Raw genomic sequence first — 57,671 nt, forward strand, 5'->3', positions numbered from 1 at the left:
CATGGAAAATGTACGATGACTTTATAACTTACTGGCTGTTCGTCATGGGGGGAATTACTCGCAAACAGCAACATGGTTTTACAATGGGAGCCTTGCTGACGCGCTTTGAGCGCTGCAATACCAACATGCTTACTTAACGCTTGTAATAATGACTCATAATCGGTGATGCGCTCGCCCACACTGCGGGTGGAGAAAATTTGCTTTTTATCAGCCCTCGCCTCATCCCATTGCTTACACACTTGGCCGTTAAGCTCGCGCACCGTACGCTCTATTTCAATACTAAACTGCTTTCTCGCAAGGCTGGGCGGCATAGAGGCGAGATCAAATGCGCTGCGAATATTGATTAACGCAAGCTTGTTACTCATCTTCCTGCCAATTCCCCATACTTCTGCAACCGCCAACTGTTTTAAAATGTCGGTACGTTGCTGCATAGTCTCGATAACGCACACACCTTGGTATCCCTGGATTTTTTTAGCGGCGTGATTGGCAATTTTAGCCAAGGTCAAGGTTTCGGCTATGCCAACACAAACAGGTAGGCGCGCTTCTTTCCAAACCGCGCGGCGGATTAACTGACCTTGGGTATGCAGGCATTTGATCGCGGGATAACAATGCTTAAAAGACAGAAAGCTTTCATCAATCGAATACACATGCTGCTCTGGGGCAAAACGGCCTATTATTGCCATCATCTTTGCCGATAAATCGGCATACAATTCATAATTAGATGAGCAAACGATGACATTGCGCTGGGCGCATAAGGCTTTAACTTGAAAATAAGGTAAAAACTTTTGAATGCCAGCCTCTTTTGCATGTCGATTAGCGGCCACAATACAGCCATCATTATTGCTGAGCACAATCATCGGCCTACCACGCCAATCAGGACGAAACACCTGTTCAGCACTGCAATAAAAAGCATTGGCATCGACTAAGGCAAACATTTTACCTACTCTTATTTGCTTACAAGCAGTGGGCTTTGACGATGACAACGAATTGAGCGGGTCACCACGCCTTCAATACTAAAATCATCATAGTCGCAGATGGTCACTGGTAAATATTGCTCATTCGATGACACTAGCATTCGCCGTGGCATGTCGAGAATTTTACACACAAATTCACCATTAAAATTAGCCACAATCACATCGCCGCTTTTCGCGGTTTCATGGCGATCGACAATCAATAAATCGCCATCGAAGATCCCCACCCCTTGCATCGACTCGCCCTGGGCTAAGCCAAGAAAAGTCGAACTGGGATGCTGGATTAATATCTCATCAAGACTTAAGCCTAATTGAAGGTATTCGGCTGCAGGGCTTTCAAAGCCAGTAATACCGGCACTCGCTGCAATAGGAATAATGCGCATATGACAACCTCGCACACTTATAACGTGTACTGTATAAAAACACAGTACATCTTACCGCTAAATTTAGTTGGTGCAAGTTTATTTATTTTTTCTTGCGCCATGCGCTGTGCTCTTCAAGCATTGGAGTGGTTTTTATTGAACTTTAGACGCCGCTACACGGCAACCTTATCTGTTGTTTATGAAAGAATATGTTCAAGGTCAAAATATAATCAGAGTGATTGGTCTACACTGATCATCAGTACAAGAATTAACCTAGTTCGTGTATAGCGTAACCAATAGCATTATTTTTCCCTTTGCTCGGGGTCTAGTATGACACTCGCTACATTCCATATTGATATGCAAGATGATAACTGTTCACTGCATCTTACGGGTGATTGGCAATTGGGCCAAGCGCCACTGGGCGCGGATATTTGCGCTACGCTACCCTCTGCTTGTCATTCCGTCACATTAATCACCACAGAGTTGTCGCACTGGGACTCAAGTCTCGCCATTGCCTTATTACAATTGTCACGTTGGTGTGAACAACAACAAATCGCCTTAAATGTAAAAGACACCCCACAAGGATTACAGCAATTATTACAACTTGCTACCGACGTTCCTGTTTATCAAGCAACCAATGATAGTGCCATTGGCGGATTATTAGCAGCCTTACGTAGCTGGCTTATTGTGCAAGGTTTACAAGTACACGACGGATTAGTGTTTGTTGGTGAGAGTTCACTGGCATTGGGTCGTTGGTTCAGAGGCAAAGCCAGTACTCGTCGCAGTGATATCGTGTTTTTTATAGAACAAGCGGGACCTAAAGGATTGGCTATTGTCACCTTAATTAGCCTGCTTGTGGGAATGATATTGGCCTATTTAGGCTCGGTACAGCTGCGGCAATTAGGGGCTCAGGTGTATGTTGCAAATTTAGTGGCTATCGGGATGGTGCGTGAAATGGGCGCGCTCATGACAGGCGTTATCATGGCTGGCAGAACAGGGGCTGCTTATGCAGCGCAATTAGGCACAATGCAGGTCAATGAAGAAATTGATGCTCTGCGCGTAATGGGCATTTCGACCATGGAATTCCTGGTTTTACCTCGATTATTGGCATTGATTTTTATTATGCCACTGATGTGTATTTATTCAGATGTGATCGGCATGATCGGCGGTGCGATTGTTGCCAATGGCATGGGCGTAAGTTACACCCAATATATTTTGCAAACCCAGATTGCGATCGATTGGGTAGACATTTCCACCGGTTTGATAAAAAGCCTCATTTTTGGCTTTCTGATTGCTATAGCGGGTTGTCAGGCAGGCCTTCTTTGCGGTCGAGATTCTAATGCCGTTGGTTTAGCCACCACCAACGCTGTGGTTAAGGCGATTGTCTTTCTTGTGGTCTCTGACGCCGCGCTTAATATTTTGTTCGATAAATTAGGGATCTAATGATGGTTGATGATGCCTTTATCAGTGTTCGCAATCTTTGTGTCGGTTATGGCACTACCGAAGTGCAACGACAGTTAACCTTCGACATTCACAAGAATGATATCTTTTTTGTCATTGGCGGAAGTGGTTGCGGCAAAACGACCTTGCTTAAATCAATGGTAGGACTGTTAACTCCGCTCAAGGGTGAAGTACGCTATCAAGGTAAAAACTTTTATGACGCAGATGAACCGGCGCAAGTGGCTATGCTTAAAGACTGGGGCATTACCTTTCAAACTGGGGCGTTGTTTTCCAGTATGTCACTTGCTGATAATGTCGCTTTACCGCTGCAACTGTATACCGACCTTTCGGAGCGGCAAATCGCTGAAGCCGTGGCCTATAAACTTGCATTAGTTGGCTTAGCCGGGTTCGAGAAATTTTATCCTGCCGAGTTAAGTGGCGGCATGCACAAACGCGCAGGGTTGGCGCGCGCGATTGCACTGGATCCACAATTGTTGTTTTTTGATGAACCCTCTGCAGGATTAGACCCCATTAGTTGCATGCGCTTAGATCATTTAATAGTGCAAATCTGCCAAGCACTCGATTCGACCGTAATTATCGTGTCGCACGAGCTGCCCAGTATATTGTCAATCGGCACCCGCTGTGTGTATCTGGATAATCAAACCAATACCATGCTCGACTGTGGCGATCCGAGAGAATTAAAACTTAACAGCAGCCAACCTCGGGTGCGACAATTTCTCAATCGTGCTGACAAAGTGGAGGCATCATGAGTAAAAGCCAGCGACTTCCTCTTGCGATTGGTGCCTTTATTCTGGGCGCTATTATCTTAGTGTTTATTGCACTGTTATTCTTTTCTGGAGGACGGATATTTGCCGAAAAAGCCCCCGTAGTGATGTTTTTCAACAACTCAATCCAAGGGCTTCAGGTGGGCGCCCCGGTGAAGTTAAAAGGGGTAGTGATCGGTGAAATAAGCGATATCAGTATCGATTTCCCCAATAACAATAGCCAAGGTATTACCGCCGCTGTTCATGCTAATTTGTTGTTGAAACGCATCAATCTAAAGGGTATTCAAGTGGGCGAAGAGTTTTTCTTCCACGCCATCGATAACGGTTTACGTGCCCAGTTGAATTATCAGAGTTTATTAACTGGACTCCTCTATGTTGAGTTAGATTTTTATCCCAGTACTTTGCCTCAGTTTCATGGTGGAAACAACGCCATATTAGAGCTGCCAACCATAGAAACTGATTTCGAATCCTTGTCAAAAGATTTGCAATCTTTGAACCTTAAAAGCTTAGTCAATAATGTTGATAATTTGGCCCAACAACTCAGCGACATAGCTGCCAGCGGACAAATACAACAGGCACTGGAAAGCTTTGACAGTGCGGCTAACGCAGTCAAAAACACCGCTGTTCACATCGATACGACTCAGGCTACGTTAGGACAACATAGTGCTGAAGTTCTGGTCAAACTGGATAATCTACTTGTCCAATTGAACCAAGATGAACCTAAGATTATTCAATCACTTGACCACAGTTTGACGGCATTACGCGAGACATTATTAAGCATTAATCAGCTCACATCCCAAGCGGGTAATTCACTTGCTCAAGATTCGCCGCTATTAATCAAGTTAGATAACACACTAGAAGAAATTCACCGCGCCGCGCGATCACTACGCAGTTTGAGCGAAACCTTAGATGAACAGCCTGAGGCCATCATCCGCGGCAAAAAAACCATACCTTTAGGAGAATAACGTCATGAAATTTGGGTCGTGGTCAATTCATTGGGGAGCCTGCCTACTTGCGCTTAGTCTGCTTTTTGGCTGCCAAAGCTCACCCACGAAACAGTATTTTGTGCTCACGGCTATCCCCAGCCAAATTGAAGCGGGCAGTACACGCTTAGATCGTGATATTGGTATTGGGCCAGTCGAGATTGCTGAGTATCTTAACTTTACTCAGGTGGTGTACCAGCGGGAAGATGGCAGTTTGCAAAGATTCACCAATAGCTATTGGGCTGAACCACTAGACCAAGGCATTAGTCGGGTCATTCGTCTTAACCTTAGCCAAGGCGATCGCAGTCGTAACTTGATATTGTTTCCTTGGCGAGCAGATAACCGTCCTCAATACAGCATAAAAATTAAAATCATCAGCCTCAACCGTGATGGCATAAACGCCAGCATAAAGACTAATTGGGAACTAATAGATATCCGATCAAACCGTCATATAGAACGACAACATTTTGCGGCGACGACTGAGGCAGGCTCAACAGCCGCTGAATTGGTTAACGCGTACAGCTATTTATTAGCTCAATTGGCTCAGGAAATGGATAAATCGCTGCAACGACTGCCTAATTAAGCGACCGCATGACGATCTGGTTAACTAAGTTCTGATTAAAAAGTAATAGGCTGTGACAACGTCACTCATTGCATGGTATGTAGCCGCTGGATCACCTATGCAACGAAACAAAAGATAACCTGAGGTTAGTTAGCGTTAGCGAGGCACCGATAATATTGTCAGCGCTTATATCTTATCCATCAGCGTCATCATGCTGGCTATTGAAGCGTGAAAACCATGTTCATATTGCAGTCACTAAAATTTGCTAACAATTCAAATATTGACATTTTTTGTCAATCTTTCAAGATAACCTGGCAAATAATTCTGTCAACACATTGGCTAAGGAAAACGATAACAATGAATAGATCCTTAATTGCGATTGGATTAACAACGGCACTATTAACGGGTTGTGGCGTATCTGATACAAATAACACTAAACTTGCAACCGTGACCTCACCTGCACCAGCTCAAGCAGAGTTAGGTACTTTTGGGGTAGACTTAGCCGCGCGTAATGAAGCGGTTAAACCTGGCGATGACTTTTTTATGTATTCAAGTGGCACTTGGTACGACAACTTTGTCATGCCAGCCGACAAAACCCGTTATGGCGCCTTTAATGCGTTGGCTGAGCGCAGTGAACATCAAGTCAAAGCGATTGTTGATGATATTGCCAGTCGCAGTGACTTAACTGCAGAAGAGCAATTAATTGCTGATTTTTATCATGCCTATATGGATACCGAGACCATCAATAAGTTAGGTATCACGCCCATTAAAGGCACCTTAGATCAAATTGCCGCGATAAACTCAACTCAAGACTTAACTAAAGTCTTCGGCGAGGCTTGGCTTACCGGTGCATCATCACCGATTGACGGAGGCATGTGGTTTAACCGTTTAGATCCTAATCAATATGAAATGACTCTCGGTGCCGGAGGTTTAGGTTTACCTGATCGTTCATACTACTTAGAAGAGAGTGAGCGCTTTGTGAATATCCGCAAAGCTTATGTGGATCATATCGCTAAAATGCTGGCTTTTGCTGGCATAAATGACGGCGAAAAACGTGCCCAGGCCATTCTTGTGCTCGAAACTAAAATAGCACAAGCCCAATGGCCTAGAGAAAAACGCCGTGATCGCGACTTAACCTTAAACCAAGTTAAACGCGAAGATCTTGCTCAGCAATACCCAGGATTTGACTGGGATTTATACTTTGCGCAAACGGGTTACCAAGTACCACAACTCAATATCTCTGAGCCTGAGCCAGTTAAGGCTATGATTGGCTTGATAAACCAACAGCCATTAAGCGTATGGCAAGACTATCTGACCTTCCACACCGTCACTAATAACGCAGGGTTACTGTCAGAAGACATTTTCAATACTAACTTTGCTTTTTATGGCAAAGAATTAACTGGCCAAGAGCAACCTCGTCCTCGCTGGAAACGCGCGGTAGAAGAAATGTCAGGCACCCAATCATTAGGCTTTGCGATTGGTAAAGTGTTTGTATCGCGTTATTTCCCTGAGTCGTCTAAAAAGCAAATGGCCGAATTAGTCGAAAACTTACGCACTGCATTGGGTCAGCGTATTGATGGTTTAGAGTGGATGGGCGATGATACGAAAGTTAATGCTCATGCTAAGCTAGCAGCATTTAACCCTAAAATTGGTTATCCAGATGTATGGCAACAATTTGATGGCTTAACCCTAACTAAAAATGATTTAGTGGGTGACATTAAAAATTTACGCCAATACTTCCAAGCCGACAGCGTAGCGAAAGAACTGCAAAAAACCGACCGTAATCGTTGGGGTATGACCCCGCAAACGGTGAATGCATATTACAACAGCTCATTTAATGAGATTGTGTTTCCTGCGGCTATTTTACAACCACCCTTTTTTGATCCCAACGCAGATGCCGCGGTTAACTATGGCAGTATTGGTGCAGTAATTGGTCACGAAATGGGTCATGGTTTTGATGATCAAGGCTCTAAGTCAGATGCGAATGGCATTCAACGTAACTGGTGGACCGATGAAGACCGTGCCGCCTTTGATGCCAAAGCCGATAAGCTTGCTGAGCAATACAGCAAATATGAGCCCATTCCAGAAAACTTTGTCAACGGACGTAACAGCCTAGGTGAAAACATCGGCGACGTGGGAGGCATCGCAATGGCTTACCATGCTTACAAGTTAAGCTTAAACGGTAAAGAAGCCCCAGTCATTGATGGCGTTACAGGCGATCAACGCTTCTTTTTAGCCTGGGCTCAAGTGTGGAAAGAAAAACGCACCGAGCAAAGCATGTTAACTCAGTTACGTGCAGGCACTCATGCACCCGGTCGTTACCGCGCCCTCGCCCCACGTAACCACGATGCGTGGTACAAAGCTTTTGATGTTAAACCAGATGACAAGTTGTACTTGCCTGAAGATCAACGGGTACGTATTTGGTAGTTTGAGTACGTAAATAACTGCAATAACGTGCCTCGGTTGCAACAAGCATCCGTCACAATACAAAAAGGCCAGTCAGTTACTGACTGGCCTTTTATTATCACACTCTGCGCTAATACTTAAACAAATATCAGGAACCTTGTGACTCATGACAGAGGCCAATAAAGGCCTGGATAAACAGTCAGCTTGATTAATCAGTTGCTGGTAATATCGTTTGCACACTTTACAAGTCGGTGAATAATTTTCTCTTGATAAGCTTTAACCGTAGAGAAGCTTTGTATTTTCATAAATAAGTCCGAGGCAGTTTCCTTGGATACACCCGTTAAATTAACCCCCTTATACAGTGCTGGTACCGTGTTTTGTTTCATGGCATTATCTGCAAATATTAAATTTAATTTGACTACACGGGCCAACTCTTCTTGATAGAGAAAAAATTGCCTTAAATGTGTATTCTCTATTTTGGCAGTTTTCGATCTGTCTATTGTTAAAATCTCGTCAATGAGTCGGTTTAATCTACTACGAAATTTAATCGCTTCATCCATAACCTCAAGCCATTTTATTTCAGTACTTGATAACAAAGCCAAGAAATACAATGTGCGTGCTTTGTTATAATTAATGAACCCTGGCCACATAACATCTTCACTAGAAATATGAAGTGCTCTATCAAACTGGTCACATGCAGATTTTAAATACATGGTCACATCTTCTATAATTGATGGAGATATAGAGCCAATACCTTTCTGTACCAAACTAAGACCGTTAAGTGAGAGAATATCTATATCCCCCATATTTAGGGACTCTCTAAGCAAGTGCATGCCCTTTTTGTTGTAATACAAACCAAGGTAATTGTGATATATCGTTTTTGTGACAGGATTTCGAAGTATAGGTCCACGAACATGGAGAAGATCTGCATGGATATTAAAATTACCATCAGCAACAAAATTCTGATATGAAACGACAGCTTTAAATAACTTTATTGTTTCAGTTATTTGAATTGAATTTCCTTTGCTTACCGAATGTAGTATGTCACGTTGCCTATCTACCTCTATTAATATCTTGTCCATACGTTTTTTATAGAGCTTTTTATCCGTATCAGAAGCATTAAAAACAGCCGGAAATAAAACTATAAGATCAATCATATACTGCAACGTATCCGCAAAAAGCACGGCAGTACCTGACTCTTTTTTTAACTTATATTCAACTGAATCAAAGAGTTCTTTGTCGAGTGTTTTTTCGTCTTTAGACTTGAATTGATTGATTAACTCAGGAAGTGAAGTTACATAGTTCTCATTATCAAGAATATTACCTTCCATTTTACTTATATTGTTCACACTGTCGATTGATGTATATGTCCTGACAGCGATAAACAGAGCTAATAGTGCAATGCAGAACCCAACGGTCGATATTGTAAAACTAAGTAAATCTTTGCCTTCTTTTAGATAATATACCCAAACTGCAATACAAGCAGAAAACATTACTAGTATAAAAATGGTGAAATATATTATTTTTGATGTGCGCATTTATCTTCCTAATATTGTTAAATTTGTACGTCTACATTGAACTAATGCCCAACACAGCAGAACGCGATAGCGCGTAAATCCACGAAGCCTTTGCATATAAAATGTCGTTCATCACACACTCTCATTGAGAGTAGGTTGTACCCATTAATAGCATTCTGACTTTTCATTGAACCATGATCAGGTACCATCTTGTAGTCGCTAAATCATTTTAATAATCTCAACGTCGTTAACGTCTTGTATCCAAAGTCAACGAAAACAGTCCTCAAAATAAGAGTTGAACTTATCCATTTTCAAGCAAGGCATGTAACGCATTTATGGACAGAAGTGCGTTTGAGGTATTGATTAACTCAGCTTACTTGGTATTGGTTTAGCTTGATTTATAACGTAGCTTCATTTGAACTTATTGCCTGCAGCATGTGAGCTACAGGACGTAGTAAATGTCGCGATCACAGGGATGTGAAAGAGTGATCTTAGTGCAGATGATTAAGCGAGACGCCAGCTCTTGATTTTAAAATCAGCATCCCTGTGGGCTTTAACCAAAACATCCCTATTTTAGATTCTCGCTGACTCATCTACACCTGTAATTTAACTCTCTTCGATTTAGCTGCATAGTTGTCTATAGATGAAAGCTAAATAGGAAAAGTATGTCAACAAGATATGCGATAACGCCCTATTAGCTAGACATTTAACCCATCTTAAAATCTAATCGAACCGTCATATTTTGTTGAACTACTGCCTTTCCATTTTCTACCTTGGGTGCATACTTCCAATTTGAAAGCGCGCTAATTGCAGCTTTATCAAAAGTTTGTTCTGGAACAGATTTTAAAACTTTTATATTTATTGGATCACCCTTTTCACTAATATCGAAGCTCATTTGAACATAACCTTCTATTTTATTTCGAGCGGCATGAATTGGGTAAGTTGGATTTGCAGTTTCTTGCAGCGCCGCATTAGATCTATCGGGCAAAGGTGTTGAAGAGCACGCGGTAATAAAAACTAATGATATAAGCGCTAAACTAGAATATTTCATTAAAATCCTTTTTGTGTCGTTAACGCCGCATTAAGCGGACTAAACTTGTTGGTTGTAATGCGTAGCGAAGCAGAACCTAACCAACTGTTTTAGTTCCGTTTAAACTTTTTGTGTACGCCCAGCATGGGCATGGACTAATGAGGTGATAGTCCTCTGTAGGAAGGTCACCGTTCAATAACATGCTGTTATTAAACGTTAACTACTAGCGAATGGCAAGGGCTTATCATTGATGATTGGTCTGAAGGAAGCCGCTAGCCATATATTGTAAAGAGGACGAGATGATGAACAAGAATATCATATGAGGCGTAGGCTAGAGGTGAGTTGGCAGGGTCTGCCCCGCGAAGTAAGGGATATCATCAAACAGAAATGCAAATTTGCCGTCGATGTTGATGTTGATCTGTCTAAGTTCTTTGACCGAGTTAATCATGATCACTTGATGACTCAACTTAGGATCAAGGTGCAGGATAAGCGTCTTGCCGATGTCATTCGATCATTATTGATCGGTGCAGCGGCCCAATTTACTGACACCAGTCATCCACAAGGTTGCGCATTAATTAATAGTACTTTGACATGCAATGAAGCGAGCGAATCAATAAAAATCGCTATCAATAATCGGAAAGAAAAAATCAAACCACGATAATTAATAGATTTGAATTGGCTAAAAACAGCGGTGAACTCAATGACAGTTGCCAACCTGAAGCGTTGACACGACTAATTATGACGTTATTTAAAGGGATGTCGTTACAGGCTGCAGAGGGAGCAACTAAAGATGAGTTACACCAAATTACTGAAATGGTCGTTGACGGGGTCCTCAGTCAGCATGTGAATGAGGTTTAGTCGGATTTGCTCGGCTGCGCCTCATATCTATGCCAAATATGTTGGTTATCCTTAGGACGTCAGTAATAGCGCCTATGAATCTCGCAATTCTCGACGTAAGATCTTGCCAACATTTGATTTTGGCAATTCATCTCTAAATTCAATTATCCTTGGGTTTTTATAACCGGTAAGATATTTTCTACAATGTTTTTTTATTTCATCAACGGTCACATTACCTTTGCGTACAATAAATAATTTAACTATTTCTCCTGTGGCGTCATCAGGAATGCCAATGGCCGCAGCTTCGATGATGTGAGGGTGAAGTGTTGCAACTTCTTCAATTTCAGTTGGAAAAACATTAAATCCCGACACTAGAATCATATCTTTTTTACGGTCTTCAATATAAAAAACCCCATCGTCATCCATTCTTCCTATATCGCCAGAGCTTAACCAACCTCCTGCATGCATTACAGTATTGGTTTCGGCTTCTTGTTGCCAATAGCCTTTCATCACTTGGGGCCCTCTAATTTGAATTTCACCAATTTGGTTGGGACCTAAAGGTTCATTTTTATCATTAACGATACGGAGTTCAGTGCTGGGTAAAGGGACACCAATTGAAGAAATAAATGATTGTTGTTGATGAGTACCTGCAGCGACCACTGGGGAACATTCAGTTAAGCCATAACCTTCTATGACAGGCATTCCAGTGAGCTCTTGCCAACGATCAGCAATATGTTTCTGCGTCGGCATTCCACCTGCAATAGTAAAACGAGCGTGACTAAAATCTAATTCTTGAAAACCAGCATGATTGTTTAGACCATTAAAAAGTGTATTTAAACCAAAAACCATTGTGAATGGATATTTACTTAAATCTGCTACGAAACCATCTATATCTCTTGGGTTGGTAATGAGTAAATTCGTTGCACCGAGAAAGAGCATAAACATCATACTCACTGAGTTGGCAAAAATATGATAAAGCGGAAGTGGGGTTACTGCATATTCCTTATCATATAAGGTTCTTGGGCTAAAATGAGCATGAACCTGTAGAACGTTAGAAATAATATTACTATGAGTCAGCATTGCCCCTTTCGCAGGACCCGTCGTTCCACCTGTATATTGGAGGTATGCTAAATCATCTACTGTTATTTGGGGATCAATAAAGGGAAGTTTCTTGCCTTCGGTTAACGCTCTACGCAGTGAAATAGCGTCAGGAATATGATATTTAGGTACTATTTTTTTGACATGTTTGATAAGAAAATTAACCAGTGTACGCTTATGTATAGCTAACTCATCGCCGATTTTGGTTAAAATAACATGCTTAATGTTAGTCTCATGCAGTATTTGCTGAAGATTATTACCAAAATTTGTGACGGCAACAATAGCACTGGACCCTGAGTCTCGTAATTGATATTTTAACTCTCGAGGGGTATAAAGTGGATTAACATTTACAATAATGAGTCCTGCTTTTAATGCACCTAAAATAGTGATGGGATATTGCAATAAATTAGGCATCATCAAGGCGATTCGTTCGCCTTTTTTCATTTTTAGTTCAGATTGTAGATAAGCAGCAAAAGCGTTACTTTTACTTTCGAGATCTTGGTAGGATAAGCTATGTCCCATATTAATATATGCTGCTTTTTTAGCATGCGCACTAAAAGACTCTTTAAACAAATCATTGATATTGTTATACATACTTGAATCTATTGTTGCGGGCACATCCTCAGGATATTGTTTTAACCACGGTTTATCATTTGTCATTATAGCCATCATTAATGTTGTTGTTTAAACATCACTATTGTAAATTAATTTACCTAATTAGTATAAAAATAATAGGCTGAATTCAATGAATTAACTACTGTTCTAGGGGGTTAGCAGTAGCTAATTTCTCGGAGTGTGACTCGTCCCTGCTTTTATCGCTTTTCCGCTTCACTCTATCTTTCTTCAACAATGAAAAAAGCATTCAGCTACTGCATTATCATGGCAGTTTCTACTGTGGCACATGCTTGCTTCAGGGTTTGTTGCTAAAGAAAACTTCGTCAGTCAGAAAAAGATAATGGGGTCAGAGCGAATAAGGTAAATCCCTCCTAACTTTCTATCATTTTGGGTCTAAAACGAGTGACAAAAGGCAAGTAATAAAGCTCAAGTCGAACAATGATTATTCTTGTAAATTAGCGAGTCTAGATGTGGCTGCGAGCTTCCAAAAAGAAACTTTTGGCAAAGCCTACAGGGATTATACTTACGGCATTTCGCATAAATTCAGCTATGGTAACCCCTAATTACTACTGCACCGATAAATGAAACCGCTATATCGTAAAGGGGCATTAATCAGTTACCTGCCTAGCTGAGAAAGGTCAGATTTAACGATGAAATGAGTAAAGCCACTTGTTCGGCTTGGTACAGATAAAAGTAACAATGTTAACCTGGATGAATCAGAGTGATAAAACGGATAATGTCTGCCGGCGACTAAAACCGGATAAAGTACGGTATCGCCACCAAGATAACCCCCATTATCAGTAAGCTGGTGACACTGGCAACAAAATACGGAAACACACATAACGCCATTCCAATACACAAGGGAACAATCGCTCTTTGACGTTTTCCATAGACAAAATACCCCATGCCAATGGCGCCAAATAGCACACTCCACATGATCATTGCTGCACTGCCCATCTGTTTGCCTCTTATCTATTGCCTACCTATTGCCTACCTATAATGAATAGATTGGCTAATTTGTTAGATTATTTTGAGCTTTGGATTTGATCCAGTCAATCAGCTAGTCAGATCTTAATGTTAATAGGCTTCCAACTAATGCAACTAATGCACTAAGGCCCATCCGCCTTTTACTATAAGACTCCAGCGTCTAAGAACCCTAATGCCATCACAAACAAGCTTGGTAAACTGACCACGAGTCAAATCAACATCAAGCACTGATTGCCAATAATGCCAGCCAACAGTACAAAAAAGCACACCTCAGCGTAACCGCTTTGGGTTAATTGTCGCCTATTAACGATGACAGTAACGAGACTAACAGACATGTACAGATCAATCGCCAGAAGCTTAATCATCAGTTTTACATGACAGATAAAACAGTTTTAAGATGACATTTTATCGCTAATCATCTCAAAAATAGCTGCAACTGTAATGATTACATGTAAAACCTTTTATTTTAACAACAAAATATCAACTTCATATTATCAACTATTAACCATTAAAACGTAGACTTAAACTTTAAATGCTGATTTAAATCTTGTTTAGCAACATCTGCTTTATGATCTAGATCAAATAAACGCTTGATACTTAGAGCTCTAATCATTAGTATACTTATTAATTGAGCGTTCAATTAACAATTGTTAATACGGATAACGGACCCATTTTATGTCAAGACCTATAATGAAAAACGTCAGACAACAACAGCTGATAGATGCCACGTTAATGTCTGTCGAACAACATGGGTTACAGAACACGACGATTAATACTATTAGTGGATTAGCCGGAATGTCATCTGGGATCATCAGCCACTATTTTGGTGGAAAACAAGGGTTAATAGAAGCCACGCTAAAATTTCTGTTAGATGAATTGAAGCAAGCATTACTGGCCAGAACATCAGGCAAAACGTTAACCCCGATAGATCGGCTTTCAATGATTGTGGAAGCTAACTTTACTGAATTACAACGTTCAGGCGGCGCGACAAAAACATGGTTAAGCTTCTGGTCCCAAGCGATGCACGATCCTGGACTCGCAAGGTTACAAAACATTAATAGTCAGCGGTTATACAGCAATCTGCTTTTTTCGTATAAACAACTGTTACCTAACATTGAAGCGGTCAATGCCGCTAAGCAAACTGCGGCAGTGATTGATGGTTTTTGGTTACGCAGTGCGCTGAGTGCCACCCCAATTGAAGATTTTAAACAAGCCCAAATTTTATCTAAAGCCTTTATAAAGGCTCTGATCGTGCACAACGGAGTAAATTGATGTCATCTAGAGTTATTTATCAAAATTATATTCATGGAAAATACCAGTCAAATGGCACTGGTGAAACATTTGAAGTAACAAATCCTGCTACAGGGGAAGTCAGCTATTTAGTTGAGGTGGCAACTAAATCTGTGCAACAAGCCGCCATAGACAGCGCTAAAGTCGGTTTTGCGATTTGGTCGGCAATGGCCCCAATTGAACGTAGCCGCATTTTACTAAAAGCCGTTGCCCTACTTCGTGAACAAAATGATGAACTTGCCGCAGGTGAAGTACTCGATACTGGTAAACCATGGCAAGAAGCCTCAGTAGTCGATGTCGTTACTGGTGCCGACTCTATCGAGTTTTTTGCAGGTCTCGCCCCCAGTATTGAAGGTAATCAGCAACCTGTCGGCGCAGATTTTTATTACACTCGCCGTGAGCCATTAGGCATTTGTGCCGGTATCGGCGCATGGAACTACCCACTACAGATAGCTTGTTGGAAAGCCGCCCCTGCACTTGCTTGCGGTAATGTGATGATTTTTAAGCCTTCAGAAGAAACCCCTCGCGGCGCAATGCGTTTAGCTGAAATCTTCACTCAAGCTGGCGTGCCGGATGGCGTATTTAACGTTGTTCAAGGTGACGGTAGCGTCGGTGAATGGCTAACCACGAGTAAAGATATCGCTAAAGTATCTTTTACTGGTGAAGTGGGAACCGGTAAAAAGGTCATGGCAGCCGCCGCTGGCTCACTAAAATACGTGACCATGGAGCTGGGCGGTAAGTCGCCATTGATTATCTTTAACGATGCCGACGTTGAAAATGCCGTATCAGCTGCGATGTTAGCTAACTTTTATACTCAAGGCGAAGTCTGTACTAATGGTACTCGAGTCTTTGTGCAGCAAGATATTTATCCGCAATTTATTCAACGCTTAAAAGAACGTACTGAGCAGAACATTATTTGCGGCGATCCAATGGACCCTAACACTAATTTCGGGGCATTGATCTCACGCGACCATCAACAAAAAGTACTTGACTACATTGATATCGGTAAAAAAGAAGGTGCTACATTATTAACCGGTGGAACAGTATTACAGCCTGACAATGCCCCTAATGGTTTCTTTGTTGCCCCGACTATCTTTACTGATTGTACCGATGACATGACCTTGTCTAAAGAAGAAGTGTTTGGGCCGGTAATGTCGGTATTAACCTTTACTGATGAAGACGAAGTGATCCGTCGAGCTAATAGCACTCATTTAGGTTTAGCGGCTGGCGTGTTTACTCAAGACATAACCCGTGCTCACAGAGTGATCCACCAAATCCAAGCAGGCATTTGTTGGATTAATGCCTATGGCGCCTCCCCTGCAGAAATGCCTGTTGGTGGTTATAAAATGTCGGGGGTTGGCCGTGAAAATGGCGCTGAAACATTAAAGGCATACACGCAAATCAAAGCTGTTTACGTGGGTATGCAGTCACTTGAAAGCCCATTTTAAGGAGTGACTAAACTAATGACTCATCAATATGATTATATTATTGTCGGCGCCGGTAGCGCAGGTTGTGTATTGGCTAACCGCTTAACTGAGAACCCAGACAATAAAGTATTAATTCTTGAAACCGGTGGTAGTGACAAGAGCATTTTTATTCAAATGCCAACGGCGCTATCTATCCCAATGAATACTAAAAAGTATGCCTGGCAGTTTGAAACCGAAGCCGAACCGTATTTAGATAATCGTCGCATGCATTGCCCCCGCGGCAAAGTATTAGGCGGTTCATCATCGATTAATGGCATGGTTTACGTGCGTGGTCATGCTCGCGATTTTGACGAGTGGCAACAAAAAGGTGCAAAAGACTGGGATTATGCTCATTGCCTACCTTACTTTAAAAAAGCCGAAACATGGTCTTTTGGTGGTAATGAATATCGTGGTGATAAAGGCCCATTAGCGGTTAATAACGGCAATGAAATGAAAAACCCTTTATATCAAGCTTTTGTTGATGCAGGTGTCGATGCCGGCTATTTAGCAACCGATGATTACAATGCCAGTCAGCAAGAAGGTTTTGGCCCAATGCACATGACGGTTAAAAACGGCGTGCGTTGGTCTACGGCAAATGCCTACCTTCGCCCTGCAATGAAACGCCCTAATTTAACCGTGGTAACTCATGCTTTAGTGCACAAGGTTATCATGCAAGGTAAAACAGCTATCGGCGTTCGTTACGAGTGTAAAGGTCAGTTGATTGATATTAACTGCAATAAAGAAGTGGTGTTATCGGCCGGTTCAATTGGGTCGCCACATATTTTGCAGTTATCGGGTATTGGCGACGCCAGCACATTAGCTTGCGCAGGCATTGAGCAAGTACATCAATTACCCGGTGTTGGCCAGAATCTGCAGGATCACTTAGAGTTTTACTTCCAATTTAAGTGCTTAAAACCCATTTCGCTTAATGGCAAAATTGATCCATTAAACAAACTGTTTATTGGTGCTCGTTGGATTTTAGATAAGTCAGGTTTAGGCGCAACTAACCATTTTGAATCTTGTGGCTTTATCCGTTCAAAAGCTGGCTTAGAGTGGCCAGATTTACAGTATCACTTCTTACCTGCTGCAATGCGCTATGACGGTAAAGAAGCTTTTGCGGGCCATGGTTTCCAAGTTCATATTGGTCACAATAAACCCAAAAGCCGTGGGACTGTCACTGTGGCATCAAATGATCCCAAGGTTGCTCCACAAATTCAGTTCAATTATTTATCACACCAAGATGATATTGAAGCTTTTAGAGCTTGTGTTCGCTTAACCCGTGAAATCATCAATCAACCAGGTTTAGATGAGTATCGTGGTGAAGAAATCCAACCAAGCTTAGCGGTGCAAACCGATGAAGAAATTGATCGTTTTGTTAGAAGCTCAGTAGAAAGCGCATATCACCCTTCTTGCACATGCAAAATGGGCGAAGATGATATGGCTGTTGTCGATTCAGAAACTAAAGTTCACGGTATTAATGGTTTACGAGTGGTTGACTCGTCTATTTTCCCGACCATTCCGAATGGTAATTTGAACTCACCGACCATCATGGTCGCCGAGCGCGCTGCCGATATTATTTTAGGTAACGAGCCGCTCGCGCCAAGTTTGTCAAACGTGACCATTGCCAAACAGTGGCAAACATCACAACGATTACAAGCCCCCAAACGTCAAGTTGATTAACACTAATTAGTCGATGTGTATTCATTAATACACATCGACAACGGGTTGATGGCCAACCTACATTTTTGTAAATGGCCTATTTAGCTAAGTTCAATCTATCAGGGTTTAACTATCGTCAACACGATACTTAAGGCTTGAGGGTTTTTGCCTTTAAAAATTGTTCTATGGCATAAGAAAACATACAACAAGGAGCCAACATTATGTTCGCACACACCCTTTATTCAGGAGTCAAATAATGACTACCTGGTTATCAATAGGTATTTTATTTACGTTTATCGCTATCGCATTTGTGATTTATCGTTGGGGTAACATGCAGTGCGTTGGCGTCACACCAGTGCGTAAGTTTACTTTTATTGCCATTTTGTTCACATCTGGACTTGATGTGGGTTTAATCATGTTTCCGTTAACTGAATTTGCCGGATATGCAGATTTAGCCGCCAGTCCTGAATATGGATTTAGTAATCCGTTAGCGATTGAGTTTGGTTTTTGGGCCTGCTTAATTTGGGCATTTTATTTTCTAACGTGCTTCTACTTCTGTGTTATTGAACCAAGAGTAAAGTATTTTGAAATTCCATTAATTAAATTTATTAATAACATTGTCATTATTGGCACTTGTGCCTTTACCGCTTACTTATTATTAACCAACTTACCCTGGTATTTGCCGCAATTAGGGGATGGTGAAACGATTGTTGGCAGCTTCTACTTAATAGTATTGATGGTCATTGCCGCCGCAGTGTATTCAAGCACCAGTATTCGCTATGTTCGTTATCTCAGTTTAGGCAGTACATGGTTGTTCCTAGGTTTGATTGCCATTATGTGGTGTGGTGCATTTTTATCAGACGACTCAAGTGTGGGTGAGTTCTTTACCACATTTGCATTACTCGGTGACTACTTCGGTAATATCCATAACTTTGTGCTACCGATAAACGATTACCATGAATTTTACCTGTTCTGGTGGTTTGCGTGGAGCATTATGATTGGTCAATTTACCGCACGTTTTGTTGGTGGAATGAAAACTTATCAAGTGTTAATCGCTATGATGGTGTTCCCTTCAATTCCAATTGCCATTTGGTTCACGGTACTTTACTACTACAGCGCAAACGGCATTGACACGTCAGGTTTCTATAATCTTGCGATGGTGATTGTTGGCGTAACGTTTGTGATTAACTCACTCGATTCACTGGTACGTTTATACACTGACAACTTAAACCTAACGGTTGAACGTTTTGGTAAAATACCTTATATCGTCGGTAATGTTGTCGTACTGAGTGGTTTAACCTTGCTATTTAAATTGGATTTCCTACAAATTCAGTTGGTCGGCGCACTGGCTATTGGCTTGATATTAAGTTGTTTCGTATACATATTAAAATCACACTACCGTAATGTGGGAGATATTGAACGCTCTCCAAAAGAAAATAAAATCGATTTCACTAAAATCGAATTAGCAGACTAAACAAATAATAATAATCCAAGGAATAATGATGAATACGACAATAAAAAAGTTAGCTCTATTAAGCTTATTTGCTATACCAACTACTGTTATGGCTGGTGAGTTAAGTACCACGGTTAATGCAACGTCTGACTATACCTTTAATGGTGTTAGCCAAACGGATAATGACCCTGCATTACAAGCTAGCTTAGATTATGCTGCCAATGACGGTTGGTACGTTGGTGCATGGGCATCAAACGTCGACTTTGGCAGTGCTGATGACACTTGGTTAGAACTTGATTTTTATGCAGGTAATTATGTTGAGTTAACTGACCGAGTCTCTGTTGATGCAGGTATCGCATATTACACTTACCATGGTGATAATGCCTCTGATGAATATTACTACCCTGAGATATACACCAAATTTGGTTACGGCTCATCGCTTGGTCATACTGAATTGAACTTTTGGTATTCATGGGATTACTTTGGTGTTGATGCTGACCATTACATCATGATGGTCGCACATACCTTTACCATTGCAGAAGGTCATGACATTCGTGTAAGCGTTGACCGCTCTACGTCGCAAGACGAAGATAAGTGGGCATGGGATGGTGACAAGTCTTACAACCATTACCGTGCAGAATACATGACTAGCTGGGAAGGTTTTGACTTCAATGTTGCTGCTGAAGATACCAGCATGAACAATGATGTAAGCGATTCTCGTGTAGTATTATCTGTATCACGAACTTTCACGCTATAAACTGTTATAATCAATAATAGCAAAACAGAATAATGTCTTTGACATTATTCTGTTTTTTAATATTGAGCATGAGTAATAAGCAAAATTCTTCTCTCGTGCGGGGTCAATTATGAAGAGGAGAATAAGGGGATTATGGAAAAATACGAGCAGCTGTTAATTTCATTACGCCGGGTGATCAGAGCCATTGACATACACTCGCGCCAATTAAATAAACTATCCGGTCTAACTGGACCGCAATTAATGGTAATACAAAAAGTTGATCAGCTTGAGGCGCCACTGGCTAAAAAAATTGCCCAAGAGATTAATTTAAGTGCAGCCACAGTGACGACCATTATTGACCGACTCGAAAAGCGTGGATTTGTAATTAGAACGCGCAGTGAAACTGACAAGCGTAAAGTTCACTTATCATTAAGTGAAGCAGGTAAAACACTGTTAAACAGTGCACCTAAACCATTGCAAGAACATTTTATTATGCGCTATCAGAATCTTGAAGAATGGGAACAAAGCCAATTATTGTCTGCAGTCGAACGTATTGCGACAATGATGGATGCCAATGATATTGATGCGGCGCCTGTATTGTACGTCGGCCAAATTCAAGTAGAAGATCAACCTCAATAAGTTCCCCCTTTCTTATCTATAGCGCGAGAACCATCTTGCGTTATAGGTATTGCAGCTGGCTAGCGTTTAATCTTAATATTTACCCCTTCGGTTGTCATGTGTTGTCATCTTTTTGAAAGCCATACTGTTTCAACGTCTGCAGTGCAAATCATAGTAAATATCAGCCTAACACCAAATGCTCGATTAAAGCGAGATGGTCGGCACCATAGTCTAGAGAGAACTAAGAAAAGTGAATGGCTAATTTCGTGCATCGATCTATGCAGATATATCAACACTCAGCATTAGCCACATATTAGCCACAGAAAGACTCAAGCGCACAAACATTGATATTATTACTACCCAGAATATAAAAGACGTGACGACTTTAACGTTTCAATAAGCTTGCGACTAAAATTGTTACTCACTTTTTCATAAAACCGATTAGCCAAATACGCTAAATAACTTAACGTTCAAATCACCATCATCAGTATCTCATACTCGCTATTTACACTTTGGTTACAAGGCGCGTTGGGCTAGAAGTCTCATCAAAATTAACCAATATAAAATTGATGATGTAGGATCGGCTCATTTATCCTTTCTGCTTTACACGCTAATCAGTTAGAAAAATTGCACGATTAAAGCCTTTAAAGTCAAACTGGAGTCGTTTAGTATGAGATGAGTATGTATTCCTTTGTGCTTATAACAACATGGGAGTGGTAATTGAAAAAAGTCAATATTATCCATGTGTTATAGAGAAGCTAGTGAGTCAACTTTTTTTACTGGTTGTGCTTTGGGGTATATTGGTAAATTTTAAAATTACATTTTGGAGAGAATCAATGTTAACTGTTATGAGAGCCCCATCTCGATATGTTCAAGGTGCTAACGCTATTTTGGAACTGGAAAAACACGTTTCCTCGATAGGCACAAAGTTCTATGTTGTAGCCGATGAGTTTGTCATGAATATGACCAAGGAAAAAATAGAACAGGCCTTTGGTGGTGATACTTCAAAATTGGTATTTGAAGAATTTAATGGCCAAAGTTCCATGACAGAAATTCGTCGTATCGAAGAATTACTTAAGATGAGCGGTTGTGATGCCATTATTGGGATAGGTGGAGGTAGAACATTTGATACCGTTAAGGCGGTTGGTCATTTTTCTAAAGTCTCAGTAATTATTGTACCAACCATAGCAGCAACTGATGCGCCATGTACTGCATTATCTGTTATTTATAATGATGAAGGAGAATTTAGCGAATATCTTTTCTATCCTAAAAATCCTGATGTTGTTCTGGTCGATTCTACCATTATCGCAAAAGCACCCGTACGTTTTCTAGTAGCAGGAATGGGCGATGCGTTAGGAACCTATTTTGAGGCCAGAACTTGCTTAAATACAAAATCTGCCAACCTTGTTGCTGGTGCGGTATCTCAAGCCGGTTTTGCACTGTCTAAATTGTGTTATGAAATATTGCGTGATTATGGCTTAAAAGCCAAACTTGCCGTCGAAAATGACGCAGTAACACCTGCGGTTGAAAAAGTGTTGGAAGCCTGTACTTATCTCAGTGGTGTCGGCGCTGAAAACGGTGGTTTAGCTACGGCTCATTCTATCTATAATGGTTTCACTATTCTTAAGCAGTGTGAAAAGACCATGCATGGTGAAATCGTGGCATTTGGCACATTGGTTCAATTGATCCTTGAAGATCAGCCAATGGAAGAAATTGAAAATGTGATCGATTTCTGTTTAACCGTCGGTTTACCCATTACGTTAAATCAGATTGGTTTAACAGATTACACCAGTGAAGAGTTGATGCGTGTTGCCCAAGCGGCTTGTAAGGAAGGAGAAACGATCCACAACACCCAAGGCGGTGTGACCGTTACTGAAGTTTACAATGCTATTGTGACTGCCAATGCGATGGGTGAAGAGTATCTGCAATTAGCTTAATTTTATAAGGTAACTCCCCATCATTATAAACCGGCCGAGATGTTAATCTTTTAATGTTAGGTCCCAATTCCAAACATAAAAAGCCCCAACTCATGTTGAGGCTTTTTTTTACCACTTTCTATTACTAGAGATTATAATGGTACCCGAGGCCGGACTATTCTTGATAACAAAGAGTGGCACGCCTGATGCTTAACAAGAGTGAGATGGATGTTCATCTTTATTCTTTACAACTAAATTCAAGATAAAAAAGCCCCAACTAATGTTGAGGCTTTTTTACACCATACTTACGTATGTAAATGATGGTACCCGAGGCCGGACTTGAACCGGCACGCTTATTCAGCGAGGGATTTTAAATCCCTTGTGTCTACCGATTCCACCACTCGGGCAAAGTGTTGTTTTAACCGTTACTAAAAGTAACCATTAAAAATATTGTGGAGGCGCAACCCGGAGTCGAACCGAGATAGGCGGATTTGCAATCCGCAGCATAGCCATTCTGCCATCGCGCCATGCTTTAACCAATTTCATCTCTATCGGATGAGAAAGAAATTGGAGCGACATATCGGGTTCGAACCGATGACCTATACCTTGGCAAGGTATCGCTCTACCAACTGAGCTAATGTCGCATATCTAACGCTTTAACGTTTCATTAATACTGCAGAAAAGGTATCGGCTTTCAACCTGTATCAACTGAACTAATGTCACATTTGTAACTCTTTAACGCTTCATTAATATTGCAGAAGAGGTATCGCTTTTCAACCTGTATCAACTGAACTAATGTCACATTTGTAACTCTTTAACGCTTAACAGCTAGAGAACGTTTCCCCTGACTGCGGAATGGCATTCTACCGTTTTAGCCCTGATAGTCAATCAATAAAAACAGATTTATTGCCACAAAATGACCGTTTGGTGCATAAAACAGCAGTATGATTAAATATATTACAAGGCGCATAAAAAAGCATCTCCAAAGAGATGCTTTATCATTAACTTTACGGGTAAGTACTCAATAAACAGACATATTAAGTATAAAGACTTTACTGATCGTCCCCATCACCTAAGGTTGATATTTATAACGTATTAATTTTTTGGTAATGACAATGTGGTTAAACCAAGCATTTTTTGCATAACACCAACAACTTGGCAGCTATAGCCAAACTCGTTGTCATACCAAACGTATAAAATAGCGCGCTTACCTTCAGCAATCGTCGCTTGAGAGTCAACCACACCCGCATAACGTGAACCAACTAAATCGCTAGATACAATTTCAGTTGACTCAGTAAAATCAATTTGATTCTGAAGTCCAGACTGTAATGCCACATCTTTTAAGTATTCATTCAGCTCATCACGATTAGTTTCAGATTGTAGATTAACACTGATGATAGCCATAGATACGTTAGGTGTTGGTACACGGATCGCGTTACCGGTTAACTTACCTGCTAATACAGGCAATGCTTTGGCAACGGCTTTAGCTGCACCCGTTTCAGTAATAACCATATTCAATGGTGCGCTGCGACCACGACGGTCAGCACTGTGGTAGTTATCGATCAGATTTTGATCGTTAGTATAAGAATGAATGGTTTCTACGTGGCCATTCTCAATACCGTATTTATCATTGACCGCTTTTAACACTGGAGTAATGGCGTTAGTGGTACAGCTTGCCGCCGATACAATGGTGTCTTCATCGAGAATATCATTTTCATTAACACCGAATACGATATTTTTAATCGCACCTTTAGCGGGTGCCGTTAACAATACTTTGGTCGCACCAGGGCTTTTAAGGTGTAAACCTAAACCGGCTTCATCTTTCCAAATACCGGTGTTATCCACGACTAAAGCATCGTTAATGCCGTACTGAGTGTAATCAACCTGGTCTGGAGAATTAGCGTAAATGATCTGAATGTAAGTACCGTTGGCAATGAGCGCGTTGTTTTCTTCATCCACTTCAACAGACCCATTAAACGGTCCATGTACTGAATCACGACGTAATAGACTAGCACGTTTTTCTAAATCGCTCTTTTTCCCACCCCGTAAAACAATGGCACGCAGACGCAATTTATTGCTCTTACCTGTACGTTCAATTAACAACCGGGCTAATAAACGGCCGATACGACCAAAACCGTAAAGAACAACATCACGAGGAGGGGTATCATCACCATGATTAACCGCTTCTGACAATTCGTGAGCCATATAAGCTTCAATACCGCTCGCATCCTTGTTATCACGCCAATAATTAATGGCTAATTTACCGATATCCACTCTGCAATGCTTGATGGCTAATTTGCTTAGTGCTACAACAAATGGGAAACTTTCACGAAGACGTAACTTTTCACCGACATGACGACGTACTAAACGGTGTGACTTAATGATTTCGATGGTTGATGCGTTTAGTAATGGTTTACCATATACCATTACTTCAATGCCTTGGTTACGATACAATTTTCCAAGCAACGGTTGCATTGCTTCTGCCATTTCGAAACGTTCTTGCCAGCTTTGTAAATGTTTATCTGCACTCATGTAGGGATCCTTTATCTCACTTTTCTATTATTTTCAGAAAGGTTTGAGTAACAATAAGAAAAGACCAATAATTTAGTATATTGTATGGGGACTACCCCTGTTGGTCGCCGACATTGTAATAAAATATACGCTATTTCGCTAGTAACAAATTTTCGGTAAATGTGTAATTTTATTAGACAATTCAGCTCTTGGAGACGTTTTTGAACCATAATTTTGTATTAATTACATCATTTACAGTTATTGGGGCATTTTTTGGTCTTTATGGCTGTGATAATGACCGTAATAGCGACCAAATTTGTAAAAATAATCCTGAACTTTGTAGCGATTTACACAAAGATAGTTGGTGTCGCTTTGAAAAAGCCGACTTAATCCGTCATCGATACGCGTTAAAACAAAGTTCATCGCCCACTGGTAAGCAACTGTATCAACAGCTCGTCCATCTAGAAGATTATAGTAAATGCATCGAATTGGCCGCTGGAGTGCAACATAAACTTAATACCTACCGTACTCGTGATCGCGAGCAAGCATTTGCGGTAAGCACCCAAACACTCGCTGAACTGCAAGAATTTACCCGCACTAATAATAATGTGCATTTAGCTTTTTATCGTTGGATGCGTTTCAACGACCAAGCCGGATTCACCATTGTAGAAGAAACCTATAAGCAAGGTAACCTCGTCGACAATGAAATTATTACTCAACTAGCCGCCTATTATGTGCGGGTCTCCCCTCGCGACGCTAAATCACTTTATTTGCATTTGTTATCCACATCAGAGCCAGCCAATGTCGATCCTGATTGGTTTTTAGCATTAGCCTCAATTTACCGCCAACAACAGGATAGTGAAAAAGAGTATCTGTTGACCAGAGCCAATTTGTTAATGAGCGAAAACCTTGCCGATGAGGAACAAGTATTAGCCATCATTAATAGTGATCATAAGCGCGCATTAGTTTTAGACCGCCAAGCAGTTGAATTAGTATCAACGGTAATGAGCAATAAATTTGCCAATAGTCACAGTGAAACATTATTGAGATAAACGACGATTTTACTGTTTATGTCAGCTTTTGTAGCAATAATTATTTATGTAAACTTACAAAAATGTGGTTAATTTATCTTCAAAACGGGCTAAATGTAAAAATAATACGACAATTACATCCTTTATTCGGCATATTTGGGTGATTTAACTTGATTATTATAGCCAGTTTGGTAATTTTACAACTAGGCGATCCACATGCCACCAAATTATTTTAACTTGAGGGATATGAGATGACTATCCGTGTAGCAATTAACGGCTATGGCCGTATCGGTAGAAATGTTTTACGTGCACTGTACGAAAGCGACAAAGATTACCCAATCGAAATCGTAGCATTGAATGATTTAGGTGATGCGTCAATTAATGCCCACTTAACTAAGTATGATACTGTACACGGTCGTTTCAACGCTAAAGTTGATCATGACGATGAAGCTATCTACGTCAATGGCGACAAAATCTTAACTTTCCAAGAACGTGACCCATCAAAGTTACCTTGGGCTGAGTTAAAAATTGATGTTGTTTTTGAATGTACTGGTATCTTTACTTCTAAAGAATCTGTGCAACCACACCTTACTGCAGGCGCAAAGAAAGTTATTATTTCTGCTCCAGGTAAGAATGTAGATGCAACCATCGTTTATGGTGTGAATAACGACATATTAACCTCAGACATGACAGTGATTTCAGGTGCATCATGTACGACTAACTGTTTAGCGCCTATGGCTAAGCCGTTAAATGATGAAATTGGTATTGAGTCAGGTCTAATGACCACAATCCATTCATACACTAACGATCAACGTTTATCTGACGTGTACCACACAGATTTACGCCGTGCTCGCGCTGCGGCAATGTCGATGATCCCAACTAAAACCGGTGCAGCTGCTGCAGTAGGCTTAGTGGTTCCTGAGCTTCAAGGCAAATTTGACGGATTAGCGGTACGTGTACCAACGATTAATGTGTCTTTAGTTGATTTAACCTTCTTAGCGTCTCGCGACACCACTATTGAAGAAGTTAACGCCATCATCACTCGTGCTTCACTGCAGTCTCCTATGTCTGAAGTGTTAGCGATTAATGAAGAACCATTAGTGTCTATCGACTTTAACCATAATCCTTTCTCTTCTAATTTCGACGCAACACAAACACGTGTTAACGGTCGTTTAGTGAAAGTGATGTCATGGTACGACAACGAGTGGGGTTTCAGTAACCGCATGTTAGACAACGCTGTTGCACTAATGAACGCTAAGTAATCTACCTTGTAGAGTCGCTTGTTGGATTTGGTTTAGCTTAAGAGCCTCGCATTTATTGCGGGGCTTTTTGTTGGCTGTTGGGTAAGCCGTGTACCCTTTGTGCTGGTGCTGGTGCTGGTGCTGGTGCTGGTGCTGGTGCTGGCAGGATTTTAGCTTCAACGTTACTGAAGTAGGTAACAAAAATGAATGTATCCATTAATGTCTAAAATGCCATCGCGATTATGTGGTGATGAAATTATAATCGTTACAACAAATTGCCACATAATTGAATCATGGTTATTCGAAGCACAAAATCGAGTCAAAAATTTGTTAGCTCTTGGTAATTATTATTAATTTAAAAAACAATACCTCTGACTATAACCTCAGCTGAACAATATTTTAATATCAGATATTTGTTGTTACTAAGCATTGGTATTATTTTAGATAACTCGATTCTGCTAAATAAAAAGCCGACTTGATGTCGGCTTTCATTTTTCTGTTCACACTAAACATTGCGCTTAGGCGTTGCCCTTCACTTTCATATTCAATTCTTTGGCAAAATCGAGCATGCGGGTGAGTGGGATGAGTGCTTTGATGCGCAGTTCATCGCTAACAAAGATTTCATGGTCAGTTTTGTCGGTATCAACCAATGACGCTTCGATAGCGGGTAAACCGTTCATGGCCATCCACGGGCAATGAGCGCAGCTCTTGCAGGTCGCGCCGTTACCACCGGTTGGAGCCTCGAGTAAGGTTTTACCTGGCGCCGCTTGCTGCATTTTATAAAAAATACCGCGGTCTGTGGCAACAATAAAAGTGTCATTAGGCATTGTTTGCGCAGCGTTAATGAGCTGGCTGGTAGAGCCAACGGCATCGGCAAGTTCAATCACACTGGCAGGTGATTCTGGATGAACAAGAACGGCTGCTGTTGGATGTTGCTTTTTAAGCTGGCGTAAGGCTTTGGCTTGAAACTCATCATGCACAATACAATCGCCCTGCCATAACAGCATGTCAGCGCCAGTTTGCTTATTGATGTAAGCGCCTAAGTGACGGTCTGGTGCCCAGATGATTTTTTTATCTTGGCTGTCTAAGTGCTCAACAATTTCAAGTGCAATACTTGAGGTTACCACCCAATCTGCACGGGCTTTTACTGCGGCAGAGGTGTTGGCGTATACCACCACGGTATGATCAGGGTGCGCATCGCAAAACTCACTAAAGAGTTCTATCGGACAACCTAAATCTAATGAACAGGTTGCTTCTAACGTTGGCATTAAAATGGTTTTTTCTGGGCTTAAAATTTTTGCGGTTTCGCCCATAAACTTCACCCCTGCGACAATTAATGTCTTTGCTGGGTGATCACGACCAAAGCGTGCCATTTCTAGAGAATCAGATACGCAGCCGCCGGTTTCTTCTGCTAAGGCTTGAATTTCAGGGTCGGTATAGTAATGGGCCACTAACACCGCATCTTTTTCAATCAGTAACTGCTTAATGTGTGCTTTATATTGTGCTTTTTCAGCGTCAGACAACACGGCAGGTTTAGGTGGAAACGGATACTCAATAGTTTCAATTTTAGGTGCCGACAAACTCATACAGGTTCCAAACGATTGACATTGTCCGGATATTATACAAAATCGTGGTTAAAAACAAAAGGACGCGTTAGCGTCCTTTTAGATAAGGTAGTGTATTAAACACTTAACAGTATTAGCGCATGGCTAAAAGCATTTCTTGCGGTTGTTCTAGGTAGTGTTTCCATAGATTACAGAAACGGGCAATGGTGCCGCCATCAATGACGCGGTGATCGCCTGACCAACTCACTTGCATGATCTTACGTGCTTCAACTTCGCCATTGGCGTTAAAGCGCGGCAATACCTGCAATTTACCCAAAGCCACAATCGCCACTTCAGGTTTGTTGATAATGGGTGTTGCCACCGTACCACCTAGAGCACCAATGTTAGAAATCGAAATAGTGCCGTCTTTTAAATCTGCTGGTGATACTCGTCCGCTGCGCGCGGCAGTCGTTAAGCGAGTAATATCAGCGGCGATTTCTAAAATCGATTTACGTTGAACATCTTTGATATTAGGTACAAGTAAACCCACTTTAGAGTCAACGGCCATACCAATGTTATGACGTGACTTGTAGGTGAGTTCAGTGCAATCGGCATTCACTTGGCTATTTAATATCGGAAATTCCGTAATTGCTAACGACATGGCCTTCATAAAGAAGGGCATCATGGTGAGCTTCACTTCATCGGTTGAATAACGTTGCTTCATGCTTTCACGCAAAGCCACTAATTCGGTTAAATCAAACTCTTCACAGTAAGTAAAATGCGGGATAGTCGATACCGACTCTACCATCATCTTCGCCATGATAGCCTTCACGCCTTTGATGGGCTCGACTCTATCGCTTGCTCCAGCATAGCTAACAGTAGGGCTATTATTTATTTGACCAGCTTGATTTTCTAATTGACCACCGACTTGACCACTTACTTGATTAGCTGAAGATGACACTGGCGTTGTGCTTACAGCAGCTTGGGTGGAACTTGCCCCCTGCTGATGACGTTCAATGTCTTCTTTATAAACACGGCCATTTTTGCCAGTACCCACAACCATAGCAATATTAATGTCTCGCGAGCGGGCCATGCGGCGTACCGCCGGACTGGCTAACGCTTTACCTTGTGCAACAGGTTCAAGATTACCTTGTGGCGCAGCAACTTGAGCTTGTTCAGCAACCTCTACCGTCGCGGACTGAGTATGACTATCCGCTGCCACTTTAATGGCAAATAAAGGCGAGTGAACTTTAGCGAGCTGTCCTTTGCGATAATGCAGTTTGACAATTTTACCGGCTTTCATTGCAGGTATTTGCACTAAGGCTTTATCGGTCATCACATCAGCAATAGGCTGATCTTCAACAACCATATCGCCTTCTTTTACTAACCAATCAACCAATTCACATTCAACAATACCTTCGCCAATGTCTGGCAATAAGAATTCTTCAATGTTTGATTGGCTGCTTGAGGTGGCGACAACAGCATTACTGTCGTTAACGCTTGTGTCATTAATGGCGGTATCGCTCACCGCTGTGACTTCAGCAACCGGCGCGTCAGTGACACTATCGCTCTCTTCACCTTCCATTTCTACTGCGTACAATGGTTGATGCACAATGGCTATTTCACCTTTAGCGTAGTACAGCTTAGTAATTTTTCCGCCATGGGGCGCTGGAATTTGCACTAACGCTTTATCAGTCATTACATCTGCAATCGGCTGATCTTCAGTGACCATATCACCTTCACTGACTAACCAATCAACTAATTCGCATTCCACCACACCTTCGCCGATGTCGGGTAAAATAAAATCTTTAATCATATCTTACTCCTAATAGGCCACTGTGGCTTTGATGGCTTCGAATGTCTTTAACTCATCTGGCATGTATTCTTTTTCATGCACTAATGGATAAGGCGTATCTAATCCGCACACACGGCTGATGGGTGATTCAAGTGATAAGAAGCATTCTTGCTGAATAGTTGCGGCAATTTCACCGGCAAAACCTCCGGTTAATGGCGCTTCATGGTTAATCAGCAAACGACCTGTTTTGGTCACTGATTTTGCAATAGTTTCAACGTCCCATGGCGCTATGGTGCGTAAGTCGATAATTTCACATGAAATACCTTCTTTCTCGGCACGTTCGCAGGCCTTTTCAACGATGTCCATCTGTGCCCCCCAAGCCAAAACAGTAATATCACTGCCCTGTTTAACCACTTGTGCTTTACCTAACTCAATGACGTAGTCGCCAGCGGGCACTTCGCCAACAGAGGCACGATACAAACGTTTAGGTTCAAAGAAAATCACTGGGTTTGGATCGCGAATAGAGGCCAATAACAAGCCTTTAGCTTGTTCAGGATTACGTGGAATGACCACCTTTAAACCTGGCGTTTGCGTAAAATACGCTTCCGGTGATTGGGAGTGGTAATGACCACCTGCGATACCACCACCATAAGGTGTGCGGAACGTTAACCCACCTACATCGAATTGATTGCCGCTGCGGTATCTGAATTTTGCTGATTCATTAACGATTTGATCGAATGCAGGAAAAATATAATCAGCAAACTGAATTTCAGCAACTGCGGTCATACCATAAGAGGCTAAGCCATTAGCAAAACCCGCAATACCTTGTTCAGTCAACGGCGTGTTAAAACAACGGTCGCGACCAAATAGTTCTTGCAGGCCCGAAGTGGCACGAAATACCCCACCGAAGTGACCAACGTCTTCACCAAAAATCACCATGCGCTCGTCGGCAGTCATGGCTATTGATAGCGCCTCATTAATGGCGTGTAACATATTCATTTGAGCCACGGTTTAGAGTCTCCCTGCACTTTTTGGATAGGCTTTTGGATACTTATTGATATGCTCTTTCAACTCTTTCAGCTGCTTTCTCAATGCTGGAGTGGGTTTATCAAGCACGTCTTCGATGATCTCGTCTAATTTCGGAACAGGTAACTTTTCAGCCACTTTAACCGCTGCGAGGACTTCTTCCCGATAACGTTCGAACAATTTGGCTTCATCGGCTTCGGTGAGCCAATCTTTATTGATCATCCATAATTTAAAGCGTTTAACTGGATCGTGTTGTTGCCATTTGGCCTCTTCATCTTTTGAACGATAACCCGATGGATCGTCAGATGAAGAATGCGCACCCAAGCGATACGTCATCGCTTCAATTAATACTGGTGCATTGTGCTCAAGTGCATAGGCACGAGCTTGTTGAGTTGCCGCTAACACCGCAAGCATGTCATTACCGTCAACACGAATGGTGTGCATACCGTAACCGACTCCACGACTGGCAATACCATTGCCGGAGTATTGTTCTTCCGTTGGTGTTGAAATGGCATAACCATTATTGCGGCAGAAGAAAATCGTCGGCGATTTCAGCACTGCAGCCATGTTTAAACCAGCATGGAAGTCACCTTCTGACGCGGCGCCTTCACCAAAATAACAAATGGCCACGTTACGTTTACCTTGCAACTTCATACCGTAAGCCACACCTGTGGCTTGTGGGATTTGGGTTGCCAATGGTGACGAAATCGTTTGGTAATTCAGTTCACGGCTGCCGTAATGGATCGGCATTTGACGACCTTTACCTAAATCTTTTTCGTTACTGAACATTTGGTTCATAAATTGTTCAGTCGTAAAACCGCGATACCGCAATGATGCGTGTTCACGATATTGAGCCAAAATGACGTCATCTTTATCTAACGCGGCGGTACTGCCTATAATTGAGGCTTCTTCACCGGTACAGGTCATGTAAAAACTAATACGCCCTTGACGCTGTGCACCCAACATACGCTCGTCTAATACGCGTGTAAAAATACACGTATCAAAGATTTTATCAGCCAGAGCCTTGTCGATTACCGGTAAAACCGCGTTTTCATACGTGGTGCCATCGGCTTGCAAAATACGCAAAATGGGAATGTGCAATGACGCTTTGTCTAAGAAGCTGACACGGTGCACTGTTTCATTGGTCAGTGGTGCGTTGCTCATATTATGCTCTTGTTATTGTTGAACCATGTTCAATATAAACACGGCTCTATTTATACTATGCTAGTAGACATTACGTTAACGTAAACTACCTATCAATACTTACTCTAACGGTAAATGCATTTTACTCACGATTAACATGTATATATTGCTTTACGGCTATACGATTGACTCATTCGGTGCAGGCACTAAACATAACACTGTACGCTGCCCTATCGGCACATTCGCATTAGGAAACACAATCGCTTCTTGTGGGTGTTCTACTTTAATCTCTACACCACCTTCGGTCGCTAGCACTTCGCCCTCGCTAAAGGCACTGAAGTTTTCGGCATCACCGGCAAAGCTAAAGGCAAAGTCTTCAACATGCTTATTGATCGAGCGAGACACCTTATATAAGTTGACCTTGGAAGAGTCGAACTCAACAGGCGCTAACGCAGTTTCGGTGATCAGCTTTTCAAGCATAGTATGAGTTTGAGTAAAACGACTCATGTCATTTTGCCCAAATGGCATCACCTTACCTAATTCAACCGTGAAGGCATCTGCTTGAAATTGCTGTGACGAATAATAACTAAACGTCGTTGTGGGTTCATGATGAAACAACATGGTATCAACACCACATGCCGCTAAAAACATGATTTGCTCCGCGCTAAAGGCTCGCCCTGGTCGGTATGGATAAATAGCAAATTTTTCATGCTTTGATGCGCGGATGGCGGTATGTAAATCGTAATGTATGCGTTGATGTTCGCTATTGGCGTTAAAAAAGTCGGCGACATGTTGCTCTAATGCTTTGGCGCGGTGACGTTCTGGATGAGTTAAACCCTCACCTTTTGAGTGCGCGCCACTGAACAGACGGTTCATGTTTTCGTGAATAAAACGGGTTCGATTAATGATGGCCGCAGGATTACCTATTAAGAATAAACACCGCTGTTTAGCGATAATTTTCTCACTCAACAAATCATGAATAAGTTGATTACACATTTCAATTGGCGCGGTTTCATTACCGTGGATAGCACTGGATAGTACAATGTCTTTGGTCGAATTTTGGCTCGGGGTAAACACAATGACACCCGTGTCGAGTACATCAACATGAGTATGTGTCCCTAACATAAAATCAAAAAAGCCATCTATTTTGTCGGGATTGGCTAAAGTGTAAGCTAAAAAATCTTTTTCTTTCAGTAGATTAGATAACACAAACAACTCCTTGTATGCTTTATTATGCGGCATGATTAAGTTAGCCATTGTGCACCACTTAACATTAATTGCCTGTTTTTATCGGCGGATTCTAACATAGCCAAACATTATTTTATTGGTGGCATATGTTAGATTTATTTATTAATAAAAGTTTGCTTGCAAAACATCTCAATATTCAACACAATTATAGCCATCTAGACTTCTGTAAATTATTTTAAGGGTATGTCATGGCGTTAGCAACATTTGGTGCAGGTTGTTTTTGGGGTGTTGAATATTTTTTCCGTGACATTAACGGCGTCAGTAACGTAACTTGTGGCTACATGGGTGGCCAAGACAGTGCGACAACATATAAAGAAGTCAAAACCGGTTCAACCGGTCATGCTGAAGTGGTACAAGTTGAATTTGACCCGCAAGTAGTCAGTTTTGACGATTTATTGGACGTGTTTTGGCAGAACCATAATCCAACCATGTTAAATATGCAGGGCGGCGACATTGGTACCCAATATCGAAGTACTATATTTTTCCACGATAAACAGCAAAAGGCCGAAGCTGAAAGCTCTAAGCTGGCGCTAGCGCGCAGTGGTAAATGGGGACAGCGTCATATTGTGACCGAAATTGTACCAATACAAACATTTCACATTGCCGAGGAATATCATCAAAATTATTTAGAAAAAAATAATTTACCAACATGTCACTTGGTTTATTAATCCCGTTGAGCAGATATAGGGGCTGTTTATAATTTAAATTTGCCCTGCTTATAACTGAATACAGCTCCATTTATCGGTAAATATTACTTTTTACAATAAGTGATTCGCTTTAGGCTAGTTCGCTTGCCTAGAACCAGTTATTGACATAATAGATAACCCCAATCGATTTCTTACACTCAACTTCACTTTACCCGCCGTAGTAAATTCCATACAATCTCATTCATATTGCTTAGGGCATGTTATCGGAGAACAAAATCATGAGTGAAGCTCGTCACGTTAACCTACTAATTTTAGGTTCTGGCCCTGCCGGCTATACCGCTGCAGTTTATGCTGCACGTGCTAATTTAAAACCTGTGATGATCACAGGCATGCAGCAAGGTGGGCAATTAACCACGACTACTGAAGTTGAAAACTGGCCAGGCGATGCAGAAGACTTAACCGGCCCAGCATTAATGGAACGCATGCAAAAACATGCAGAAAAGTTTGATACTGAAATTATTTTTGACCACATCAACGAAGTAACCTTAACTGAGCGCCCTTTTCGTTTAAAAGGCGATAATGGCGAATTTACTTGTGATGCATTAATTATTGCTACTGGTGCTTCAGCTAAATATTTAGGGCTTCCTTCTGAAGAAACCTTTATGGGTCGCGGTGTGTCAGCGTGTGCGACTTGTGATGGCTTCTTTTACCGTAACCAAAAAGTTGCAGTGATCGGTGGTGGTAACACCGCGGTTGAAGAAGCACTTTATCTAAGCAATATTGCTTCTGAAGTTCACTTGGTTCACCGCCGTGACAGTTTCCGTTCAGAAAAAATTCTGATCAACCGTTTAATGGACAAAGTGGCTAACGGTAATATCATTTTACATCTCGACCAAACACTTGAAGAAGTCACTGGTAACGAAATGGGTGTAACGGGTCTTAAAAAGAAAAGTACTAAAGACGGTTCAGTAACTGATTTAGACGTTGCGGGTGTATTCATCGCCATCGGTCACAGCCCAAATACGGGTATTTTTGCTGACCAATTAGAAATGAGTCATGGTTACTTACAAGTAAACAGTGGCTTACAAGGTAATGCGACTCAAACTAGCATTGAAGGCGTGTATGCTTGTGGCGACGTAATGGACCAACATTATCGTCAAGCTATCACATCAGCCGGTACCGGTTGTATGGCTGCATTAGATGCAGAGCGTTTCTTAGACGCGCAAAAGTAATCTACCTCGCTAACGCTAAAAAAAGAGCAGCTTCGTTTGCTCTTTTTTATTAACTGATAAATGATTTACATCGCTTTATACCCATCAGGCCTCAAGGTGCTTTATCCGGTACCCGCTCGGATGCCAGATAAAGGTGCCACATTTGTTAATGGTCATTCCCTTGTCACTTGTTGCAACGCAGTTGGCGTTACTCTGTTAGGTTTATGCCATTAATCTAGATAAATTATAATAAATTAAATGCCTTTTTAAACTTCTTTTTGATAAAACACTGCTTCGGTATCACCTAATGGATCTCGATGAATACTTTTGTGTTGGAAGGTCATCCCGAGTTTTTTCATGATCGCGATAGACGCTAAGTTTTCTTCTATCGCCACGGCACTGACATGAGTGACCTCATCTACTGCACTCACCACGTCCATGACAGCTTGGGCCGCTTCTGTTGCGTAACCTTTGCCCCAACTTATGTGCTTAAATCGCCACCCTAATTCAAGGTTATGCGGCTGTGCTTGGGTAAAAAAATGCATTGGTCTGACTAACACCCAGCCCAAATAGGCACCGCTTAAGCCATGATTGTCGTTGTCAGCGCACGTTAATGCCTGTACCTTCCATAATCCCCAGCCTTTGGCTGGATTTAAATATTGAGCCAATCTGGGGATCATCACCGTATCAATCTGATGTTGAGTGGTTTTGTGTCCTCCATTTAAAAAATGCATCACCCGTTCGTCTTGGTCGAGTTCAAATAATAATGCGCTGTCATCAAGGGTTATTAATGATAATTGTAATCTAGAGGTATTAGCGACCAACATGTTTTTCTCCTTGGGTTGACACACAAGTTTACACAATGAAACAACAAACAATATACATATCGATTAACATATACCACTGAAAAAACTATTAGCAGTATGCACAGCAATTTGCTGCAAAAAAATTCGGATATTAAGAGGAAGGATTGTGGCGACTAAAAAACAAATCATATTACCAATCATAGTATTAGGAATTGGAATAGCCGGTTTAGTTGGCTTCTCTGCGTTAAAAAAGCCCCCAGAAGAAAAGCCCGCTGTTGATAACACTCCTTTAGTGTCGGTTGAAGCAATAGAGTATAACACGATGACCTTTTCGGTCAGTTCATATGGTGTTGTGGCCGCCAAATACGATACCGAACTCGTGTCGCAAGTAAGTGGTGAAATTATTTATTTAGCCGATGCATTCGTCAAAGGCGGCTTTGTTAAAAAAGGCGATATTCTTGCCAAAATAGACCCTAGCGATTACGAAGCAGGCTTATTAGATGCTCAGGCCAATGTTGCCGCATCGAAAGCTAATATGGTTCAAGAGCGAGCCAATGGCGAAGTTGCCTTGCGAGAATGGGCGGAAATTACCAGTAGCAAGCCAACGGCTCTCAGTTTGCGGAAACCGCAATTAGCCCAAGAGTTAGCAAAGCTAAAAAGTGCTGAAGCAGGCTTATTACGGGCGCAACGTGATTTAGAGCGTACCGTGATCCGCGCACCGTATGACGCACTCATTTCCAGTCGTGAAATCGGTTTAGGTGCATACATGACTACGGGCAGTAAAATTGGCCATGTTTACAATACAGATACAGCGGAGATCCGCTTACCACTAGCCGATAAAGATATGCAATATTTAGACAGCAAAGGCACCCATGCTGAAGTGCAATTAGTGGGCAATTTTGCCGGAAGTAAACAAGAGTGGATAGGAAAAATTGTCCGCAGTGAAGGCGTGGTAGACAGTAAAAGTCGTATGACCTATCTGGTTGCAGAAATTGACGATCCCTACGGGCTTAACACCAATAAGAATGAATTACGTTTTGGCACCTATGTCACCGCTCATATCGAAGGCAGTAATGCCGGCAATGTGACCATTATCCCCCGTCATTTGATAGTAAATGGCTTAGTTGCCGTCATGGATGCAGACAAAAAACTGCGTTATAAACCCGTCACAATTATCCGCCAAGAAGGTGCTAATGTGGTTATTTCTGAAGGGCTTGAATCAGGAGTGCAAGTGATAACATCAGCGCTTGATTACCCATTAGAAGGCATGAAACTGGCACTGCCAGAAGATAAGATTCTGCAAAAAGAGTCTGTAGAAAAAGAGCAGACAGAACTTGCGATGGAAGGTAAATAATCATCATGGCAGATACTCATAAAGGAATCATCGCCTGGTTTGCTCGCAATAGTGTGGCCGCAAACTTACTGATGATCATTATCATACTCGGTGGTCTGTTGACCGCCAATACTATTCGAAAGCAGTTCTTCCCTGCCGTTGAAATTAACTGGATTCAATTTAGCGCTGTTTACCCCGGTACTGCGCCGCAAGAAGTGGAAGAAGGCATTACCATTAAAATTGAACAAGCATTAGAAAGTGTTCAAGGTTTAAAGCGAGTCATTACCTATTCAAACCGTAATATGGCTCAGGGTTACTTTCAGGTTGAAGACTCATATGACCCATTAGTGGTACTTGATGAAGTCAAGTCCCAAATTGACTCTATCTCTACTTTCCCTGGCGGCATGGAGCCCCCAAAAGTTGAGCGAATTAAATTCAGGCAAGAGGTAATGTACTTAAGCCTATATGGTGATTTAAATCAAAAGCAGCTGAAAGACTTGGGCGAGCGGATTAATGATGAAATCATGCAGCTGCCTGGGGTTAACATTAGCGAATACTATAGCGGCTTAAGTTATGAAATTGGTATTGAAGTTAGTAAAGACCGTTTGCGGGAGTTTGGCATAACCTTTAACGATGTTGCCGATGCGGTTCGCGGCTATTCACGCAATATGTCTGCGGGGCAAATTAAAGCTGAAAATGGTTACATTAATTTACGCGTCCAGAATCAAGCCTATGTGGGCTACGAGTTTGAACAACTGCCTTTACTGACCTTAGATGATGGTACTAAGATTTTATTGGGCGATATCGCCACCGTAAATGATGGCTTTGAAGAAGGCATCCAATACTCAAAATTTAATGGTAAAAATTCAGTTAGCTTTTTCATTGGTGCCGCTAAAAACCAGAGTATTACAGATGTTGCCAAAACCATTAATATTTTTGTCGATAAACAGCAAAATATATTGCCACAAGGCGTAAAACTTGAACCTTGGGTCGACATGACTTACTACTTAGACGGTCGTTTGCAATTAATGCTCGACAGCATGAAAACGGGTTCTATATTAGTGTTTATCATGTTGGCACTATTCCTACGAGTTCGATTAGCGTTTTGGGTGATGATGGGGCTGCCAGTATGTTTCTTAGGCACCTTATTGTTTATGCCAATGGCCTTTATTGATGTCACCATTAACGTTATCAGCTTGTTTGCCTTTATCTTAGTACTGGGGATCGTGGTCGACGATGCCATTGTTATGGGAGAAAGTGCCCACAGCGAATCAGAAGAACACGGCCAAAGTATTGAAAGTGTTATTCGTGGGGTTAAAAAAGTTGCCATGCCAGCGACCTTTGGGGTGCTAACAACAATAGCGGCCTTTTTACCCATAACCCTTGATGATGGTCCGTCATCGGCATTTGGGCAAGCCATTGGTTTTATTGTTATTTTATGTTTGTTATTTTCGTTAATAGAATCAAAATTAATTTTACCCGCGCATTTAGCCCACATGAAAAAACCTACCGTGGTTAAACCCGGTTCAAAAAATCCAGTAGATTGGCTGCGTAACGGCGTCAATTTTGTTCAAGGAAAAGTTGACCGCGGTTTGAGCCGATTTATTAGTTCTATTTATCGCCCTTCCCTTGAATTAGCCGTTGAATATCGTTATGCGGTCATAATGTTGTTCATTAGCTTGATCCTGATCGGTGTTGGACTCTATATGGGTGGTGTGGTGCGTTTTATTGGTCAGCCAAAAATCCCCCACGATTTCCCAAGGGTAACGGTTGAAATGAACGTCGATGCATCAGAACAGTCGACGCTTGCGGCCGCTCTGGCGATTGAGAAAACCTTATATGATGTCGATAAAAAGATAGAGCAACAGTACGGTCAGAAAATGATTTCTGACATGCAGGTCGATCTTAAAGGGCAAACAACCGCTGAAGTGATGACAAAATTAGTCGACCCATCTGTGAGACCGATGGACACTTTCGCTTTAGCTGAATTATGGCGACAAGCCATGCCATTAATTCCAGGTGTAAAATCCTTTAACATCCGCGACAGTCTGATGGGTGGCGGTCGTGAAGACGGTGATATTAGCTTCAGGCTTGAAAGTAAAGATGAAGCCCAATTAGTTGCCGCTTCACTCGCCCTTAAAGAGAAGCTTAAATCTCTTAAAGGCGTCAGCGATGTCAATGACAGCCGTCAGTCAAGTGCAAAAGAAGTGCAGTTCCAATTAAAACCGTTAGCCAACGCATTAGGCTTAACCTTAGCCAATATTGCCTCGCAAGTGGGTAACAGTTTTTATGGCTTAGAAGCACAGCGTATTATTCGAAATGGTGAAGAGATCAAAGTGATGCTTCGCTATCCAGAAGAACAACGCAATTCAATCGCACTGGTACAAGACGTAATGATTAACACCCCACAAGGTGCAGAGTTACCCTTATCTGAAGTGGCGGAAATTAAGGTGGTTCAAGGGGTTAATAGTATTCGACGCGAAAACAGTAACCGTACGATTAACGTATGGGGCAATGTTGATGCAGAGCAAACTGAACCGTTTAAATTGGCTAAAGATATCCGTGATAACTTTATGCCAGAATTACTGACCAAGTATCCACGGGTACACAGTGAGGTTTCGGGCAGTATTCAAGAGCAATTAGACAGTGCCGACACCCAAATGCGTGACTTTATTTTATCGCTATTACTGATTTATAGCTTGTTGGCTATCCCACTGCGCTCATATATACAACCAATTATGATCATGTCTGTTATCCCTTTTGGGGTCATAGGCTCCGTCATGGGACACATCATTTTAGGCATTGATTTAAGCGTCTTATCCATTTTTGGTATTATCGCGGCGGCTGGTGTGGTGGTGAATGATTCGTTAGTGATGGTGGATTATGTTAATAATTCCCGAAAAGCGGGCGTCGCCATGAAAGAAGCTGTGCTCAATGCGGGTTGCAGACGCTTTAGGGCGATAATGTTAACTTCATTGACCACATTTATTGGTTTAGTGCCGATTATGGCCGAGACCAGTATGCAAGCTCAAATGGTGATCCCAATGGCGGTATCATTAGCCTTTGGGGTACTGTTTGCAACAGTCGTAACCTTATGCCTCATCCCTTGTCTGTACATTGCTATTGAAGACGGTAAAACAATGATCCGCAAGATCATCAATATTTACGTCCCGGTCCCTTCATCAGCAACAACAGCAACCTAGCAGTATTAGTTACTTGTAAAAAAAACCACTAGCAGCACACATAAAAAGGGCCTTAACAGGCCCTTTTTTATTACCGCTTTCTATGGCCGTTCTCTATTATTCTTTCTAAGACGAATTTTTAGCTTGAAGCTAAGCCCTACACACTATTTCATGATGCTTTAATCGATTACTAGAGACAGACTGAGTAATTGGTTTTATTCACAAAATAACGACCGCGTAAAAATAGTGTCTTTAACGTTATTCCACAAAATATTATGCTAATCTAACCTTAATCACCGTGCTTATTGCCAGCCAGCTAAGGTCACTTTCTATGAGTCAACGTAGCATTAATGCTCTATTTAAACCCACTTCTGTGGCAGTCATTGGCGCGTCTAACGGCAATAAACGTGCGGGTAAAGCCATTATGAAAAACCTGCTTTCGGGTGGTTTTTCTGGACCTATTATGCCGGTCACCCCCAAGTACACTGCTGTGATGGGGGTATTGGCTTATCCCAATATTGAAGCGCTACCCATCAAACCAGATCTCGCCATTATTTGTACTAATGCGCTAAAAGTCCCCAGTATCGTTGAACGTTTAGCGCAATTTGGCTGCAAAGTGGCCATTATTATGGCCTCAGGCATGGCCTCGCAAACCGACGAGCAAGGCAATAATTTACTTGAAGTCACCAAGCAATATGCTAAACGTTACGGGATGCGTTTGTTAGGCCCCAATAGCTTAGGAATGATTTTACCGCCTATAGGTCTCAATGCCAGTTTAGCCCACGCAGGTGCCAACACCGGGAAAATCGCCTTTGTGTCACAATCTGCCGCCATTTGTACCACGGTACTCGATTGGGCAAACAACAAAGGCATTGGCTTTTCTTCCTTTATTTCATTGGGTGATGCCACCGATATCGACTTTGGTGAATTGCTAGACTATCTAGGCCGTGACAGTAAAACCAGCGCCATCATGTTATATATTGATTCAATAAACGAAAAACGTCACTTTTTATCTGCTGCCCGTGCCGCCTCGCGCAATAAACCCATATTTGTGATTAAATCAGGACGCAGCCGTGAAGGTGTAAAAGCCGCCATGCTCCATACTGGGGGGATTGGTGGCAACGATGCCGTTTACGAAGCCGCCTTTAGGCGTGCCGGTATGCTAAGGGTTAATGATTTAATCGAATTATTTGCCGCGGTTGAAAGTCTCGCACATTCTGCACCCCTCAAAGGCGAACGATTGGTTATTATGAGCAATGGCGGCGGCCCTGCGGTGCTTGCTGCTGATGAGCTGATCATAAAAGGTGGCAAATTAGCCCCCTTGTCAGAAAAAACAGTTGCCGAGCTCAACACTATTTTGCCTAGCACCTGGTCACAGCAAAATCCTATCGACATGATTGGTGATGCAGACCATCAACGTTACGCTGATACCTTAAATGTGCTGATGAGTAGTAATGAGACTGACACCATTTTAGTGCTGCATTCGCCATCGATATTAGGCGAAAGCGTCGAAATAGCCAACAGTATTATCGACATCATTAATAAACACCCCAATCGAAACCGATTAAATATACTCACCAACTGGGGCGGTGAGGACTCAGCTTATCTCGCCCGCAAACGGTTTACTAAAGCTGGCATTTCGACCTATCGCACCCCTGAAGGGGCTGTAAAAGCATTTATGCATATGGTCGAATACCGTCGTAACCAAAAATTACTCCAAGAAGTCCCACAATCGATACCCGATAATATTCCGACTGATAGCCACGCGGCGCGAGCATTATTACAACAGGCCTTAGATAATGGTCAAACGGTACTGGAAACCCATCAAGCTGGTGATATTTTACGAGCTTACGGCCTCAATACCATTGAAACATTATTTGTAAAAGACGTGGATGAAGCCGTCAATGTCGCCAAGCAAATAGGTTATCCGGTGGCGTTAAAAGTGCAATCACCCGACCTACTCTACAAGTCGGATGTCCACGGTGTGGTATTAAATTTAGCCTCGGATGAAGATGTGAGCTATGCCGCCCACTCTATTATTAATCGGGTTCATCAAATTACTCCTAGCGCCAAAATTGACGGTTTGATTATTCAAAAAATGGCCTTAACCGCGGGGGCACAAGAAATTCGGGTATCCGTGATTAATGATCCGGTATTTGGCCCCGCTATCTGTTTAGGTGAAGGTGGCTCGGATTGGGACCCGACTCGTGATGCTGCCGTTGCCTTGCCTCCGTTAAATATGGCGTTGGCGCGATATATGGTCATCCAAGCACTGAAAACCCACAAGTTACGTGACCGTCACTTACCACTGGGTTTAGACATGAATGCCTTGTGCGTCATGTTAACCCAAATCTCTCATTTGATTATTGATTGCCCTGAAATCGCTGAATTAGACATTAACCCAGTGTTAGCGGCGGGTGAGAAAATCACCTTATTAGACGTCAATATGCGGTTGCATGATACGCCACAAGACAACATAAACCGCTTGGCCATTTTGCCTTACCCGAAAGAATTAGAACAAACCACCACCTTAAAAAACGGTCTTCAGGTGATGTTAAGACCCATTTTGCCCGAAGATGAACCTAAGCATTTAGAGTTTGATAATTCATTAAGTGATGAAGACAGATACAAACGTTATTTTGGGGTGCGTTCACGGATGACCCATGAAGAAATGGCAGTATTAACTCAAATTGATTATTCCCGTGAAATGGCGTTTATCGCAACCACAATGACAGAAGATGGCGAAGAGCTGACCTTAGGCGCCGTGAGAGCATCTATCGACCCAGATAATACTGAAGCCGAGTTTGCTATGGCGGTACGCAGTAACTATCAAGGGATCGGCTTAGGTAAGTTATTGCTCGAAAAACTGATTGCTTATTACAAGACCAATAACACCCTTTATTTAATGGGGTTTACCATGTTTGAAAACCGCAGTATGGCCAACCTTGCCAAGTCACTCGGGTTTACAGTGTCATTTGATATGGAAGAACATCTGATAAAAATGCACATGGATTTGCAACCTGAGTCTACCGTCCAATAACATTCTGGTTATCACACGGTATTAATCAGCAATAGATAAACAAACGCCCACCAATGGATCATAGCGATTACATTCATTGGTGGGCTTAAACGTTTTATAGCCAAATACCCGTGCGATTAAACAAGATAAAAGACATTATCGAAATAGCCATTATGCCCGCTAGAACAGACCTGATAACGTCTGATTATTGACGAGCATATCGCTAAATCATGTGCTAAATCAAAAGCTAAATAGAGGATTGAATTTATAGCCATAAAAACGATATAGATTAACATCAAGCAAACTTAACGCAATTTTTACCGGCTGATTTTGCGATATAAAGTTGCTCATCAGCGCGGTAAAATAACGTGTCAGTGTCATCACCCGTTTGAATTGTTGCCACCCCAATAGAGACGGTAATATGGCCTAGGTTTTGTTTTTTTTCTTTACCGATAGAAAGCTGTTTCAATGAAATTCTCTCGCGGATCTTTTCGGCCACATTCACGGCGTCGTTAAGCTTGGCATTGGGTAACATGACGACAAACTCTTCACCGCCATAGCGGGCAACCAAATCGTCGCCTTTAACGGTATTTTTCATGGCTAAGGCAACATAAGCCAAAACCTTATCGCCAATTAAATGGCCAAAAGTATCATTGAATACCTTAAAATCATCGATATCTATCATCAACAGACTGCATATGGTTTGGGTATCATTAAACTTAGTCACCTGCTCTGCGGCAAACAGTTCATAAGAACGGCGATTTTTTAACGATGTCAGTTCATCTGTCATGGCCACCTTACTTAAGTTGTCCATTTCATCTTTGAGACTAGTAATCTCTTCAGATAACGACGCAAGACTGACCGCCATATGACGATTATTGGCAATGACTTGTTCCACTTCATCAGCAATACATTCCACGATAAGGTGGAGTTCATCAGCATTGGGGTTTGTTTGCAGCTTTTCACCAAATTCATTAAGATTAGTTGAAAAAGACTCAGTACCAAGATTTAGCAGCTCAACCTTATTCAATAAGCTGTTTATCAGAATTTGAGTTTCAATGTGCACATTTTCAATAATTTCTGGTGAACGTTCTTCAATAAACCGATTGTATAAGCCTAAGTTAACTTCGGGAGTAAATTGGACCTTATTAGCAATTAAACCATCAATTGCACGTTTAAGATTAAGGTTCGTCTCGGCAAAATAATCAAACCAAATAGCATAATTTTCTGGCGTTACAGGAATAGCTAATGATGCCATTTTAGGTAATGCCAAATGCAGTATATGCGAAGTTTGTTCAAGATTTTGGGTATTATGCATCGAAAACGATACCTTAGTAATAAATACAATGTGTCAAAGGTTATCAGTATGTTATGTCATACTTATGAACTAAACTCAATTATTGATCGTTTTGTTAACCATTAGACATAGGTAAATAAAACGTATTCATTTAACCCTTTTAGTCCCACACAGCGTTTACTATAAATAACTAAGGTAAACATACTTTTATTATTTGTTATTTTTAGTGTGAACACCGGAAATACCATGCCTTTTAATGCGAAACATCTTACATACACTTTACGAGGACAGAATATGAACCTGCCAGCTCTCGCTTATGCCAAAAAGCTCATCATTACTGTAACTATCATTACTAGCGTGTTGTCGTTTGGATCGAATGCTACAAGTCCTGTTGACAATAATTATCTTAACAACATAAAAATTAACAGCACAGTTATGGATACCCGTCATTATCAACCGCAAGTTGCCAGTAAAATGTATCCCTCACCTTCCACTGGAATGGTACAACATGTGCTTACCTTGCCAACCCTAGCCGATGAACAAAATTACATGCTTGAAGTGCAAATAGGCCAAAATAAACTTGTCGATTGCAATAAAATCAATCTCATAGGTAAGATTAGCACATTGTCATTAGCCGGCTGGGGATATGTTTATTACCAAGTCGATAAAGTGATGCAAGGCCCGACTACCAGAATGATGTGTACTGCAGAGAGAACCGCTGAATTTATTGTCCTCAATGAAGCCCTGACGCTGCGCTATGACAGCCGTCAACCTAAAGTCTTTTATTTACCTGAAGGTACTGATTTACGTTATAGAGTGTGGAAAACTGCCAGCGAGTTTGTGTTTAGTGAGCAGTAAGCGTTGAGGCACAAAGGGCTTAAGTTTATACTTGGGTCACTTTTCATCAGTTGTCGATTTATGTCTATTTCATTTGTGTTAGTTGAACCCACCCGAGCGGCCAATGTGGGTGCTGCGGCTAGAGCTATCAAGACCATGGGCTTTGAACAGCTTATTTTAGTTAATTCTGCATTACATTTACAGCCTGAAGCACTTTGGGTGGCACATGGTGCACAAGATATTCTCGCCAATACCATTACCGTAGACAGTCTAGCGACATTACGTGAACGTACCGATCTGCTGATTGCCACAACAGCACGTGAAAGAGGAAGCCCAAGGTGTTATTTATCACCGACAGAGTTAGTCAGTACGTTACAAAGCAAGAATGTATTCGGACCAAGGAGTATCCCGCGAGAACACCCACATACTCACTCATTGCAAAACCTAGCCCATCCATGTGCTATTGTATTTGGCAGAGAGTCTAGCGGACTGAATAATGAAGAGTTAAGCCTATGTGATCTCTACAGCTATGTGTCATTAGCTGCCGATTATCCCTCGCTAAATTTAGGCCAAGCAGTGATGGTATTTGCCTATCAACTCAGCCAGGTTGATAAAAAAATTGGTCTACAACAGTTAGCGGCCACAGATATAGCAACTGACCAATTACAGGCTTTAAAGGCGAAAGCGATGGCTTTAGTCGAGCAGATTGATGCAGGGGAAGATACTAAACTTGTCCAATGGCTCAGCGACGGCATAGCCATGCTGGGACAACGTGATATGAAAATGGCTCATCAATTATTGAATGACATTGCAAAAAAACTGAAATAACCTATCCATTAACACTCAGCACACCGAAACGTGGTGAGCTGAGTTTACAATATTGGGTTTAGTAACGGCGAACCCTTACCACTTGCATTATTTCAATTTCAAAGCCACCCACGACTTCTTTTGCAGGGTAGTAAATCAGATTCACTTTATGGTCTAACAAACTTTTGAAACGTTGAGGTCGCTTGTATTTAAATGGCACATCGCAATCTTTAATCATTAACGTTTGTACCACCCATTCTCCAACTTGACGTTGAATATGGGATACTACCGTCACGCCTTCACTTTGTATTAACTCACCGTGTCGCTTTAACAATATTTCAGGAACCGGTTTCATGAATTTACCTTCTTAACAGTATCCAGAATATCTTGATATCGATAAGCACTAAAACGTCCAAAGCCATCTAATTGTTTAACTTTCAAACGACTAAACATTGGCATTATCATACCAGCAAGAAATTTAGCCTGCGTAGCAATGGTTGGAGTGGGTAGCGATTTTGCCTGAGCCAGTATGGTTAACGGTTCAAGCAATGTTGTCACTGTGGCCGAGTCTGGTATCGGAGCCAAAGCTTGTTTTGATAATACAGCAATTTGCCCACGACAAACGCTGCAATGACCACATATTTGTGGTACTGAGTGGTCATCAAAATACTGAGCTAAATTTGCACTTAAACAACGATCAAGTTCAAAAAAATTGACTAGCTTACTAATCCGAACAATTTCTTTATGTTCATTATCACTAAAATACTCACTGAGTTGCTGAGTAAGTTGTTGTAATTGTTGCGGTGTCGATAACGTCTGCTGTTGTACATCATACACTTGAGTAATTTTTTTTGTCTCAAGAATAATCAAATTCTGCTCAGCTAAATAATTTAATGCCGCAACGACTCGTTGACGCTCACAACCATGTTGTTGATATAAACTATCAAAATCCAGTTGTCCCCAAATCTTTTTAAACTGTGTATGGGCAAACACCTGACTAAGAAACTGCTGGCGTTGATCATTAAATCGACTGAGAATGGTTTGCGGGTCTTCAACAAACCGATATTTAAATTCAGCAAAATAAGCATAGCTTGGACGGATCACGCCGAGTAGCTCTAACTGTACAAATAACGTCTTCAACGGCAATGAGCGAATATTACACGCGGAGGACAATGGCGTTTCTTGTACTTCCCAGCGACCATCTTCAGTCTCACTGGCAATTATACCTAATAACTGGCTAATATTCTGTGCTTCAGGAGTATCACCATAAACAAAATTTTCAACCGTATTCAACCCATCTAAATTAGCTAGCGTAACACAGTGAGATAATTGTCCGTCGCGCCCTGCTCGGCCAATTTCCTGGCTGTAATTTTCAATAGACTTAGGTAAATCAAAATGGATAACAAATCGAATATCCGATTTATCAATGCCCATACCAAATGCAATGGTCGCCACTATCACTTGGATTTGATTATCCATAAAATGCTGTTGAATATGCTGGCGGACAGTTTGATCCATCCCCGCATGATAAGCTGCGGCATTGATCCCTTGACGGATCAAGTGTGCGGCAACGTCTTCAGCCGTTTGCTGTAAGGTCACGTATACAATGCCACTACCAGTATACTCTTTTACGCTATGGGTGAGTTGATTGAGTTTTTGCAGCTGACTTACCGCAATAACTGATAAATCTAAGTTCGCCCGATAAAAACCGGTTTGGACCACCTGTTCCGGTAATAAACCAAAACGCTTAGCCATATCCAATTTGACTTGTTCTGTTGCCGTTGCGGTTAACAATAAACTTTGGGGGATAGCAAATTCTTGACAATATTGCGGTATTTTTAAATAGTCGGGCCTGAAATTGTGTCCCCATTCAGAAATACAATGCGCTTCATCGACCACCAGCAAAGAAATGGGTACTGACTTAAGGAATTGCCTAAAGCGCTCATTTTTAAAACGCTCAACCGATACCATTAAAATCCGAGTGCGCTGTTCACGAACATCGCGCATGACTTGTTGTGTTTGCTCATAGGTTAAACTTGAATCAATACTGGCGGCCGCGATCCCCTTGCTGGTTAAAAAAGCTAACTGATCTTTCATTAATGCCAATAATGGCGAAATCACTAAGGTGAGATGAGGTAACTGTTGGGCGCAAAACTGATAACACAAAGATTTGCCAGAACCGGTAGGAAATATCGCTAACGCCGAATGACCGCCTAAAATGGTTTCGATAACCGCTTGTTGGCCTTCTCTGAACTCAGTAAAACCAAATTGTTGTTGTAGCAATTGATGTAGCGCTTGATGATCGAAAATTGCAGGGGTCGCTTCTGTGAGTGCGGTTTCGGAGTGCGCTAAGGGAGTCATAATTAATCCTGTTATTAACCCCAAACAACATAGGATTATACAATTAACGATTAAGCAGTAAGCTTTAGTGCTATCCGCTAAATCTAAAGTGCTAATAGTTAAATCTAAAGTGCTATGAGATAAATCTAAAGTACTATGGGTTAAATCTAACGTTTACGGGCAATATATTGATTAATCAATTGCGTCAGTTTATCTTCAAAGCGCTCTTCTATTACATTAAGGTCTTGATCGAAAGAGCCAATGAACTTAATGGCTTTATCGCGAGACAACACCTTACCAGCAAGACTGTATTGAATTTCAATTAGGCTTTTGTCAACACGAGGCGCAAGAAGCCAATGACACACGTCAGCATTTAAGGTCACTAATGCACGTTCGGCAACCCGGCAAAAAGTATTGATATGATCGACGCCATCAGGTCCTAAACAACCTGGTTCAAGACGGCACAAGATGACTAACTTGCTAGTATTTATATCTCTAGTACTGTTTATCGACTCTTCCATAGATTGTACGACACTGTCCTTAATAAAAAACCGGTAGATGAGATCCACACCGACGCATAAGATCTATCGTTGCGCCTGCAGGTCAAGCCATAGGCGTTCGGTTAGCATCTCCTAATTGGACACAATATGCAACTGCTTAGCAGTGGTTAGCCGCTTAAACGGTTCGTTTGCTGCACTCATGACTGACGTTTAATGCTTGCTTATAAGCATCAATAAACACAGCAATAGGGGTTAATGTTTCTTTTGCTCGGCGGTTACGCCCCAGCAACGAAGATTCAACGAATAAATCAAACCAAGTAGATAATGCTAAACCATTTTGTGGTTCTTCAGCAGCGGTTAATGCTAACGCCGCCACTTCAGCGGTACCGAGTTGAAAATCATGACTCCCTTTGCGGAGCGCATAAGTCGCTAAGGTGTCGGGTGCAAATGATAATACTGGCATTTGATGTAAATACGGGCTTTTACGATACATTTTTATCGCTTCACGCCAACTGCCATCGAGCATCACCAACAGAGGCGTTTTAGCGTGACCAGGGGCGGTTGACAATTCGGCGGAAGTTATGTGTTCAACAATGGCTTGATCGTTTTCAACATATTGTTGTGGGAAGACTAAAAACGGTTGGTATTGTGGATTGGTTAATAATGCCAACATCGCACGATCCGTCTCTGTTCGAGTCCATAAAAACGCATGCGTGTCTGGAATTAAGTCGGCAATTAACCTACCGCTGTTGGTTGGCTTCAACACTTCATCGTTATACATGATCAGCATAAAGCTGACGTTGGTACTCAAATATTGTCGATGTTTACACGTGCAAAATAATTCACCCAAAAGACATAAATTACACCTAACAAGTTTCTTTCCTCGAGCACCAAAGGGCTTAGTCGACAATGATTTTCGATATTCATGCAACCGATGTACTGCATGAATAGGCGCTTTAATAGCTTTACTTGATAGCTCTGACATTTGACAACTCTGAGGTGAAAAAAATTCATCACCAATAATGGTGATGAACGAGTATAAACATTTTCAGGTAATTATAGAATACGGCGCAGTAAAAAGTCTGCTTTTAAACGGCGAATTCGATTCATGATTTTTTTCACTGGTTTAGGGTATTTCTGCAAGGTATCAATTTGGCTATAATGATATAACCGCTCAGTGTGGAGCAAGATATATTGCTGCTCTTTGATGAACGACTCTTTCCAGCAACCTGAATCATCATGCAATAATAAAGCGTTTTCTAAATCTAATGCCCAAGCTCGTGGGTTTAGATTTGAACCTGTGATGAGATGCTTACGATTATCAGCACTGATGCCTTTCAAATGAAAACTGTTAATCCCATCTTTCCATAAATGAATATTAAGCTGTCCATTGTCAATCGCCCACTGCTGGTTTTTGGCAAATTTACGCAGTGATTGTTCGTACATATATGGCAATGCACCAATGGTAGTAAAATCTTGATCCGGCGGAATATAGAAATCGTTAGCAGTTTTGTCACCCACGACAATATCAATTTTTTTACCCTCACGCAGATGTCTTGCTAATGCACGGGTCAAAATAGTCGGAGGATTAAAATAAGGCGTACAAATAAACAACTCTTGAGTTGAGGAATCAACCAACTTAATGATTGTGTCATTTAATACGTTGTTCCTTCGCCCTAAGCCGACCAATGGCGTTACACGGTTGCCCACTGTGGTTGAGGTATACTGATATCGCACCTGAGATAATCGATACTTAAAACTTTTAATATCGTTCTTTTCAGGGCTATCATCATTGTCACCAGCTTGACTTAATATACTTACGGCAGGATCGCTGACGATGTCATTTTGTATCATATCGCGCATGCTGCGGGCCAGCTCAGGGCTGTCGATAACATGGTATCTATCGAAACGGTATTTTTCTTGCTGCTGAAAATAAATATTGTTAATGCTCGCGCCACTGTAAATAACAGTGTCATCGATAATAAACCCTTTAAGGTGTAACACACCCATAAATTCACGAGACTTAACCGGCACGCCCACAATATCAAACGGGTGCGTCGCTTCAGCCATTAATTGACGATATAAAACATTATTACCACTGTCGCCTTTTTGACCAATGAGGCCTCGGCGTGCACGATGGTAATCCACTAACACTTTAATCTCTAATTGTGGGTTTTGGTCTTTTGCAGCTAATAGCGCATGCAATACTTCACGGCCGGCTTCATCATCTTCAACATATAATGCCGCGATGTAAATTGAAGATGTTGCCGATGCGATTTTAGTTAATATGGCTTGCTTAAAGTCTTTTGGGTTAAGCAACCAAGACACGGCATCTGCATTTAGGGCAATACCACCTAGCTTATCCAGCAAGGCATCCTCCTTAAAATGGGTGACCACTACGATAATCAGTAATGGGATCTAATTCAAAAACATTACAGCGATATATTGTAATTGTGAGTACGCTGTTGGAATGTTTAGCAAACATTACGCGCCATGTTTATTACGCACATGTTTGACAGACACATAGAGGGAGTTATCAAACTTCAACCTCAACTCATGATATTTCTTTTAACGTCATTTCAATCGTGTCTACGAGATAGCATTGACAGTATTAAACCTCACTGTTTGGTGATAAATCGTGGTCATTCTATCAGATCAACTCGACATCAACGACGCCACGATATTATGCAAAATGGTGCAATTGCAACTCTGAGACATCGATTTTTGATAGATTGTTGAGTTTGGCGTTTATTAAAACGATAGAAATTACCGACTAACAAGGTGATGAGCAAGATTTTTCTCACTTAACAGCGGTTTTAATACGCTTTTTTGCCGATAATTAGACCATTAAACTAAGATTGCTTGCTAACTAGTCAGCTAAAGAGATCATGATAAACACATAAAGCACATATTTATAAGCAAAAATCATCAAATGCGTATCAGCCAAGGATTTCATCAGCTAACATCATCTATCGTTAGTGAACTCTTGATGAAGGCTTTTATGAATTCAATGCTTTTCTACCTCACTCGGCCTCGTTCATCTTATGAGCATCAATATGGGAGGGGTACTCAAGCCTTATGGCTATTATGTGCATTGATCGTCACAAGCCAGCCTTGTGTCGTCAAGGCAACAGAACTGCCTAACCAACAATCAACCATTCAACAATCAATCAATCAGCAACCCATATCAACACCCCAGATCGACAAGGTTGCCCAGCAGCCTGCAGCGTTATATCTTGATAGTATGCTGCAACTATTAAAACCAATGCATTCACAGTTAGGCATTACCGTGTGGGACATGACTAGTCAACAAACGGTATTTGAGTACAACAATCAATCGTTGATGCAGCCTGCCAGTGTCCAAAAACTGTTAACCGCATTGGCCGCGACCAAACAACTCGGTAAAGAATTTACCTACCAAACACGATTAACTACGCTAGCAGAGCAACCTCTGGATAAAAGCCGGATTGACCATGGCATTTATTCTGGTGATATTTATGTCGAGTTCAGTGGCGATCCGACTTTTAAGTACCAAGATTTGCGCCTGTTACTCGCCTCCTTAAGTCAGCTGGGCATCACTGAACTGACAGGCAACATCGTATTAACCAGTGAACAAGACAGCCAACTACAAGCACCTGGATGGGTATGGGACGATTTAGGGATCTGCTATGCGGCCCCAATATCGCCTTTCATCATTGATAAAAATTGCGTCTATGGTCGATTAGCCACAACCGGTTACAATAAAATAGCCAACATCACCATGATGGGTAACAGGCCTATTGAAATCAGTAGTGATGCTTATTTTGTCAACCCGTCCACGACGTTGCCGATTGCTAAACCTGCGGTTAAGTCATTAACCGATACTGGCGTTATTCCCACACTCTTAACGGGATCTGCCCCACAGTGTCACTTATCGTTAAGCCGTTTCGATAATAATCGTTATCATCTCAGTGGCTGTTATGTTGGGGCTAAATCATTACCGTTAGCGATAGCCATTACGGAACCACAACTTTATGCTCAGCAGATTGTGGCTAAACAACTTGCCTCTTTAGGCATTGTGCATCAGCAACCTATTACGGCGAGAAAAATGAGTACGGATCCGCAATTTATTGCTCAACGGTACATTATCGCCAGCCACCAATCTGCAGCCTTGCCTCAATTGCTCGAAACCATGTTACTCAAATCAGATAATTTAATTGCCGACAGTTTACTCAAAAAACTGGGTGAGGATTATTATCAGGAGCCAAGTGACTTTGCTCAAAGTAGCCAAGCATTGAAAACCATTCTTTACTCGATAGGCATCGATTTATCCAACGCAAACATCGCCGATGGCTCAGGTTTGTCACGCTATAATTTACTCACCCCTGAGCATGTATTAAGTGTACTCACCACCCTATATCAACAACCACAATACCGCTTTTTACTCAACTTATTACCAGAATCAGGTGTCAGTGGCACCTTACGCTACAAACGCTATTTTAATAAGTCACCGTTGAAAAACCATGTGTTTGCTAAAACCGGCAGTATGTTGGGTATTGCTAACTTAGCGGGCAAAGTTAACGTCAGTAATGGCCATGATTATTTATTTGTTTTATTCGAAAATGGCCTAAGCCCACAAATTAAAAAACAGCAAAAAGCGCCGTTTTCAGCAATATTCTTACAAACCATGATGGATGTGCCTAGATAATATTGCTACCTATAGACGTATCTTAACGAAAGGTGCGTCATCCTCAATCGCGATAATATAATTTTAGCGCCACCAGCAAGGTCAACACCAACCAAACTGACGCTAACAGTCAGTAACAAAAGTAATAATTATCGTTAAATCATCATTATATCGTTACAAATGTCCTTTCAGCACTAGCGCATATTATCACTTGCTATAACATTGCTAACCGTAACCTTAAGATATCAATGTTTTATCGGCTGGAGATATTATGGATAAGCAAGTCAGTTCGCGTGGCACAAAAGAAAAAGCCCTTCGTTTAAATTTAGACGAGAAAAAGTACGGCACCATAGTCGAAATTGGTGCCGGACAAGAAGTTGCGCGTAACTTTTTTGTGGCTGGCGCAGCTGCGGGCACGATAGCAAAAACGATGTCGGCCTACGATATGAAATTCTCGGATGCCATCTATGGAGTTCAAGAAGATGGTCGTTATGTCAGTAAAGCGCGCGTCTTAGCGATGATGGAGCAAGAGTTTGATTTAGTGGTTGATCGCGTCGGTGCAATTCGTTCAAAGTCTTCACGTTATTTTGCTTACGCAACAACCGTTTCGGCTAAAAGCTTTAATCGTAAAAACGAATGCCATGCATGGTGTGGGGTGCGTATTCAAATGTACCCTGGTGCTGAACCGTCAAATATTATTGTCCATGTCCGTATGTTTGATGACAGCGCCGAAGCACAACAGCAAGCATTGGGTATTTTAGGGGTAAACCTGATTTACGCCAGCTATTACTATTTTGAAGATCCAAAGCAAATTATCGATTCGTTAACCGACAGCTTAAAAGCCAATCGGATTGAAATTGATTGTATTGACTTCCAAGGTCCCTACTTTGAAGATGTCGACAATCAAACCAAGAATATTCATCTCATTCGCAGTTGGAAAACCCGCGCGATAATGTTTAAAGCCGATGGCAGTGTCGCGGTCCCAGCCGATATGCTCTACAAAAAGAATGTATTAACCATTCGCGGATCGTTTAAACCTATCACCAAACTCAATGTGGATATGATTGAGCAAGGCTATAAAGCCTTTGCCACATTAGAGGGTGTAACCGATAAGAACACGGTGTTAATCGCCGAAATATCGCTAAATGACTTACACGGCAAAGATGCCAATATGACCGAAAAGGACATCATGGAGCGGGTTAAATTGCTTAATTTATTAGGCTACAACGTGATGATTTCCGATTACACGCGCTACTTCTCATTACGGGCCTATTTCCGTCAATACACCCAATTACAAATTGGCATTGTGGTGGGCATGATTAACATCAAACAAATTTTTGATGAAGAATTTTACCGCGGTTTAGAAGGCGGTATTCTTGAAGGTTTTGGTAAATTGTTCCCGGATAACACTCGCTTGTTTGTCTACCCTGAACGAGATGAAAAAGGCATTCTTAACGATTTAACCACGGTCAGCGTACCCAATAACCTACGCTATTTATTCCGTCATGTGCTTGATAATGGTTTTATCACCAGTATTGAATCAAGCGATATTGATCTGTTTAATATTTTTTCTCGGGAAATTTTACAGCAAATTTGTCGTGGTCAAGGAGAATGGGTTGACGCCGTTCCCGAGCCGGTGAGTAAAGCGATAATGGAACAAAAATTATTCGGCTACCGCGGATAATAAGCCCATAATAGCTTTTTGCTATGATTAAACGGTCATTGCTCTACTCGATGTAAGATGACTCAATTTTCGGCTAAATCTCTTAAATAATTGATTATATTTTATGTCATTATGCATAAAAGTAGCTTTGCTAGACTATTGCTTAAAATGGCTAACTTATCTTAAGTTAGCCATTTTACTTAACAGGCTCTTTATTAAACGCCCCCCGTTAACAACGGCAATTAATGGTAATCATTCACAACAGCTGACCTGTTTTTTAGTCATCCGTACTCTTTACCACAGGAAATAGCGGTTGTTACAGATAGCGGCTTTATCCGTGCCTTTATTCGGGATCAGCATGGGGCCTTCAACTTAAGATCAGCCTATAAAAAGGTAACTAACAAAAAATATTGCCAAATAATCGAGATCACTGAATGGGTAAAGTAACAAGTTGCAAAGGATATTGATTATTTTGGATCCTTAGGATTATCGACCTCAATTATCGACCTCAATTATCCACCCAAATTATCCACCTCAATTTTTCAGCTAAAAATGTACCAGCCCCTAATTTGATCAATAAATGTGTGACACTTGTTAATTGCAATGACTCATCAAAATATCAGTAACCTTGACCATAAAGATGTTGAGCTCGCGCTCGTAAAATCAGTACGGTCGTTATCGCAAAATCTTAATTGTACTGTTAGTGCTGAAGGGGATGAACAAATTGAAACTGGCGCCAAACGTCAAGCGTTCGGTTGCGACTAAGCTCAAGACTAAAATTACGGTCAACCTATGCCGACAAAACAATCGCCATTTTATCCAAGCTTCTGTGGCGTAATCATCATGACAAACCTTTACCAATACATAAGTAAATTTAGTGACCTAGATCATAAATTCAACTGAAGTATTAACTTAACCTCATGATTGGTTAATTGTTCTATGATTAATTAATTATTCGATTTATAGGCCCCCTTATTATGTATCAATAAAACCGATTAACCAAACCGGAAAAAGTCGCTTTCTTTAGTTACCACAGTCAGTTAGCCTAGTTAAGCAATCCAATAATACATAAAATTTATGTTATTAAGTGATC

General features: G+C 41.5%; 46 protein-coding genes, 3 tRNA genes and 1 pseudogene (1 of these 50 cut by a window edge). 26 read left to right on the forward strand and 24 right to left on the reverse strand.

Annotated elements, in window-relative coordinates:
• Both CXF80_RS04410 and CXF80_RS04415 read right to left on the reverse strand, forming a co-directional pair.
• Positions 1-935, reverse strand: partial view of a Y-family DNA polymerase gene (locus CXF80_RS04410; RefSeq protein ID WP_101031605.1) — the 5' portion only. 322 nt of this gene lie to the left of the window's left edge; only the first 935 of its 1,257 coding nucleotides appear in the window; it begins with the start codon at positions 933-935; the stop codon falls past the left edge of the window.
• Positions 936-946: 11 nt separating this feature from the next.
• Complete coding sequence (locus CXF80_RS04415) at positions 947-1,354, reverse strand: LexA family protein (RefSeq protein ID WP_101031607.1); 408 nt, start codon at positions 1,352-1,354, stop codon at positions 947-949.
• 309 nt (positions 1,355-1,663) lie between these two features.
• Here CXF80_RS04415 and CXF80_RS04420 point away from each other — a divergent pair, with 309 nt between their 5' ends.
• From CXF80_RS04420 to CXF80_RS04440, 5 genes are all read left to right on the forward strand, one after another.
• A complete protein-coding gene (locus CXF80_RS04420) occupies positions 1,664-2,776 on the forward strand; it encodes an MlaE family ABC transporter permease (protein ID WP_101031609.1) in 1,113 nt (370 codons plus the stop codon).
• A complete protein-coding gene (locus tag CXF80_RS04425; RefSeq protein ID WP_232772039.1) occupies positions 2,776-3,543 on the forward strand; it encodes an ABC transporter ATP-binding protein in 768 nt (255 codons plus the stop codon). Before CXF80_RS04420 ends, CXF80_RS04425 begins: the two co-directional genes overlap by 1 nt.
• The gene (locus CXF80_RS04430; protein ID WP_101031614.1) at positions 3,540-4,523 is read left to right on the forward strand and encodes an MlaD family protein; all 984 of its coding nucleotides are present in this window, start codon (positions 3,540-3,542) and stop codon (positions 4,521-4,523) included. The genes CXF80_RS04425 and CXF80_RS04430 overlap by 4 nt, the downstream gene beginning before the upstream one ends.
• 4 nt (positions 4,524-4,527) lie before the next feature.
• Positions 4,528-5,124 (forward strand): PqiC family protein, encoded by a 597-nt coding sequence (locus CXF80_RS04435; protein ID WP_101031616.1) that lies wholly within the window; start codon positions 4,528-4,530, stop codon positions 5,122-5,124.
• 336 nt (positions 5,125-5,460) lie between these two features.
• Positions 5,461-7,530 carry a M13 family metallopeptidase gene (locus CXF80_RS04440; protein WP_101031618.1) on the forward strand — a complete coding sequence of 690 codons (2,070 nt, stop codon included), beginning with the start codon at positions 5,461-5,463 and terminating at the stop codon, positions 7,528-7,530.
• Between the two features lie 191 nt (positions 7,531-7,721).
• On the opposite strand, the gene CXF80_RS04445 is transcribed toward CXF80_RS04440, so the two are convergent.
• Together CXF80_RS04445 and CXF80_RS04450 are read right to left on the reverse strand one after the other, a co-directional pair.
• Positions 7,722-9,047 carry a hypothetical protein gene (locus CXF80_RS04445; RefSeq protein WP_101031620.1) on the reverse strand — a complete coding sequence of 442 codons (1,326 nt, stop codon included), beginning with the start codon at positions 9,045-9,047 and terminating at the stop codon, positions 7,722-7,724.
• 685 nt (positions 9,048-9,732) lie between these two features.
• Positions 9,733-10,077 (reverse strand): energy transducer TonB, encoded by a 345-nt coding sequence (locus CXF80_RS04450; RefSeq protein WP_101031622.1) that lies wholly within the window; start codon positions 10,075-10,077, stop codon positions 9,733-9,735.
• A 316-nt stretch (positions 10,078-10,393) separates the two neighbouring features.
• Between CXF80_RS04450 and CXF80_RS20740 the strand changes: the two genes are divergently transcribed.
• Together CXF80_RS20740 and CXF80_RS04460 are read left to right on the forward strand one after the other, a co-directional pair.
• On the forward strand, positions 10,394-10,717 hold the full coding sequence (locus CXF80_RS20740; protein ID WP_232772040.1) for a hypothetical protein: 324 nt from the start codon (positions 10,394-10,396) through the stop codon (positions 10,715-10,717).
• 14 nt (positions 10,718-10,731) lie between these two features.
• Positions 10,732-10,914 carry a hypothetical protein gene (locus tag CXF80_RS04460; protein ID WP_101031624.1) on the forward strand — a complete coding sequence of 61 codons (183 nt, stop codon included), beginning with the start codon at positions 10,732-10,734 and terminating at the stop codon, positions 10,912-10,914.
• A gap of 72 nt (positions 10,915-10,986) precedes the next feature.
• On the opposite strand, the gene CXF80_RS04465 is transcribed toward CXF80_RS04460, so the two are convergent.
• From CXF80_RS04465 to CXF80_RS04475, 3 genes and pseudogenes are all read right to left on the reverse strand, one after another.
• Complete coding sequence (locus CXF80_RS04465; protein ID WP_101031626.1) at positions 10,987-12,663, reverse strand: AMP-binding protein; 1,677 nt, start codon at positions 12,661-12,663, stop codon at positions 10,987-10,989.
• 115 nt (positions 12,664-12,778) lie between these two features.
• Positions 12,779-12,909 (reverse strand): annotated as a pseudogene (locus CXF80_RS04470) (IS3 family transposase); the annotation flags it as partial.
• Between the two features lie 447 nt (positions 12,910-13,356).
• Positions 13,357-13,563, reverse strand: a complete 207-nt coding sequence (locus tag CXF80_RS04475; RefSeq protein WP_101031628.1) for a hypothetical protein — start codon at positions 13,561-13,563, stop codon at positions 13,357-13,359.
• A 705-nt stretch (positions 13,564-14,268) separates the two neighbouring features.
• On the opposite strand from CXF80_RS04475, the gene betI reads away from it, so the two are divergent.
• The 7 genes from betI to CXF80_RS04510 all read left to right on the forward strand — a co-directional run bounded on the left by betI (position 14,269) and on the right by CXF80_RS04510 (position 22,752).
• Positions 14,269-14,865 carry a transcriptional regulator BetI gene (betI, locus tag CXF80_RS04480; RefSeq protein ID WP_101031630.1) on the forward strand — a complete coding sequence of 199 codons (597 nt, stop codon included), beginning with the start codon at positions 14,269-14,271 and terminating at the stop codon, positions 14,863-14,865.
• Positions 14,865-16,331 carry a betaine-aldehyde dehydrogenase gene (gene betB, locus CXF80_RS04485; RefSeq protein WP_101031632.1) on the forward strand — a complete coding sequence of 489 codons (1,467 nt, stop codon included), beginning with the start codon at positions 14,865-14,867 and terminating at the stop codon, positions 16,329-16,331. Before betI ends, betB begins: the two co-directional genes overlap by 1 nt.
• Before the next feature lie 15 nt (positions 16,332-16,346).
• Positions 16,347-18,029 (forward strand): choline dehydrogenase, encoded by a 1,683-nt coding sequence (gene betA, locus CXF80_RS04490; RefSeq protein WP_101031634.1) that lies wholly within the window; start codon positions 16,347-16,349, stop codon positions 18,027-18,029.
• Positions 18,030-18,264: 235 nt separating this feature from the next.
• On the forward strand, positions 18,265-19,482 hold the full coding sequence (locus CXF80_RS04495) for a choline transporter (RefSeq protein ID WP_101031636.1): 1,218 nt from the start codon (positions 18,265-18,267) through the stop codon (positions 19,480-19,482).
• A 28-nt stretch (positions 19,483-19,510) separates the two neighbouring features.
• Positions 19,511-20,218, forward strand: a complete 708-nt coding sequence (locus CXF80_RS04500; RefSeq protein ID WP_101031638.1) for a TorF family putative porin — start codon at positions 19,511-19,513, stop codon at positions 20,216-20,218.
• 132 nt (positions 20,219-20,350) lie between these two features.
• Positions 20,351-20,836: a MarR family winged helix-turn-helix transcriptional regulator gene (locus tag CXF80_RS04505; RefSeq protein ID WP_101031639.1), complete on the forward strand. Its 486-nt coding sequence runs from the start codon at positions 20,351-20,353 to the stop codon at positions 20,834-20,836.
• A 740-nt stretch (positions 20,837-21,576) separates the two neighbouring features.
• Positions 21,577-22,752, forward strand: coding sequence for a glycerol dehydrogenase (locus CXF80_RS04510; RefSeq protein WP_232772041.1), 1,176 nt, complete (start codon positions 21,577-21,579; stop codon positions 22,750-22,752).
• A gap of 300 nt (positions 22,753-23,052) precedes the next feature.
• Here the strand turns inward: CXF80_RS04510 and CXF80_RS04515 are convergent.
• The 4 genes from CXF80_RS04515 to CXF80_RS04530 form a co-directional block, all read right to left on the reverse strand.
• Positions 23,053-23,138: transfer RNA gene (locus CXF80_RS04515), tRNA-Leu, on the reverse strand.
• A 46-nt stretch (positions 23,139-23,184) separates the two neighbouring features.
• Positions 23,185-23,258, reverse strand: a tRNA-Cys gene (locus tag CXF80_RS04520).
• 41 nt (positions 23,259-23,299) lie between these two features.
• Positions 23,300-23,375, reverse strand: a tRNA-Gly gene (locus CXF80_RS04525).
• A gap of 451 nt (positions 23,376-23,826) precedes the next feature.
• A complete protein-coding gene (locus CXF80_RS04530; protein ID WP_101031643.1) occupies positions 23,827-25,263 on the reverse strand; it encodes a glyceraldehyde-3-phosphate dehydrogenase in 1,437 nt (478 codons plus the stop codon).
• A 200-nt stretch (positions 25,264-25,463) separates the two neighbouring features.
• On the opposite strand from CXF80_RS04530, the gene CXF80_RS04535 reads away from it, so the two are divergent.
• Together CXF80_RS04535 and gap are read left to right on the forward strand one after the other, a co-directional pair.
• Positions 25,464-26,294, forward strand: a complete 831-nt coding sequence (locus CXF80_RS04535; protein WP_101031645.1) for a DUF2989 domain-containing protein — start codon at positions 25,464-25,466, stop codon at positions 26,292-26,294.
• Between the two features lie 230 nt (positions 26,295-26,524).
• Positions 26,525-27,535, forward strand: coding sequence for a type I glyceraldehyde-3-phosphate dehydrogenase (gene gap, locus CXF80_RS04540; protein ID WP_101031647.1), 1,011 nt, complete (start codon positions 26,525-26,527; stop codon positions 27,533-27,535).
• Between the two features lie 52 nt (positions 27,536-27,587).
• Here the strand turns inward: gap and CXF80_RS20035 are convergent, their stop codons facing one another.
• From CXF80_RS20035 to astE, 6 genes are all read right to left on the reverse strand, one after another.
• Complete coding sequence (locus CXF80_RS20035; protein ID WP_157822177.1) at positions 27,588-27,731, reverse strand: hypothetical protein; 144 nt, start codon at positions 27,729-27,731, stop codon at positions 27,588-27,590.
• A gap of 301 nt (positions 27,732-28,032) precedes the next feature.
• The gene (nadA, locus tag CXF80_RS04545) at positions 28,033-29,100 is read right to left on the reverse strand and encodes a quinolinate synthase NadA (RefSeq protein WP_101031649.1); all 1,068 of its coding nucleotides are present in this window, start codon (positions 29,098-29,100) and stop codon (positions 28,033-28,035) included.
• Positions 29,101-29,212: 112 nt separating this feature from the next.
• Entirely contained in the window at positions 29,213-30,874 is a 1,662-nt protein-coding gene (locus tag CXF80_RS04550) for a dihydrolipoyllysine-residue acetyltransferase (protein WP_101031651.1), read from the reverse strand.
• Between the two features lie 9 nt (positions 30,875-30,883).
• Positions 30,884-31,861, reverse strand: coding sequence for an alpha-ketoacid dehydrogenase subunit beta (locus CXF80_RS04555; protein WP_101031653.1), 978 nt, complete (start codon positions 31,859-31,861; stop codon positions 30,884-30,886).
• Between the two features lie 3 nt (positions 31,862-31,864).
• Complete coding sequence (locus CXF80_RS04560) at positions 31,865-33,043, reverse strand: thiamine pyrophosphate-dependent dehydrogenase E1 component subunit alpha (RefSeq protein ID WP_101031655.1); 1,179 nt, start codon at positions 33,041-33,043, stop codon at positions 31,865-31,867.
• Positions 33,044-33,199: 156 nt separating this feature from the next.
• Positions 33,200-34,231, reverse strand: coding sequence for a succinylglutamate desuccinylase (astE, locus tag CXF80_RS04565; RefSeq protein WP_101034673.1), 1,032 nt, complete (start codon positions 34,229-34,231; stop codon positions 33,200-33,202).
• Positions 34,232-34,458: 227 nt separating this feature from the next.
• Here astE and msrA point away from each other — a divergent pair, with 227 nt between their 5' ends.
• Together msrA and trxB are read left to right on the forward strand one after the other, a co-directional pair.
• A complete protein-coding gene (msrA, locus tag CXF80_RS04570; RefSeq protein WP_101031657.1) occupies positions 34,459-34,938 on the forward strand; it encodes a peptide-methionine (S)-S-oxide reductase MsrA in 480 nt (159 codons plus the stop codon).
• 257 nt (positions 34,939-35,195) lie between these two features.
• Entirely contained in the window at positions 35,196-36,149 is a 954-nt protein-coding gene (gene trxB, locus CXF80_RS04575; protein ID WP_101031659.1) for a thioredoxin-disulfide reductase, read from the forward strand.
• Between the two features lie 245 nt (positions 36,150-36,394).
• On the opposite strand, the gene CXF80_RS04580 is transcribed toward trxB, so the two are convergent.
• Entirely contained in the window at positions 36,395-36,955 is a 561-nt protein-coding gene (locus tag CXF80_RS04580; protein ID WP_101031662.1) for a GNAT family N-acetyltransferase, read from the reverse strand.
• Between the two features lie 145 nt (positions 36,956-37,100).
• Between CXF80_RS04580 and CXF80_RS04585 the strand changes: the two genes are divergently transcribed.
• From CXF80_RS04585 to CXF80_RS04595, 3 genes are all read left to right on the forward strand, one after another.
• The gene (locus CXF80_RS04585; RefSeq protein WP_101031664.1) at positions 37,101-38,288 is read left to right on the forward strand and encodes an efflux RND transporter periplasmic adaptor subunit; all 1,188 of its coding nucleotides are present in this window, start codon (positions 37,101-37,103) and stop codon (positions 38,286-38,288) included.
• Positions 38,289-38,293: 5 nt separating this feature from the next.
• A complete protein-coding gene (locus tag CXF80_RS04590) occupies positions 38,294-41,470 on the forward strand; it encodes an efflux RND transporter permease subunit (RefSeq protein ID WP_101031666.1) in 3,177 nt (1,058 codons plus the stop codon).
• 310 nt (positions 41,471-41,780) lie between these two features.
• Positions 41,781-44,489 carry a bifunctional acetate--CoA ligase family protein/GNAT family N-acetyltransferase gene (locus tag CXF80_RS04595; protein WP_101031668.1) on the forward strand — a complete coding sequence of 903 codons (2,709 nt, stop codon included), beginning with the start codon at positions 41,781-41,783 and terminating at the stop codon, positions 44,487-44,489.
• Positions 44,490-44,763: 274 nt separating this feature from the next.
• On the opposite strand, the gene CXF80_RS04600 is transcribed toward CXF80_RS04595, so the two are convergent.
• Entirely contained in the window at positions 44,764-45,786 is a 1,023-nt protein-coding gene (locus CXF80_RS04600) for a GGDEF domain-containing protein (RefSeq protein ID WP_101031670.1), read from the reverse strand.
• A 273-nt stretch (positions 45,787-46,059) separates the two neighbouring features.
• Between CXF80_RS04600 and eco the strand changes: the two genes are divergently transcribed.
• Together eco and CXF80_RS04610 are read left to right on the forward strand one after the other, a co-directional pair.
• Positions 46,060-46,623, forward strand: coding sequence for a serine protease inhibitor ecotin (gene eco / locus CXF80_RS04605; protein ID WP_101031672.1), 564 nt, complete (start codon positions 46,060-46,062; stop codon positions 46,621-46,623).
• Between the two features lie 60 nt (positions 46,624-46,683).
• Positions 46,684-47,430, forward strand: a complete 747-nt coding sequence (locus tag CXF80_RS04610; protein WP_101031674.1) for a TrmJ/YjtD family RNA methyltransferase — start codon at positions 46,684-46,686, stop codon at positions 47,428-47,430.
• A 58-nt stretch (positions 47,431-47,488) separates the two neighbouring features.
• Here CXF80_RS04610 and CXF80_RS04615 read toward each other — a convergent pair whose 3' ends face one another.
• The 5 genes from CXF80_RS04615 to pssA form a co-directional block, all read right to left on the reverse strand.
• The gene (locus tag CXF80_RS04615; RefSeq protein ID WP_101031676.1) at positions 47,489-47,764 is read right to left on the reverse strand and encodes a hypothetical protein; all 276 of its coding nucleotides are present in this window, start codon (positions 47,762-47,764) and stop codon (positions 47,489-47,491) included.
• The gene (locus CXF80_RS04620) at positions 47,761-49,770 is read right to left on the reverse strand and encodes a RecQ family ATP-dependent DNA helicase (protein ID WP_101031678.1); all 2,010 of its coding nucleotides are present in this window, start codon (positions 49,768-49,770) and stop codon (positions 47,761-47,763) included. The genes CXF80_RS04615 and CXF80_RS04620 overlap by 4 nt, the downstream gene beginning before the upstream one ends.
• Positions 49,771-49,916: 146 nt before the next feature.
• Positions 49,917-50,270: a hypothetical protein gene (locus tag CXF80_RS04625; protein WP_101031680.1), complete on the reverse strand. Its 354-nt coding sequence runs from the start codon at positions 50,268-50,270 to the stop codon at positions 49,917-49,919.
• Between the two features lie 154 nt (positions 50,271-50,424).
• The gene (locus CXF80_RS04630; RefSeq protein WP_101031682.1) at positions 50,425-51,234 is read right to left on the reverse strand and encodes a tRNA-uridine aminocarboxypropyltransferase; all 810 of its coding nucleotides are present in this window, start codon (positions 51,232-51,234) and stop codon (positions 50,425-50,427) included.
• Positions 51,235-51,305: 71 nt separating this feature from the next.
• The gene (gene pssA, locus CXF80_RS04635) at positions 51,306-52,646 is read right to left on the reverse strand and encodes a CDP-diacylglycerol--serine O-phosphatidyltransferase (protein ID WP_101031684.1); all 1,341 of its coding nucleotides are present in this window, start codon (positions 52,644-52,646) and stop codon (positions 51,306-51,308) included.
• Between the two features lie 604 nt (positions 52,647-53,250).
• Here pssA and dacB point away from each other — a divergent pair.
• The 3 genes from dacB (at position 53,251) to CXF80_RS20040 (ending at position 57,343) form a co-directional block, all read left to right on the forward strand.
• On the forward strand, positions 53,251-54,936 hold the full coding sequence (gene dacB, locus CXF80_RS04640; RefSeq protein WP_198554730.1) for a D-alanyl-D-alanine carboxypeptidase/D-alanyl-D-alanine endopeptidase: 1,686 nt from the start codon (positions 53,251-53,253) through the stop codon (positions 54,934-54,936).
• A 250-nt stretch (positions 54,937-55,186) separates the two neighbouring features.
• Positions 55,187-56,599, forward strand: a complete 1,413-nt coding sequence (locus tag CXF80_RS04645) for a nicotinate-nucleotide adenylyltransferase (protein ID WP_101031688.1) — start codon at positions 55,187-55,189, stop codon at positions 56,597-56,599.
• A 570-nt stretch (positions 56,600-57,169) separates the two neighbouring features.
• Positions 57,170-57,343, forward strand: coding sequence for a hypothetical protein (locus CXF80_RS20040; protein ID WP_157822178.1), 174 nt, complete (start codon positions 57,170-57,172; stop codon positions 57,341-57,343).
• The last annotated feature ends 328 nt before the right edge of the window (positions 57,344-57,671 follow it).

It is taken from the genome of Shewanella sp. Actino-trap-3 (assembly GCF_002836275.1).
Taxonomy (GTDB): Bacteria; Pseudomonadota; Gammaproteobacteria; order Enterobacterales; family Shewanellaceae; genus Shewanella; species Shewanella psychromarinicola.

Excerpts from the sequence above, each read along its gene's own strand:
- CXF80_RS04415 (WP_101031607.1), bottom strand. The coding sequence starts at position 1,354 with ATGCGCATTATTCCTATTGCAGCGAGTGCCGGTATTACTGGCTTTGAA.
- CXF80_RS04420 (WP_101031609.1), top strand. The coding sequence starts at position 1,664 with ATGACACTCGCTACATTCCATATTGATATGCAAGATGATAACTGTTCA.
- CXF80_RS04425 (WP_232772039.1), top strand. The coding sequence starts at position 2,776 with ATGATGGTTGATGATGCCTTTATCAGTGTTCGCAATCTTTGTGTCGGT.
- CXF80_RS04430 (WP_101031614.1), top strand. The coding sequence starts at position 3,540 with ATGAGTAAAAGCCAGCGACTTCCTCTTGCGATTGGTGCCTTTATTCTG.
- CXF80_RS04435 (WP_101031616.1), top strand. The coding sequence starts at position 4,528 with ATGAAATTTGGGTCGTGGTCAATTCATTGGGGAGCCTGCCTACTTGCG.
- CXF80_RS04440 (WP_101031618.1), top strand. The coding sequence starts at position 5,461 with ATGAATAGATCCTTAATTGCGATTGGATTAACAACGGCACTATTAACG.
- CXF80_RS04445 (WP_101031620.1), bottom strand. The coding sequence starts at position 9,047 with ATGCGCACATCAAAAATAATATATTTCACCATTTTTATACTAGTAATG.
- CXF80_RS04450 (WP_101031622.1), bottom strand. The coding sequence starts at position 10,077 with ATGAAATATTCTAGTTTAGCGCTTATATCATTAGTTTTTATTACCGCG.
- CXF80_RS04465 (WP_101031626.1), bottom strand. The coding sequence starts at position 12,663 with ATGATGGCTATAATGACAAATGATAAACCGTGGTTAAAACAATATCCT.
- CXF80_RS04475 (WP_101031628.1), bottom strand. The coding sequence starts at position 13,563 with ATGGGCAGTGCAGCAATGATCATGTGGAGTGTGCTATTTGGCGCCATT.
- betI (WP_101031630.1), top strand. The coding sequence starts at position 14,269 with ATGTCAAGACCTATAATGAAAAACGTCAGACAACAACAGCTGATAGAT.
- betB (WP_101031632.1), top strand. The coding sequence starts at position 14,865 with ATGTCATCTAGAGTTATTTATCAAAATTATATTCATGGAAAATACCAG.
- betA (WP_101031634.1), top strand. The coding sequence starts at position 16,347 with ATGACTCATCAATATGATTATATTATTGTCGGCGCCGGTAGCGCAGGT.
- CXF80_RS04495 (WP_101031636.1), top strand. The coding sequence starts at position 18,265 with ATGACTACCTGGTTATCAATAGGTATTTTATTTACGTTTATCGCTATC.
- CXF80_RS04500 (WP_101031638.1), top strand. The coding sequence starts at position 19,511 with ATGAATACGACAATAAAAAAGTTAGCTCTATTAAGCTTATTTGCTATA.
- CXF80_RS04505 (WP_101031639.1), top strand. The coding sequence starts at position 20,351 with ATGGAAAAATACGAGCAGCTGTTAATTTCATTACGCCGGGTGATCAGA.
- CXF80_RS04530 (WP_101031643.1), bottom strand. The coding sequence starts at position 25,263 with ATGAGTGCAGATAAACATTTACAAAGCTGGCAAGAACGTTTCGAAATG.
- gap (WP_101031647.1), top strand. The coding sequence starts at position 26,525 with ATGACTATCCGTGTAGCAATTAACGGCTATGGCCGTATCGGTAGAAAT.
- CXF80_RS20035 (WP_157822177.1), bottom strand. The coding sequence starts at position 27,731 with ATGGATACATTCATTTTTGTTACCTACTTCAGTAACGTTGAAGCTAAA.
- nadA (WP_101031649.1), bottom strand. The coding sequence starts at position 29,100 with ATGAGTTTGTCGGCACCTAAAATTGAAACTATTGAGTATCCGTTTCCA.
- CXF80_RS04550 (WP_101031651.1), bottom strand. The coding sequence starts at position 30,874 with ATGATTAAAGATTTTATTTTACCCGACATCGGCGAAGGTGTGGTGGAA.
- CXF80_RS04560 (WP_101031655.1), bottom strand. The coding sequence starts at position 33,043 with ATGAGCAACGCACCACTGACCAATGAAACAGTGCACCGTGTCAGCTTC.
- msrA (WP_101031657.1), top strand. The coding sequence starts at position 34,459 with ATGGCGTTAGCAACATTTGGTGCAGGTTGTTTTTGGGGTGTTGAATAT.
- trxB (WP_101031659.1), top strand. The coding sequence starts at position 35,196 with ATGAGTGAAGCTCGTCACGTTAACCTACTAATTTTAGGTTCTGGCCCT.
- CXF80_RS04580 (WP_101031662.1), bottom strand. The coding sequence starts at position 36,955 with ATGTTGGTCGCTAATACCTCTAGATTACAATTATCATTAATAACCCTT.
- CXF80_RS04590 (WP_101031666.1), top strand. The coding sequence starts at position 38,294 with ATGGCAGATACTCATAAAGGAATCATCGCCTGGTTTGCTCGCAATAGT.
- CXF80_RS04595 (WP_101031668.1), top strand. The coding sequence starts at position 41,781 with ATGAGTCAACGTAGCATTAATGCTCTATTTAAACCCACTTCTGTGGCA.
- CXF80_RS04600 (WP_101031670.1), bottom strand. The coding sequence starts at position 45,786 with ATGCATAATACCCAAAATCTTGAACAAACTTCGCATATACTGCATTTG.
- eco (WP_101031672.1), top strand. The coding sequence starts at position 46,060 with ATGAACCTGCCAGCTCTCGCTTATGCCAAAAAGCTCATCATTACTGTA.
- CXF80_RS04610 (WP_101031674.1), top strand. The coding sequence starts at position 46,684 with ATGTCTATTTCATTTGTGTTAGTTGAACCCACCCGAGCGGCCAATGTG.
- CXF80_RS04615 (WP_101031676.1), bottom strand. The coding sequence starts at position 47,764 with ATGAAACCGGTTCCTGAAATATTGTTAAAGCGACACGGTGAGTTAATA.
- CXF80_RS04620 (WP_101031678.1), bottom strand. The coding sequence starts at position 49,770 with ATGACTCCCTTAGCGCACTCCGAAACCGCACTCACAGAAGCGACCCCT.
- CXF80_RS04625 (WP_101031680.1), bottom strand. The coding sequence starts at position 50,270 with ATGGAAGAGTCGATAAACAGTACTAGAGATATAAATACTAGCAAGTTA.
- CXF80_RS04630 (WP_101031682.1), bottom strand. The coding sequence starts at position 51,234 with ATGTCAGAGCTATCAAGTAAAGCTATTAAAGCGCCTATTCATGCAGTA.
- dacB (WP_198554730.1), top strand. The coding sequence starts at position 53,251 with ATGAATTCAATGCTTTTCTACCTCACTCGGCCTCGTTCATCTTATGAG.
- CXF80_RS04645 (WP_101031688.1), top strand. The coding sequence starts at position 55,187 with ATGGATAAGCAAGTCAGTTCGCGTGGCACAAAAGAAAAAGCCCTTCGT.